A 57,671-nucleotide genomic window follows, 5' to 3' on the forward strand; every position below is an offset into this window, starting at 1 on the left:
ACGACTCGCGAAACACCTTCTTGGCCTCGCTGTCCTTGAACGACCCCGGAAACTCGATCCAGCCGCCGGTCGGCTTGGCGTCGTTGGCGAAGAAGCGCGCGCCGTAGTCCTGCGCGGCCAGCGCCATGCCCAGACTCTCTCGCGCCAGGTCGATCGGGCGCATGCCCATCAGGCCATCGGAAGACGGACCACGCAGATGCCAGATCTCGCCGCGCGGCAGTATGGCCTCTACCCCGAGCCGGTCGGTCACCCGATAGCGGTAGTCACCGGACGGCATCAGTTCCATGCGGATCCGGTCCGGGTGGACCGGCATCAGTTCGAGGATCTCGCCGCGGCGGTTGGCCACGATCCGGTTGTAGGCGTTGCCCCTGAGCGCCAGATGGCGTCCAGTCGTCGTCATCGAGCCCGTACACGATGCCAAACCGGCTGTTGTCCGCGAGCACGCCGTCGAGCAGGCGGGTGACGAAGCTGCGGATCTCGTAGCAGCTCCCCGAACGGTTGCTGCCGGCGGTGGTGATCACCCACAAGAGCGAGTTGTCGCGCTGTGATCAGGATGAACACCTGCCACGTGTCCACGTGGATCGGCTGTCCTGCCAGCGGTCCCTTGACGTGTGGCAGGCGCTCGATGAAGGTGCACAGCTTGTCGGTCAGCGTTGGGTTGAAGCGGTAGGGATTGTCCTTGCCCGTGAACCGCGCCAGATCGTCGAGTTGCCGCTGGCAGGCCTAGCGCACCCACTTGCCGGTGGAAACCATGCCAGTGACGGCGGCCCTGGCGTATTGGCGGGCGGTGGTGGTGTAGGCACTCAAGGATCAGTTTCGGGCTTCGCCGTGTATTGACAACAGATACACGCCGCCATAGGATAAGTGTGTCTGTTGTGCAGGCATCAAAGGAGAAACTCATGCGTGACGCCGCCATCAACTTGCGAGCGCTTCCCGAGCAGCGGGATCTGATTGATCACGCCGCTCAGTTGCTCGGCAAGAACCGTTCCGACTTCATGCTCGAAGCCGCCTGCGACAAGGCGCAGGCGGTGGTGATCGATCAAGTTTTTTTCAGTCTCGACGCCGACAAGTTCCGGCAGTTCACCGCCATGCTCGACGCGCCGCCGGCCGCCAATCCTGGACTTGAGCGCCTGATGGCGGTCAAGGCGCCCTGGGAAGCAGACGCCAGCAAGGCATGAACCTGCACCTCAGCGCGCCGCAGCCACTGTCGCTCGCTCATCGTCTGGATGACTTTGCGTGCGGCGAGGCCGTACTCGACGAGTGGCTGAAGCGGCGGGCCATGGCCAACCAGTTGAGCGGCGCCAGCCGCAGTTTTGTCGTGGCCGATCGGGAGCAACGCGTCTACGGCTACTACGCCATGGCCGCAGGAGCCGTCTCGCATCAGATGGCCACGAGTTCAGTGCGCCGCAATATGCCGGACCCCGTGCCGGTGATGGTGCTGGCCCGGCTCGCCGTCGATCATCGCGCGCAGGGGATCAAGCTGGGCGCTTCCTTGCTGCAGGACGCTGTCAAGCGGGCGGTGATCGTTGCGCAGAACGCCGGGGTCAGAGCATTGCTGGTGCATGCGCTCCATGACCAGGCCAGGGAGTTCTACGCGCACTACGGATTTCAGGTCTCGCCGGCGCATCCGATGACGCTGATGCTGCGTTTGAGCAGCATCGTTTCCTGAGCGCATCAGCGGGCAATCTCCGGCCAAGAGTCCGACTCGGTCGTCGATTCCGCCGGCAGCGAGAGGCGTGAGCGCGCCGCTGGGGGTCTTGATGATCATCCCGGAAACGCCGGCCTTGTTGATCCTGGAGAGTGCCTCGCGGGACAGGCCCGAACGGTTCGCCCAGCGCTCCAGCACCCCGCCATCGAGCGCCGACAGCAAAACGGGTGGCGAATTGGCTACCGCGTAGTTCCACGCTTCCTTGAAGGCACGGTCGAGGGCAGTAGCTAGACAGGATTCGATCTGGTGGATCTGCGGCGATATATTCGTCGGCCCTTTCTATCACAGCCTTCGGACCGGGGGCGCTGACAGCTATGAGGCTATCGTGGGTCTGGCGCTCCTGGAATCTACGCGCGTACTCGTGGTCTGGTCCCCGAATGCTCTCCGTTCCGACGATGTCCGAGCGGAGTTTCCGGTAGCAACCGAGCGCAACAAAAAGATTGCCGCCTACACCGTGCCGGGCGCCCCCGCCTTACCTTGCGATGGTATACCCGTGATGCGCGACCATCAGTCATTGCGGTCTTTCTTGCTGGTATGCTGAACCCCAGCGAATAAGGATAGATCGCGCATGCGCAGTGCAAGTGAGAGGGGGACGGTCATGGCTTTCATCATCAGGGGTGTCTCGACATGTCATGATCGTTAGCGAAAAAGGTACCCCGCTTCACGGCGGGCAAGGAACTACGAGAGAGAGCGGAGTCCAGCACATGACCTACAAGATCGGTCGGAATGATCCCTGTCCATGTGGCAGCGGCAAGAAATACAAGCAGTGCTGTGCAAACAGTCCCACAGACTTCGTCGAACCGGAACGGAAAGGTCATGCCGGAGCAGTCGAGCGCGCCATCGACTGGCTCATGAGCAAGCATCGCAAGGCGGTGAGCGTTGCAATTGCTGAAATGCTCTTCGATGAATTGAGCCCCGAGGACGAAGCAGCTCTGAAAGCTCAGGACCCGGAAACGTGGACCAGCATTCAGCTCAACGCCACAGAATGGCTTTTGGCCGAAGGCGAGATTCTGGTCCATGGCGAGCCCAAGCCCGTATCGGAATACCTACTCGGTAAGGGCGGGCCGCTCTTCACGGTCGATCAACGCCGCTGGATCACGCAGTTGGCTGAGCGTCCTTTACGCCTTTACGACGTGACCGACGTGGTTCCCGGCCAGCAATTGACGCTGTGCGATTCACTCGATGCAGAAGCGCTGCCGATCATCGTGCGCGAGAAATCGGGGAGCCAAGCCGCGATGCTGGGAATACAGATCGGCGTGCGGATCATGGAAGTCGATGATCACTACGAGCTGTCCGGCGCTGCCTACCCGTTTTCGCACCTTGCCGGGCCGGCCGTTGTCGTGAGAATGCGCGAGGCCATGGATCACTTCCACGGGCAGGCGAGCGACTTGCCGCGTTTCCTGAGCTTCGTCCTCCAACGCCAATGGCTTGCACAATTCTTCGCTCCGCGGCCCATGCCGGCTTTCAGGGACGCCTACTCGGGCGAGCCCATGTTACTGATCACGGACCACTATCGCGTCAACGATTGGGCGGCCTTGGCGCAGGCCTTGTCTGCGCGGAGCGACGTTGAAGGTGACGACGAGTCCGGTTGGGATCGTCTCATCGACTGCAAAGATGGGCAGACACGCTCGGTCGCGACGATCAATGTCGAGACGAGTACCGACAAGGTCACGGTGTTCTACAAGACGCAGCGCTACGCAGATGAAAGCCGCCTCTGGTTCGAGTCCGTTGCTGGCGATGCCGTTCTATTCCTGTCTCGCGAGTTGTCCGACCCCGCGGGACTGCTGCGCAACATGCCTGCCGGGCAAGAAGCGAAGCCCGCAGATGGTGACCTTGGTTTGTCACCGGAAGCGATGGCCGAGCTGATCGAAACGTCGCTCCATGGCATGTACGCCAACTGGGCTGACGAGCCGATCAAGGCGCTGGCTGGCAAGACCCCCCGGCAGGCCATCAACACGCCCGCCGGGTTGGAGCGTGTGAAGGGCTTGCTGAGAATGTATGAGGCCAGCGAAAAGCGACAAGCAGCCCAGCAGGAGCGACGCACGATTTCGTTCGACTTTCTCTGGCAGGCGCTTGGAATCTCGCACCACCCCGGAAACCGGTGAGCGAAACCGGCGACGCGCTATTGGTCCATTCACGGCGATGACCGGCATGAAACAGGCACACACTGGCAAGCCGGATATGAGCAGGTCATGCTGTACCATGAGTTCTGGCCTGGGTTATGCGCTGAACACTGAACACAGGGGGAGAAGATGAACGAAGAACAAATTGCCGCCGTCGCAGTTTCGACCAGCGCGGTTTTACCTGTTTTCTCTTCACCGCCATCGCCAGTGCTCTCCTCTGTCCGACCAGCACCACCAGCCTCTTGCCGCGCGTGATCTCCGTGTAGATGAGCTTGCGCTTGATCATCAGGTAATGATTTCCTGAGAAAATTCAGGCGACTTTGATAGACCGGAGGGATTCCTGAATCCGTCGAATTCCTTCTTTGCCCAGTAGCGGTATCTTCTTCAGATAATCGACATTGCAGCTCATCAAGTCGCCAACCGTCTGGATATCCACACTGGTCAAGGCGTGCAGCGTGATGGTGGAAAGCTTTGTCAGCCTATGGATAGGGCTGTCTCGTGTTAGCGAATCATCATCTACATCCGGACGCTCAAGAAATGCCTCGGCAAATTCACATAAAGTGGCTATTGGCACAAGGCGCTTCCCCGGTGTTTGTAGCGACGCGTACAACTCTGGATCAAGTCGGCTACAAACCGAATGCACGAGTTGGTAGCAGCGACTTTTTGATACGCCGAACTGTCGCGCGACTGCCGCGGCCGGTGATCCTGAAAGCACCGTTTGCACAATCGCACGATTTCGACTCCGCATTTCAGTTCTCATTAAAGGCGGTTGGTTCACTTGATTCTACAATTCGAAATGCGTAGCCATTCAGGACGCGGTTGTATTTCCACTGCACCTCCCATCAGTAGTACTGTCGGATGTAATTGTAGGCCTTTTCAAACAGTTCCTCGTCGGCGTGCAGCTTATACTTGAAGAGCGACTTGCGTAGCGCCTTCTTGATTTCCCGCTCGCCGGAAAGAGTGTCCTGCCAGCCGGGAAAGCGCACCAGGCGAACGATTTCGTCGATGTCGGCGACCACCCGCTCGACCACGATCGGCGTGTTGGCCGTCCTGACCTCGTTGAACAGTTCGCTGAGCGCCGCCTTGCCGCGATCGACGTCCTCCTCGGGTGGCGTCGCCTTTTCCGCCTGCAACACTTCCCTGGCGATCTGAAGGAGCTGCTTGAGGAATTCGACACTGTTCAGTACGCCGGACTCAAAGCGAACACGCAGCGCATCCAGGCTTTCCGACAGGGCCTTGAATTTCGGGTTGCCGAGATGCTTGCGCAGGCGCCGAGCGACCTTGATCTCGATTTCCTTGGCTTTCTCGGGGTTCGGGTTGGACAGCACCGCTTCCAGCAGGTCGGCATCGAGAACCAGGGTGTTCAGATCGTCGCGCACGGCATCGACATGCACGTTCTGGTGGATCAGCTCGATGGTCTTGGCGCCGAGGGCGTGCCAGATCAGCCGGCCGTGACCGCTGGAAGGCTGCACCGATTGATAGACCTGCGACAGCCACTTGTAGTCCTTCTCGAATTGGCCCAGGCGACTGTCGGGCGAAATCGCTTCCCATAGCCTGCCGATCACGCTGTATTCGGCGGCGAAGTTGTCGCGCACTGTGTTGTTGGGCAGACATTGCTGCGCAGCGAACAGGCCTTCGTAGCCTTCGACCGTGCGATCCACGCCGGCAAAGAAGGCCAGACACTTCTGCATGGCCTCCGCTAGCCGATCCTTGAGTTCCTGCATGTTCGACACCACCGCAGCCATGCTCTTGTCGTCGAACTCCAGCGCCTTGGCGACGTCGTCGAAAATGCCAAGATAATCGACGATCAGACCGTGGGTCTTCTGTTCCGAGTAGGTGCGATTTACCCGGCAGATTGCCTGCAACAGGGTGTGGTCGCGTAGCGGCTTGTCGAGATACATCGCCTGCAGGATCGGTGCATCGAAGCCGGTGAGCAGTTTCGACGTGACGATCAGCAGTTGCAGCGGGTCCCTGGCGTCACGGAAACGGTCGAGCAGCCGTTCCTCTTCGTCACGGCTATGCGCGAAGGCCTTGCGCTCGGGCTCGTTGGCATTGACCGTCATGACCACTGCCGAAGCCTCTGGCGGCAACAGCCTGTCGAGTTCGGCCTTGTAGAACAGGCACGACTCGCGGTCGATGGTGACGATCTGGCCTTAAACCCGTTCGGCTCGACCTTGCTCTGGAAGTGCTGGACGATGTCCTCGCAAACCCGCCGGATGCGCTCCGGCGTTTTGACGAGCACGGCCATCTTGGCAGCAGTCTTGCCGAGACTGTCGCGGTCGAGGTCCGAGAGGCCGCCGGTCATTTCCTTGAAGGCGGCGTCGATGGCGGCCTTATCGATATGCAGTTCCAGCAGACGCGGCTCGAAGTGCAGCTTGAGCGTCGCTCCGTCGCGGATCGAGGCCTCGAAGCCATAGCGACTGAGGTAGCCCTTGTCATCCTCATCGGCGCCGAAAGCATAGAAGGTGTTGCGGTCGACGCGATTGATCGGCGTGCCGGTCAGACCGAAGAGGAAGGCATTGGGCAGGGCATCGCGCATCTTGCGCCCGAGGTCGCCTTCCTGCGTGCGGTGCGCTTCGTCGACCAGGGCAATAATGTTGTGCCCCTGGTTCAGGACGCCATCTGCCTCGTCGAACTTGCGCAGGCCGTCGCCCTCGATGTGCCTGGGGTCGGCGAGCGTATCGCCGCGGATGATCTGGAAGTCTTCGACGCCATGCAGGAAGAGGTTCATGCGGGCAATGCCCGAGGTGATCAGGTTGCGCTCCTGCCCGTAGAGCTTGAGCGTGCGGTATTCGCCGCCGCTGCGCTTGACCTCGACCAACGCCGATATGAGCATGCCGCCGGTGCCGCAGGTCGGGTCGTAGATCGATTCACCGGCCGTGGGCGCGAGCAGTTGCGTCATCAGATGGACGACGGTGCGGTTGGTGTAGAACTCGGCGGCGGTGTGGCCCGAGTCGTCGGCAGACTTCTTGATCAGGAACTCGTAGGCGTTGCCGAGTTCGTCCTCAGGCACGTTGGCGACCGACAGCGTCTGGGTGGAGAGGTGCTCGATCAGGTTCTTGAGCGTCGCGTCGGGCAGGCGCTCGCGGTTGGTCCAGGGGGAATCGCCGAAGATGCCGGCGAGCAGGTCCGGGTTGGGCGGCCTCCAGTTGGCGAAGTGCGGCCTGGATGGCCTGGCCGAAATTCTTCGGCTGCTGGCGGACATCGTTCCAGTGCGCGCCCTCCGGGATCTGGAAGCGGTGGTTCTCGGCGAACTCGGCATAGGAGAGATCGCCGTCGGAATCGCCCAGGGCCGCCTGATATTCCTCGTCCCAGATATCCGAGACGCGCTTGAAGAAGAGCAGCGGGAAGATGAACTGCTTGTAGTCGCCGGCGTCGATCAGCCCGCGCAGGAGGACGGCTGCACCCCAGAGGTAGGATTCGAGTGCTTGCTGGGTGATGCGCTCAGACAAGTTTCACCTCCCGGCGCATGATCCGCCACTCGTGCGCGCACGCGCTGCACTTGCGCTCAGGCCCTTCCAGGTCGATGCAGCAGCCGCCGAGCGCCACTTCACCGCGTTCGGCCATTTCGAATGTCTCGTAGCTGGGGTATCCATAGAGGATATCGATGCCGGTCTTCTGCCGGCAGGCGGGGCAGACGTATTTCGTGAACTTCATTGCAGCCAGCCTCCCTCGGCCATGACCTTGGCAGACGGTCTTCGGCCTGACGGCAACGGGCAAGTGCCGCCTTGAACGCCGCGATGGCTTCCGGCAGCGGCGGGATGTCGTCCTGCAACGGTGGCAGCACGTAGCGCGAGATGTTGAGTGTCCAGTCTTCGGCCTTGATCTCATCGAGACCGACGACCCGAACGGCATCCGGCACATCTTCGAATGTCTCGAACCAGCCTTGAATCTCCAGGGCGTGCTCGGCTTGCAGGTAGTTCTGTGCCCGGCCACGTCGGAACAGGCGCGAGGCGTCGGCAATCAGACTTTCTGGCGGCGTTGACGGGGCTTCTTCTGGGCGCAGGACGAGAATGCACGCGGCGAGACCGGTGCCATAGAACAGGTTGGGCGCCAGGCCGATGACCGCCTCGATCAAGTCCATCTCCAGCAGCTTCTGGCGAATCGCCCCCTCGGCACCTTTGCGGAACAGCGCACCCTGCGGCAGCACGACGGCCATGCGTCCGGTGACCGCGGCCATCGACTTGACCATGTGCTGCACCCAGGCGAAGTCGCCCGAGCTCGACGGTGGCAGGCCGGCAAAGTTACGCCCGAAGGGGTCATTGATCCACAGTTCTTCGCCCCATTTTTCGAGAGAGAACGGCGGATTGGCGAGCACGCAGTCGAAGTTGGCCAGGCGATCGCCGTCGAAGAAGACCGGGTTGCGCAGGGTGTCGCCGCGCACGATCTGGAAGTCCTCGATGCCGTGCAGGAAGAGGTTCATGCGCGCGATCGACGAAGTGGTGAGGTTCTTCTCCTGGCCGAAGAGCTTGCCCCACAGCCGCTTCACGTCGCCGTGCCGGTCCTTGACGTGCTGGACGGCAGCGAGCAGCATGCCGCCGGTTCCGCAGGCCGGGTCGTAGATGGTCTCGCCCTCGCGCGGATCGAGCATCTCGATCATCAAGCGGACAATGCTGCGCGGGGTGTAGAACTCGCCGGCCTTCTTGTTGGTGGCGTCGGCGAACTTCTTGATCAGGTATTCGTAGGCATCGCCGACGACATCGCGGCTGATGTCGAGATTGCCGAAGGAAAGCCGGGAGAAGTGCTCGATCAGGTCTTTGAGCAGAGCATCGGACAGCCGCTCCTTGTTCGTCCACTGAGCGTCGCCGAAGACGCCGTAGAGGGTATCGGGGTTGGCCTTCTCGATCTCGCGCATTGCCCGCTGCAGGGCATTGCCGACGTTGCTGGCGACGGCGCGCACTTCGTTCCAGTGGCATTCGTCGGGAATCTGGAAGCGGTGAGACTCGGGGAACCAGGCCAGTTCGGCATCACCGGTGTCGGCGACGATCTCGTCGTACTCCTCGTCCCAGACATCGCAGATCCGCTTGAGGAACAGCAGCGGGAAGATGTAGGTCTTGAAGTCGGCCGCATCCACCGGGCCGCGCAGGATGTTGGCAGACTCCCAGAGGTGGGACTCCAGTTGCTCAACGCTAACGGTCTGTTTCTGGGCCATCATTCGCCAGTTGTTGTTCTTGTGCCGGTGGCCATTATCCCATTAGAAAAGCGCACCAGATGAGCCCCATTTCGCGTTGGCGTACCTGTTCTGACCCAAAGCGCATGCGCGAAAACTGACTCGTCAGCCCATGTTAGTTTCTCACTCAAAAACAACGACTTAAAAGTTCTGCACTAAAATCGCGAAGTCACGAGGTTTCGAGAGAAACGGCCCGTAAGAACCAAAAAAATGACATTTGTGGGGTGACGAGGTCAACAGGTATAAACGAAAAACCCCGCAGAACATGGCGTCCGGCGGGGTGATCGTTTTTGTCGCAGAGCTTTGCTGCGACGTTCCTGGCGGAGACGAAGGGATTCGAACCCTTGATGCAGGTTTATGCCCGCATGCTCCCTTAGCAGGGGAGTGCCTTCGACCTCTCGGCCACGTCTCCTAGGAGGGCGTGATGATATCGGTTTCGTCACGCCCGGTCAAACCCAACTTTGACTTTGGCGGCTTCTCCAGGCCGAAGGCCTTGTGCAGGACGCGCACGGCAAGTTCAAGGTACTTTTCCTCGATGACGACCGAGATCTTGATTTCGGATGTGGAGATCATTTGCAGGTTGATGCCTTCCTTGGCCAGCGCACCGAACATCTTGCTGGCGACTCCGGGGTGCGAGCGCATGCCGACGCCGACGGCGGAGACTTTGCAGGTGCCGGTGTCGCCACTGAGGTCGCGGGCGCCGATCTTTTGCCGCACGGTTTCCAGGATGGCGAGGGCCTTGCTGTAATCGCTGCGGTGGACGGTGAAGGAAAAGTCGGTGGTGTCGTCACGGCCAATGTTCTGGATGATCATGTCGACATCGATGTTGGCGTCGGCGATCGGCCCGAGGATCTGGTAGGCGATGCCGGGGCGGTCGGGAACGCCGAGCATGGTCAGCTTGGCTTCGTCACGATTGAAAGCGATGCCGGAAATGACGGGTTCTTCCATGGTACTTTTTTCCTCAACAGTGATCAGCGTGCCCTCGCCTTCGTCCTCGAAGCTCGAAAGCACACGCAGTTTGACTTTGTACTTGCCAGCGAACTCGACCGAGCGGATCTGGAGCACTTTGGAGCCGAGGCTGGCCATTTCCAGCATTTCCTCGAAAGTGATGGTGTCCAGTTTGCGTGCTTCCGGCTCGACGCGCGGGTCGGTGGTGTAGACGCCGTCGACATCGGTGTAGATCTGGCACTCGTCAGCCTTCAGTGCGGCGGCCAACGCAACGGCCGAGGTGTCCGAGCCACCGCGGCCCAGCGTGGTGATATTGCCGTGTTCATCGGCACCCTGAAAGCCGGCGACGACGACCACGTTGCCCTCGGCCAGGGCTTTGCGAATTCGCGTTTCGTCGATCTTGAGGATGCGCGCCTTGGTAAAGGCGCTATCGGTCAGCACGGTGACTTGCGAGCCGGTGAAACTCCTGGCTTTAAGGCCTTCGGCATGCATGGCCATGGCCAGCAATGCGATGGTCACCTGTTCGCCGGTCGAGGCGATGACGTCGAGTTCGCGCGGGTCGGGCGAGGGCGAGATCTCCTTGGCCAGGGCGATCAAGCGGTTGGTTTCGCCGGCCATGGCCGACGGAACGACGATCACGTCGTGCCCCGCCGCCTGCCAGCGGGCGACGCGTTTGGCGACGTTTTTGATTCGATCCGTCGAGGCCACCGAGGTACCACCGAACTTCTGAACTATCAGTGCCATTGCCAATCCAATTTGAGGTCCAAAAAAACCGCTATTCTAAAGCATTGCTTGACACGGCGGCAAAGTGCGTCCGGCCCTGATGAACCGATCGGCATTAGTCAAATGTTCTAATCAAATGCCACTTGCAATTCTGTTTGATTCGCCTATAGTGTGCCGTGTATTACTTGGGTCAGAGGGTGTCGATCTGTGGCAGGAAGCGGGTTGCCTGCTGGTTCGCGTAGAGTCATCGTACGAAAGGATAACTATGAGCACCGTCAAAGTCGTCGAGAGGGTCGATCCTCGCGAAATTCGCCGCAAGCTTGGCCTTAATCAGCAGCAGTTCTGGTCAAAAATCGGCGTGACGCAAAGTGGTGGTTCGCGCTACGAGAGTGGCCGCAACATGCCAAAGCCGGTGCGTGAGTTGCTACGCCTGGTGCATGTCGAGCAAATCGATATTCAGCGCCTCAAGCGCGAGGACTTCGAGGTCGTCGAGTATCTGAAGGCGGAAGACCCCGAACAATTCAAAATCCTCAAAAAAGCAGCCAGAGGCAAGATCAAGAAGACTGTTTGAGCCTGGCTTCGCGGCTTGCCGGCGCCGCTGGCAGCGCCGCTTCCGGACGTGATCCAGGTTTTCACGAACGTGGCCAGCTGCTGGCTGCTCGCCGGGCGGCGAGCGCCACCGCCCGGGTGTCCCGGAAGCCTGGTTTCCCGCAAGATTTCCCGAACCGCGCAGTTCAGGGTGAAGCCCGTGACGCGAAGCCCTTGCGCGGGGGCCCGGCGCAGGCGTTTGGCGCCCGGCGCGGTGAGCGCTGCAAGGCCTGCCGTAGCGTTCCGTAGGGCGCCTCGCGCCCGGTCCTCCGCGGTCTTGCTCTCCTGGTCAGGGAAGTTGCAGCATTTCCTTGGCGTGCTGGCGAGTGATCGGCGTGATTTCTATGCCGCCCAGCATGCGGGCGATCTCTTCGATACGTGCTTCGGCTCCAAGCGTGCTGACACGGCTACGTAGCTGACCGGCCTCGGAGACCTTGCTGACTTGCCACTGCCAGTTGGCGCGTGCGGCGACCTGCGGCAGATGCGTCACGCAAAGGACTTGTCGTTCGGCACCCAGTTCGCGCAGGAGGCGGCCGACGACCTCGGCAACGCCGCCGCCAATGCCCACGTCCACCTCGTCAAAGATCAGTGTCGGGACGCTTGCCGCCTGACTGGTGACTACCTGGATGGCCAGGCTGATGCGCGACAACTCGCCGCCCGAGGCGACCTTGGCCAGGGAGCGCGACTCGTTTCCGGCCAGCCCGGCAATGCGAAACTCGATCTGCTCAAGCCCGGAGGCGCTGCCGCCCTCGATCGGCAGCAGCGCGATGTCGAAGCAGCCGCCGCCAAGTGCCAGTTGCTGCATCACCTGGCTGACTTCGCCGCCCAGAGCCAGCGCAGCGCTTGCGCGACCGGCGGACAGCCGTCGAGCCAGTTCACCGTATTGCTTGCCCGCCGCTTCGACGCGTTCGCTCAGCCCGGCGAGGTCCGCGGCATCGCCAAGGACCGCCAATCTCTCCTGCCACCGCGCCAGCAAGGCCGGCAGCTCGTCCGGAGTGCAGCGAAATTTTCGCGCACAATCAAGGACGGCTTCGAGGCGGCTCTCGACGTCTGTCAGGCGCTGCGGATCAAGCTCGACGCGGTTGGCGTAGCGGCGAAGTGCCGAGATCGCTTCGCTGAGCTCCGCCTGCGCCGACTGCAGCAGAACGGCGACTTCAGAGAGCGCGGGGTCGTATTCGGCGAGGCCATCGAGCCGACTGGCGACGCTGGCGACTTGCACTTCACACGCGGCATCGCCTTCGGCGAGCACCTGCAGCGCGAACTGGGCGCCTTCACCCAGGCTTGCGGCGTGTGCCAGGCGCTTGTGCTCGTCGTTCAGTGCCCGCCATTCTTCACTCGAGAAGCCGAGCGCTGCCAGTTCGCCCAGTTGCCAACTCAGCTGCTCGCGTTCGGCGGCCAAGGCTTCAATGCCGTTGGCGGCGGCCTCGAGGCGGTTCCTGGCTTCGCGCCATTGCCGCCAGGCGGTGGCGACTTCAGCCAGCAGGGCGTCGAGCCGGGCGTGCGAATCGAGCAGTACGCGTTGGGCGTCGCCGCGCAGCAGCGACTGGTGGGCGTGCTGACCGTGGATGTCGACCAATCCTTCGGCGAACTCGCGGAGCTGCGCCTGGGTGACCGGCGAGCCGTTCAGATAGGCGCGCGAGCGGCCGGTGGCATCGAGCACGCGGCGCAGCAGCAGCCCGTCCTGGCTATCGATATCGTGTTCTCGCAACCATGCCGCGGCCGCCGGAGACTGGTCGAGATCAAACTCCGCGCCAATCTCGGCGCGTTCGCTGCCGACGCGTATCAGGCTGGCGTCGGCGCGCTCGCCAAGGGCAAACGCCAGCGCGTCGACAAGAATCGATTTGCCGGCGCCGGTTTCTCCGGTGAGCGTGCCGAAACCGCCCTGGAACTCGAGTTCCAGGCGATCGACCAGTACAAAGTCGCGAATCGTCAGCCGGCGTAGCATGATGGGGTGGTCGCAGGAATTGCCTAGTGCTCCTTCGGTCGCTCGCTCCAGTGCAGCTTCTGACGGAGCATGGCGAAGTAGCTGTGGCCGGGTGGATGCAGCAGGCAGATCGAATACTCGGAGCGACGGATGCGTACGCAATCGCCGTTCTTGAGGTCGACTGTCACCTGGCCGTCGAAGTGTACGCGCGAATCGGTGCCATGAACGATGCGGATCTCGATCTCGTTGCGGTCGCCAACGAGGATCGGCCGGTTGGTCAGCGCATGCGGGCAAAGCGGAACCAGGGCGATCGCCGAAACCTGGGGATGCAGGATCGGGCCATTGGCCGATAGCGCGTAGGCCGTGGAGCCGGTGGAGGTGGCGACAATCAGGCCGTCGGCGCGCAGGTGGTAGATGAATTCGCTGTCAACGAAGAGCTCGATTTCGATCATTCGGCCGATGGCTCCCTTGTCGACGACCACGTCGTTGAGCGCCAGGTGAGGGGCGCCGAGAGGGCGTTCGTCACGCAGCACCTCGGCTTCGAGGAGCATGCGGGTTTCGGGAACGAATTTGCCGTCGAGCAGGTCGTCCATGGCGGCCAGCATGTTGTTGCGCGAGATGTCGGTCATGAAGCCCAGGCGCCCCTGGTTGACCCCGACCAGGGGAACCCGGTAGCGGGCCAGCTGGCGTGCGGCGTTGAGCATGGTGCCGTCGCCGCCGGCCACGATGGCCATGTCGGCATGCGCCCCCAGCCAGGCAAAACTGCCGCTCGTCCAGCTGCGCAGGTCAAGTTGCGAGACGACGTTGCGCGCGGTTTCCTCCTCGATCAGGACTGTCATGCCGCGTTCGTGCAGGTATCTGGCCAGCATGCGGATCGATTCGGCAATATCCTGACTTTGATACTTGCCGATCAGCGCAATGGTCTTGGGCAGATTCGCGCAATCGGTGGATTCGTGAGGAAAGACATTGTTCATGGCGTCAATTAGACCACAATTCAGCTTTCATCCGCGGCGCCCCGCGAGCGGGGAATTTTTGTAGAATCCAAGCCATGCTAGACGAACGCGCCAGAAGGCTGCTCAAGACGCTCATTGAACGCTACATCGCGGACGGGCTGCCGGTCGGGTCGCGCGCCTTGTCAAAGTACTCCGGCCTGGACCTGTCGGCAGCGACCGTGCGTAATGTCATGGCGGACCTCGAAGAGAATGGTCTGATCGCCAGTCCACATACCTCGGCTGGACGTGTGCCGACCTCACGTGGCTACCGTTTCTTCGTTGATAGCCTGCTCACCGTCGAGCCGCTCGAGAAAGAAAAGATTGACGCCATCGAGGGGCAACTCCTGCTTTCGCAGCCGCGGCAGCTGATCAGCAATGCTTCACGCCTGCTCTCGGGCTTGAGTCACTTTGCGGGTATCGTCATGACGCCCAGGCGGCGGGTGCCGAGGATTCGCCAGATCGAATTCGTCAGTCTGTCGGAAAAGCGCATTCTGCTGATCCTGGTGACTGCCGACGGCGACGTGCAGAATCGCCTGCTCTTTCCCGGGCGCTCATATACCCCGTCGGAACTGGTCACCGCAACCAACTACCTGAACCAGCATTTCATCGGCGGCGATTTCGAGCATATCCGCCGGCGCGTTCAGGAGGAGTTGCTGCGCTTGCGTGGCGATCTGCAGTCGCTGATGGCCGCTGCGCTGGCCGCCGGTGACGAGGCGATGCAGGGCTCGGACGAGCGCTATATCATCTCCGGCGAGCGTAATCTGCTCGAAGTCGAGGAGTTCTCGTCGAACATGAAGCGGCTGCGCGAGTTGTTCGACCTTTTCGAGCAGCGGACTTCACTGATGCAGTTGCTCGATCTGTCGCATCGCGCCGACGGCGTGCAGATCTTCATTGGCGGCGAATCGGGCCTGGCACCCCTCGATGAATGCAGTGTGGTTACCGCGCCTTACGAGGTCGACGGTCAGATCGTCGGTTCGGTGGGCGTGATCGGTCCCACCCGCATGGCCTACGACCGCGTCATTCCGATCGTCGATATCACCGCCAAACTGCTTTCTTCCGCGCTCTCCTACCAGGCCAACTCCTGATGCCTCGTTATCTCCCCGAGCCGGCCTACGCTCATGGTTCGCCGGCAAAAACTGCCGTTTTGCTGATCAATCTCGGGACGCCCGAAGAACCGACGGCGCCAGCGGTGCGACGCTACCTCAAGGAATTTCTTTCCGACGCGCGCGTCGTCGAGATTCCACGCCCGCTCTGGTGGCTGATCCTGAATGGCATCATTCTCAGAGTGCGACCGCGACGGTCGGCCGAAAAGTACGCGTCGATCTGGACGGCCGCTGGCTCGCCGCTGAAAGTGTATGTCGAGCGGCAGGCGAAGCTGCTGCGTGGTTTCCTGGGTCAGGCCGGGCATCAGCTGGTCGTCGACTACGCAATGCGTTACGGCGAGCCGTCGATCGCGGCGACCCTATCGAGACTCAAGGCCGCAGGCTGTACGCGGATTCTGCTACTGCCGCTCTACCCGCAGTATGCGGCGAGTACCACTGCCACCGCCATCGATGCCGCTTGCAGCTGGTTACAAAGTGTTCGCAACCAGCCGGAAGTGCGCTCGGTCCGCAGTTTTGCCGACCATCCCGGTTACATTGCGGCGCTCGCGGCCAGTGTTCGCGAGCATTGGGCGAGCAGTGGGCAGCCGGGCGACTCTTATCGGCTGATCATGAGTTTTCACGGGCTGCCGCGCTACACGCTGGACAAAGGCGATCCCTACCATTGCGAGTGCCAGAAGAGCGGCCGCTTGCTGGCCGAGGCGCTTGGTCTTGCTGCGGAGCGCTATCAGATCTGCTTTCAGTCGCGTTTTGGTCGCGCCGAGTGGTTGCAACCGTATACCGCGCCGACTTTGCAGGCGCTCGGCAAAGAGGGCGTGCAGCGGGTCGATGTGATCTGCCCGGGCTTCCCAGCCGACTGCCTGGAGACGCTCGAAGAGATTGCCATCGAAGGGCGCGCCGAGTTCCTCGGCGGCGGTGGCCGGGAGTTCCACTACCTGCCGTGCCTCAATGACCGCGACGACTGGATTCACGCCCTGGCCGACATTGCCGAAACGCAGCTGCGCGGCTGGCCGACGCGGCTCGCACCCGAGCCGGCCGGCCTGGAGCTCAGCGCCCTGCGTGCCAAGGCTCTGGGAGCGTCATCCTGAGCGAGGGCGCCAGTGCACTGTGCCACATCCTCGCAATATTCTTCCGCCACATCGACAACGGGCCGAGCCAAGACTCGGTCTAGAGCAATTGCAGCGGCGGCGTCAGTCCGAGAGAGGAGGCCGAAAGGCTGCCCTGGACCGCAGTCTGGCCAAGCTTGGCGAGGACTTTGTTGGCTTCGCGCAAGCGGCTGAGTACATTGGTCAGGAGAACTTTGTTGAAGCGTTCGCGCAGTTCGTCGGAAGCCAATTCCAGCGCCGCGCTGTTGATTTCCAGGAACAGCGTAGCTTCCAGCGTGACCACCGTGGCGTGCCGCAGGGTGTCAGTGGGGTGCATGAAAGCCATTTCGCCGATCACGTCGCTCGAACCCAGTCGGCAGATGACACGCCCGTTGGTTGATACTTCGACGAAGCCGTCAATGATGACGCCAAATTTGCGGTGATTGTCGCCTTCGCGGATCAGGGTGACTTTCTCCGATATCTCCCGCCACCTGCTGATGCGCAGCACTTCCCAAAGCTCGATATCCTCGAATTCAACGAAGAAGTCGAGCTTGCGCAGCCTTTCGAAGTGCGTCAGATCCTGTTGCGTCTGGTCTTCGTCGAGCATCTGGTAACGCACCGCCGAGAGATCCTTGGCGAACGCGGCGCCATTGCGGTAGCGGCTGTAGAGGTCTTTTTCGAGAGACTTCTTGATGATTGCATCGAGGCCAGCCGGCAGGTTGGGGTTCAGCGCACAGACCGACGGCGCATCCATGTTGACGATCTTGTAGACCAGCGTCGCAGGATTGTTGGCACGATACGGTAGCCGCCCGGTGAGCAGCTGAAACAGGAGTACGCCCAAGGAGTAGAGGTCGGTCTTGTGATTGAGCGGGTAGTTCTTGACCTGTTCTGGAGACATGTAGGCGGGTGAGCCGACGCCCATGACGAAAGTCGAGTCCTGGCCCGTGTCCTTGTGCAGGTTCAGCCCCAGGCCGAAGTCGGTAATGCGCGGATTGTCGTCGGCGTCGAGCAGAATGTTGGCCGGCTTGATGTCGCGATGGACGACGCCCTGGTGGAAAGCGTGATCAAGCGCCAGACAGCATTTGAAAATGATGCCGATGACGCGGTGCATCGGGAGCAGGCGGTTGATCGAGCAGAAGCGGTCGAGCGCCCCGCCGTCAACGAATTCCATGACCAGGTAGGCTTGGTCTTTCTCGACGACGGCGTCGTATACCTTGACGATGTTGGGGTGATTGAGCCGCCGGCCGATCGCGTCCTCGGTCTGGAAGATCTTGCGCAAGCGCCGTGACATCGCTGCGCTGTCCTTGCCAAAGCGGATCAGCTTGATGGCGACCTGACGGTCCGCGTCCGGATCCTGGGCCAGGTAGACGACCGCTGTCGCACCTTTGCCGAGCGTGCGAATGATCTGATATTTGCCGATTTTCTCCGTCATGCGCGTACCAAGTCCGGTTGGGGGGACTAGAGATAATTGAAAGGCTGCTAGGGAAACAAGGCGCCGAATGAGTAATTATGCGCGAATTGCGGTGGCCTTCCACCTCCTCAAGCAGATAAAAAGCCCTTGAAATCGAAAAACTCGCCCCAACCTGCCTGCAGTTTTCTGGGAGATCATCATCTATGCAAGTAAACGACACACCGCCTGACGAGAGCAACGCGGCGCCCGAAGCCGCGGAGCCTGTTGAAGTGATTGCCGAAAGCGCGCCTGCGGAAGACCACGCGCCGAGTCTTGAAGACGCCTTGCGTCAAGCCGAGCTGAAAGCCGCCGAGCATCACGATGCCTGGTTGCGCGCCAAAGCGGAAACCGAGAATGTGCGCCGGCGAGCCCAGGAGGATATCGCCAAGGCTGCCAAGTTCGCCATCGAGCGCTTCGCTCGCGAACTGCTGGCGGTCAAGGACAGCCTCGAAATCGCGTTGGCCACCGACGCGCAGAGTGTCGACAGCCTGCGCGCGGGAAGCGAAGTCACCCTCAAGCAACTGGTCGCCGCTTTCGAGAAATCGGCGTTGAAAGAAGTCAATCCGCTCGGCGAGAAGTTCGATCCCAATCTTCATCAGGCGATCAGCGTCGTTGAATCGGAGCAGGAGCCGAACACTGTGGTTACGGTCCTGCAGAAGGGCTATCTGTTGGCCGAGCGCGTGTTGCGCCCGGCGATGGTCGTCGTCGCCAAGGCCAAGGCCGAGGCTTGAAATTCCTGCGATAAGCCCCAGTTTGGGCTTGTCACCAGACATTCAGCCCGTGGGCGGATGTCGTCACAATTTACCGAAATATTGAAAGGATTCTGCTATGGGCAAGATCATCGGCATTGATCTGGGCACAACCAACTCCTGCGTTGCCGTTATGGAAAACGGCAAGCCGAAGGTTATCGAAAACTCCGAAGGCGCGCGCACCACGCCGTCGATCGTGGCCTACGCCGAGGATGACGAAATTCTCTGCGGCGCGCCAGCCAAGCGGCAGGCGGTCACCAATCCAACGAACACGCTGTACGCGATCAAGCGCCTGATCGGCCGCCGCTTTGAAGAGAAGGAAGTGCAGAAGGACATCGCGCTGATGCCTTTCAAGATTCTCAAGGCTGACAACGCCGACGCCTGGGTCGAGGTGCGCGGCAAGAAAATCGCTCCGCCGCAGGTTTCCGCCGAAGTGCTGCGCAAGATGAAGAGGACCGCTGAGGACTACCTCGGCGAGGAAGTGACCGAAGCGGTGATCACCGTGCCGGCCTACTTCAACGACAGCCAGCGTCAGGCGACGAAAGACGCCGGTCGCATTGCCGGTCTGGAAGTCAAGCGCATCATCAACGAGCCGACCGCCGCAGCGCTGGCTTTCGGCATGGACAAGAAGCAGGGCGACAAGAAGATCGCGGTCTATGACCTTGGCGGTGGCACGTTCGACGTTTCGATCATCGAAATCGCGCAGGTCGAAGGTGAGCACCAGTTCGAGGTCTTGTCCACCAACGGCGACACTTTCCTTGGCGGTGAAGACTTCGACCAGCGCCTTATCGACTACATCATCGACGAGTTCAAGAAAGAGTCGGGGGTCAACCTGAAGGCCGACGTGCTCGCGCTGCAGCGCCTCAAGGATGCGGCCGAGAAAGCCAAGATCGAACTCTCTTCCGGCCAGCAGACCGAAATCAACCTGCCGTACATCACGGCCGACAGTTCCGGACCCAAGCATCTGACCTTGAAGATCACCCGCGCCAAGTTCGAAGCACTGGTCGATGAGCTGGTCGACCGTACCATCGAGCCTTGTCGTATCGCCCTCAAGGATGCCGGTTGCAAGATAGGCGACATCGACGACGTGATCCTGGTCGGCGGCCAGTCGCGGATGCCGAAGGTGCAGGAAAAAGTGAAGGCTTTCTTCGGCAAGGAGCCGCGCCGCGACGTCAATCCGGACGAAGCCGTCGCCGTCGGTGCTGCGATTCAGGGTGGTGTGCTGCAGGGCGAAGTCAAGGATGTCCTGTTGCTCGACGTGACGCCGCTGTCGCTGGGTATCGAGACGCTTGGCGGCGTGATGACCAAACTGATCAAGAAGAACACCACCATCCCGACCAAGGCGAACCAGGTTTTCTCGACCGCTGACGATGGCCAGTCGGCAGTCACCATTCATGTCCTGCAGGGTGAGCGTGAAATGGCCGCCGGCAACAAGAGCCTCGGACAGTTCAATCTTTCGGACATCCCACCGGCGCCGCGCGGCATGCCGCAGATCGAAGTCACTTTCGATATCGACGCCAACGGCATTCTGCATGTCTCGGCCAAGGACAAGGCGACCGGCAAGGAGAACAAGATCAAGATCCAGGCTTCTTCCGGCCTCAGCGAGGAAGAAGTGCAGCGCATGGTGCAAGACGCCGAAGTGCACGCCGAAGAAGACCGCAAGGCGCACGAACTGGCCGAAGCGCGCAATCAGTGCGACGGCATGATCCATTCGGTCAAGAAGTCGCTTGCCGAATACGGCAAGGAGCTTAGCGCTGACGAGAAGGCAGTCATCGAGGCGGCGATGAAAGAAGCCGAAGAATCCATTCGCGGCGACGATGTCGAGAGCATCAAGGCGAAAACCGAGGCCCTCGGCACGGCGGCGCAAAAACTTGGCGAGAAAATGTACGCCAAGCAGCAGGCCGAAGCGGGTGGCGCCGAGCATCAGCAGGAGGCTGGCGGAACCGAGTCGGCGGGTGAGGCGAAAAAGGACGACAGCGACGTCGTCGATGCCGAGTTCACTGAAGTCAAAGACAAGAAGTAGGCATTCTGCTGCAGGGCGGGGCGTATAATCGCGCCTCGCTCCGTCCCACAACGTGCTTGAGAAACGATGGCTAAACGCGACTTTTACGACATTCTGGGCGTCAATCGCGACGCATCCGAAGAAGATATCAAGAAGGCCTATCGCAAGCTGGCGATGAAACACCATCCGGACCGCAATCCGGATAATCCCAAGGCCGAGGATCAGTTCAAGGAAGCCAAGGAAGCCTACGAGGTTCTCTCCGACGCTCAGCAGCGTGCGGCCTACGACCAATACGGTCACGCCGGAGTCGATCCCCAGTCAGGCATGGGCGGCGGCCCGGGCGGTTTCTCCGACGCTTTTGGCGGTATTTTTGACGAGATTTTCGGCGGTGCTCGCGGTGGCGGCGGTCGTTCGAACATCTATCGCGGTGCAGACCTGCGCTACAACCTCGAAGTCACCCTCGAGCAGGCGGCCTTTGGCACCGAAACCAAAATTCGCATTCCGACCATGGAGGTCTGCGCTGCCTGCCATGGTAGCGGCGCCAAGTCCGGCACGCAGCCGAAGACCTGCCCGACCTGTCAGGGGAGTGGCCAGGTTCGCTTGCAGCAGGGCTTTTTCTCGATCCAGCAAACTTGTCCCAAGTGTCATGGTACGGGTCGTTTCATTGCCGACCCCTGCGCTCCGTGTCAGGGCGCGGGCCGTGTCAAGCAGCACAAGACGCTGGCCGTCAAGATCCCGGCCGGAGTCGACGAGGGCGATCGTATACGGCTCTCTGGCGAGGGTGAGCACGGCGTCAATGGTGGGCCGTCGGGAGACCTCTACGTTCAGATTCACCTCAAGGCGCACCCGGTTTTCCAGCGTGAGCAGAGCGATCTGCACTGTGAAATGCCAATCAGCTTTACGACCGCCGCTCTCGGTGGCGAGATTGATATCCCGACCCTTGACGGTGCGGCGAAAGTCAGGATTCCTGCGGAAACGCAGTCCGGAAAGGTTTTCCGTCTGCGCGGAAAAGGCATCAAGAGCGTGCGTAGCCACGCGCATGGGGATCTGCTGTGTCACGTGGTTGTCGAAACGCCGGTTCATCTGACCGACCGTCAAAAGGAACTGTTGCGCGAACTCGAAGAGTCGAGTCAGGAAAATTCGGGACGTCACAATCCGCGCGCCAAATCCTGGATGGATCGAGTACGCAACTTCTTCGCGGCGACCTGAGCGCGCCTTTCCATAAACCTGCAACAGCTTCTTCGACTCCTTTCTTCGCAGTCATGTAAGCCGCCTGTCAGTTTTTTTTGCCATTCTTCCTTTTTGGTCGAAACGGTCCACAGACGGTCGTGAATCGTACCGAGGAGGAGGGGCTGGCGAATGAGGTTTGCAAAGGCGCTGCTGTGCGCGCTGTTGAGCTGGTTTGGCTGCGTCCTTGCGGGCGAGACTGGGGTGACTCCCAATGGCATCCTGATCGGCATGACTGCGCCGTTTTCCGGCCCCAACGGCGCTTACGGACTGGATATGAAGCGCGTCATCCAGACCTATTTCCGCCAGATCAATGAAGCCGGCGGTATCAACGGCAGGATGTTGTCGCTGCGCGTCCTTGACGACGGCTACGAGACCGAACGCGCGGTGGCCAATACCAAGGCCTTGATCAACACGGAAAAAGTCTTCGCCTTGCTCGCTTCATACGGGTCGAGTCCGACGACCGCCGCCATGAACGAGGCTTTCGGGATTGCCCGCGTGCCGCTGATCGGCGCAATTTCCGGTGCCGATTCGATCCGTCAGTCGCCCAGCGAGCATCCGAACAATCGTTACATGTTCAACGTCCGGGCCAGCTACGCGAACGAAACAGAAGCCCTGGTCCATCATCTGGTTTCGCTGGGCATCAAGAACATTGCCGTTTTGTACCAGAACGATGGTTTTGGCAAGTCCGGGCTCGAAGGCGTGGTCAGCGCGCTGAAGAAGCATCAACTGACGCCGTCGGCGGTGGCGACCGTCGAGCGCAATTCGGTCGATGTCGCTCAGGCCGTGCAGCAGATCGCCGCGGTCAATCCGCAGGCGGTGATCATGGTGACGCTTTACAAGCCCACGGCGGCTTTTGTCCAGGCCATGAAGAAGGCCGATCAGTTGCCGCAGTTCATGACCCTTTCTCCGGTTGGCGCCGAACTGCTGGTGCAGGAGCTTGGCGAGGCGGCGCGCGGCATCGGCATCTCGCAGGTCATGCCGTCGCCCTGGAGCGACACGACGCCGCTGGCGCACGAGTACCAGAAGTTGATCGGTCCGCAGGGGAAGCCTTCCTACTATGGCCTCGAGGCCTATGCCATGTCCAGAGTGCTGGTCGAAGCGATCCGCAAGGCTGGCAAGGAGCCGACTCGCGAAGGGCTGGTCAACGCTCTCGAGAGCATGCACAACCTCGACCTGGGCGGTTATCGCGTCAGCTATTCCGCGAATGAGAGGCGCGGCTCCAGCTTTGTCGACCTCACCGTTATTGGACCAGATGGGCGCATCATGCGTTAGCTTCTCCGGGTTCGTGACTTCGTGACTAGGAGCGTCGCCAGGTGGTTCCGGCCGCGCTGTCCTCGAGGACGACACCGGCCGCGAGCAGCTCGCCGCGGATGCGATCTGCGGCCGCGTAGTCCTTGTTCTTCTTGGCGGCAAGGCGCTCGGCGATGCGTGCTTCGATGCACGCGACACCGGTCTCTGTCGCCGTTTCGCTGCTTGGCGTTGCTTGCAGGAAAATCTGTGGGTCGCGCGTCAGCAGGCCGAGCAGCCCCGCCAGCCCGCGCAATTGCCCGGCCACCGCCGGTGACTTGCTGCGGTTGAGTTCGGCAGCCAGGTCGAAAAGTGCCGCGCAGGCTTCTGGAGTGTTGAAGTCGTCATTCATCGCCTGCCTGAAGCGCGAGGCGTGTGGCTCATCCCAGTCGACTGGCGAGGCTTCGGCGTCCACGCTCTTGAGCGCCGTATAGAGTCGTGTCAGGGCATGACGGGCATCGTCGAGATGGCTGTCCGAGTAGTTGAGCGGGCTGCGATAATGCGCGCGCAGGATGAAGAAGCGGACAACTTCGGCGTCGTATTTCTTGAGGATCTCCCTGATCGTGAAGAAGTTGCCGAGCGACTTCGACATTTTTTCTTCGGCGACCCGAACGAAGCCGTTATGCATCCAGTAGTTCACAAACTGGCAGTGATGGGCGCCCTCGGATTGCGCGATCTCGTTCTCGTGGTGGGGAAACTGCAGATCCTGACCGCCGCCGTGAATGTCGAAGTGCTTGCCGAGCAGGTCGGAACTCATCGCCGAGCACTCGATATGCCAACCGGGGCGGCCATTACCCCACGGCGAAGGCCAGAAAGGCTCGTTCTCACGGGCATGTTTCCAGAGCACGAAGTCGAGCGGGTCGTCTTTGGCGCTGTCCACCTCGACGCGTTCGCCAGCCCGCAGGTCGTCGATCGATTTGCCGGAAAGCTTGCCGTAGCCAGGGAACTTGCGCACCGCAAAGTTCACGTCGCCGTCCGGTGCTTGGTAAGCGAGGCCGTTCTTTTCCAGTTGCCCGATCAAGTCGAGCATCTGCGGTACGTAGGCGGTGGCGCGGGGTTCATGATCCGGCGGTTCGACACCGAGGGCTGCGCCATCCTCGTTCATGAAAGCGATGAAATGCTCGGTCAGTTCCGCGATGCTCTGCTTGTTCTCGAAGGCGCGCTTGATGATTTTGTCATCGATGTCGGTGATGTTGCGAACGTAGGTCACCTGCAGCCCGCTGGCGCGCAACCAGCGTTGCACGATGTCGAAAACGACCAGGACGCGGGCATGACCCAGATGGCAGTAGTCGTAAACGGTCATGCCGCAGACGTACATGCGAGCCTCGCCGGGGGTGATCGGCACAAAGTCCTGTTTTTCCCTCGCCAGCGAGTTGTAGATTTTCAGCATTTTCGGACTCACAAGAGTGCTCGGCGCCGACCAGCGCGAGTGGGGAGTGCTTTGGTTTCGACGTACTTCTTGTTAGAATTCACCGGCTAAGTTAGCTCTAAGCGCTGCACCGGCCAGTATACCATAACGATGCCGTTGGTCTCTCCGAAGCCTCGGTCGGCGCTACTTCCAGCCGAATACCCGCGATCCGCTCGACGTCTGCATCAGGGCGCCGCAGTTCGGACGACGGTAGCTGGCGAATCATTTACGAAGGGAATGCCTGATGTACAAAATGCTTGCACCGCTAGCCGGCGCACTGTTGTCCTTTGCTGCTCTGGCCGCACCGACGGTCGAAATGCAAACCAGCATGGGGACAATGGTCATCGAGCTCGATTCAAAAAAAGCGCCGAAAAGCGTGGACAACTTCGTCAAGTACGTCAACGAAGGCTTTTACAACGGGACGATTTTTCATCGCGTCATCCCGGGATTCATGATCCAGGGTGGCGGCTTCAACGCTGCGATGGAGCAGAAATCGGCGCCGCGAAAAGTTGAAAACGAAGCCAGCAATGGGCTGAAGAATGATCGCTGGACGATTGCCATGGCGCGCACTTCCGATCCGCATTCGGCAAGTTCGCAGTTCTTCATCAACCACCAGGACAATGCCGCACTCAACCATCCTGGATCCGACGGCTGGGGTTACACGGTCTTTGGCAAGCTAACGCAGGGGATGGACGTCGCCGACAAGATTGCCAAGGTCCCGACCGGCAACCGTGCGATGTACCAGAACGTTCCTCTTGAGCCGGTTACCATCCAGTCGGTCAAAATCATCCCCGAGAAATAAATAAGGAATCCCGCATGATCAAGCTGCACACCAATTGTGGCGTCATTGCCATCGAACTGGACGCCGAGAAAGCTCCCCTCTCGGCGCAGAACTTCCTCGACTACGTCAGCGCTGGCCACTACGACAACACCATTTTTCATCGCGTCATTCCGGGATTCATGATTCAGGGCGGCGGCTTTGCGCCAGGCATGAAGCAGAAGCCGTGCCAAGCGCCCATCAAGAATGAAGCCGACAACGGTCTCAAGAACAATGCCTACACGCTGGCCATGGCGCGTACCAATGAGCCGCATTCGGCGACCGCGCAGTTCTTCATCAACGTCGCCGATAATGCTTCGCTCAACTACCGTGCGGCGAATGCCGAGGGTTGGGGTTACTGCGTCTTCGGCAAGGTCGTCGAAGGCACCGAGGTGGTCGACAAGATCAAGGGCGTGCGCACCGGCTCCTCCGGTTTTCATCGCGACGTGCCGGTCGAGGACGTCGTGATCGAACGCGCTGAAGTTTGCTGAGGGCTACTTGGGGGTCGGATCTGCAGCAGCCGTGATCCTTTTCATTTCCGACCTGCATCTGGCGCCGCAAGCGCCAGCCATCACGCGCATTTTCCTCGATTTTCTTGCCGGTCGCGCGCGCGCCGCCGAGCAACTATTCATCCTCGGCGATCTTTTCGAAGCCTGGCCGGGTGACGATTGCCTCGCCCCTGGCAATGATGGCGAGGATTCCTTCGCCGTGGACGTCGTCGCTGCGCTGCACGCGCTGACCCGCAGCGGTGTTGGGCTGTCGCTGCTGCACGGCAACCGTGATTTCCTGCTTGGCGAGGCCTTTATGGCGCGCAGCGGCGCGCGCCTGCTTGCCGATCCGCACGTCCTGTCGCTGCCGGGCTGGCAGTTCGTCCTGTCCCACGGCGATGCGCTGTGCACCGACGACCACGACTACCAGGCGTTTCGTGCGCTCGCTCGCCAGGCGGATTGGCGTGCCGCCTTCCTGGCCAAATCGTTGCCCGAACGCGAGCAGATAATTCTTGCACTGCGCCAGCAAAGCGAGGCGGCCAAGTGCGACAAGGCGGATTTTCTGATGGACGTCAATCTCGCCGCAACCGACGATTTTCTGCGCACGCACGGCTACGCCACCCTGATCCATGGGCACACGCACCGCCCGGCACGCCACGATCACATCGTTGATGGCATTCACGTCGAACGCTGGGTGATGTCGGACTGGACCGACCAGGCCGGCGAGTGCCTGTGCTGGGACGGCGAAACTCTGACCCGTGAGGTCCTGACTTGAAGCGTTTTTCTCCCTACAGTCGCCAGCGAAGATGAGCGAGTCGGCCAGCGAACTCCTGCGACGAATTTTCGGCTATGCGTCGTTTCGTGGTCAGCAGGCGGAAATCGTCGACGAGCTTGTCGGCGGCGGAGACGCGCTGGTGCTGATGCCGACCGGTGGCGGCAAGTCGCTCTGCTACCAGATTCCGGCGTTGCTGCGACCGGGCGTCGGCGTCGTCGTTTCACCGCTGATTGCCCTCATGCAGGACCAGGTCGATGCCTTGCGGCAGGTCGGCGTCAATGCTGCTTTCCTGAATTCGTCGCTGGATTTTCGGGCGGTTGTCGAAACCGAGCGCAGCCTTTTGCGCGGCGAGCTCGACCTGATCTACGTGGCGCCCGAACGCCTGCTGACCGAGCGTTTCATCGGCCTTCTCGAGCAGCTGATCGCGCGCCGGCAAGTGGCGCTGTTTGCGATCGACGAGGCGCACTGCGTCTCGCAGTGGGGGCACGACTTTCGTCCCGAGTACATGCAGCTCTCGCAGTTGCACGAGCGCTTTCCCGACGTGCCGCGTGTGGCCCTGACGGCGACCGCCGACCAGCTGACCCGGCAGGAAATCAGAACTCGGCTTGGCCTCGAACAAGCGCGAGTGTTCGTCGCCAGCTTTGATCGCCCCAATATCCGTTACCTCATCGTCGAGCGCGACAACCCACGCCAGCAGCTGCTTGCTTTTCTTGCCGCGCATCAAGGCGCGGCGGGAATCGTCTACTGCCTGTCGCGGCGCAAGGTCGATGAGACGGCGGCCTGGCTGAACACTCAAGGGGTGACGGCTTTGCCCTATCACGCCGGATTGACGGGCGTTGACCGACAGCGGCACCAGCAACGCTTCCTGCGCGAAGACGGGCTGGTGATGGTGGCCACCATTGCTTTCGGGATGGGAATCGACAAGCCCGACGTGCGTTTTGTCGCCCACCTCGATCTGCCCAAGAGCCTCGAGGCCTATTACCAGGAAACCGGCCGCGCCGGGCGCGACGGAGAGCCTTCGGAAGCCTGGATGACCTACGGTCTCAACGACGTCGTCATCCATCGCCAGATGATCGAGGAGTCGGCTTCGCCGGGCGCACAGAAACGCGTCGAACGACAGAAGCTCGAGAGCATGCTCGCCTATTGCGAGTCGGCCAGGTGCCGGCGGGTCATCCTGCTCGACTATTTCGGCGAGCAGGCGACGCCCTGCGGCAACTGCGACGTCTGCCTGGAGCCGCCGATCTTGTGGGATGGCACGGTGGCTGCGCAGAAGGCCTTGTCCGCGGCTTTGCGCACCGGCCAGCGCTTTGGTGCCGGGCACCTGATCGACATCCTGCGCGGCAAGAACACCGAGAAGGTGCAGCAGTTTGGCCACCAGGGCTTGCCGACTTTCGGCGTTGGCGCCGATATCGACGAGCGCGGCTGGCGCTCGGTGTTTCGTCAGCTGCTCGCCGCCGGCCTGCTCGACGCCGACGCCTCGGCCTACGGCGCGCTCAAGCTGACCGACAGCGCACGACCGATTCTCAAAGGCGAGACCCGTCTGCAGCTTCGCCGCCAGGTCGAGCGGCCGAAAAGTCGAGCGACCAGGAGCAGCCGAGTGGGCACCGGCAATGCGGCGTCAAGCGGCGCTTCCAGAGCCAGCGACTCGCCGCTGCTGGCGAGCTTGCGCGAATGGCGACTCGCGCAGGCTCGCGAGCAGGGGGTTCCCGCCTACGTCATTCTGCACGACAGGACTTTGGGCGAAATCGCCGCGCTGCTTCCCGCTTCCGTGTCGGCGCTGCTTGCCGTTCCCGGCATCGGCGCGGCCAAGGCGGAGCGCTACGGTGACGCCTTGCTGGCCCTCGTCGCGGCGCGCCACTGAGCCAGCCCTCAGGCAGTTGCCGCGGGAGCTTCATGAGCGGCAGCGGGATAGGGGCGGAGCAGGTCGAGAGCGATGCTCTGCCCTGAGGCCTGCACGATACGTACGTGCTCACGACGCAGTTGGCGCGCATGGCGGAGGCCGCAGGAGTGCGCAATCATGCCGACCTCCTTGTTCATGTTGCGGCAGTACGAGGCGACGCGTGCCGCCTTGTCGTCGACGACCAGGCCGCGTTGCAGACGCGGATTGTGAGTGGTGACTCCGGTCGGGCAGGTGTTGGTGTGGCAGCGCAGAGCCTGGATGCAGCCGAGAGAAAACATGAAGCCGCGCGCCGTATTGACGAAGTCGGCGCCGCTGGCGAGCGCCCAGGCGACGCGCGCCGGAGTCAGCACTTTTCCGGCGGCGATCACCCGAATCCGTTCTTTCAGGCCGCTGGCGATCAGCGCATCGACAACCAGCGGCAGCGCCTCGTCAATCGACATCGCCATGTGATCGGCCAGCGCCTGCGGCGCCGCACCGCTGCCGCCCTCACCACCGTCGATGGTCAGGAAGTCAGGGGCTGCCTGCAGGCCGCGTCGTGCGATTGCGGCGCTGAGTTCATCGAGGAAGCGCGGGCCGCCGATGGCAGTCTTCACGCCGACTGGCTTGCCGGTCACGGCGCGGATGTGTTCGACCTTGTCGAGCAACTGCTCGATGTTGCTGATATCGGGATGACGGTTCGGACTGAGCGAGTCGCGGCCCTCGGCAATGCCGCGAATGCGGGCGATCTCGGCGCTGACTTTGCTGCCGAGCAGGACGCCCCCCTTGCCTGGTTTCGCGCCCTGTGACAACTTGATTTCAAAAGCCCGCACCGTCTCGTGTGCGGCCACTTCACGCAAGCGCTCGTCGGACAGTTGTCCGCTCTCGTCACGAACCCCGTATTTTGCCGTTCCGACCTGAAAGATGATGTCGCAGCCACCCTCCAGGTGATAAGCAGAGAGCCCGCCCTCGCCGGTATCGAGCCAGCAGCCGGCGGCTGCCGCGCCGCGTGACAGAGCGCGCACCGCCGGCCGCGAAATGGCGCCAAAGCTCATCGCGCTGATATTGACCAGCGACTTGCCGACGAAAGGCGTCCGGCAATAGCCTTCGCCGATAAGCAGCATCGGCGGCTCTTGCTGCTCGGCGTCGAGGATCGGGAAAGGGGCGTTGACGAAGACCAGAGCGCCGGGTTCATGGAGCGGGTACGTCGAGCCGAAGCCGATGATGCCGCCTTCATTTTTGGCCATGCGATACACCCAGCTGCGCGTGGCCCGGTCGAACGGCTGTTCCTCGCGGTCGCCGAGAAAGAAATATTGCCGGAAGTATTCACCGAGGCTTTCGAAGAAGTAACGCAGATGGCCAACCAGCGGAAAGTTCCGCAACACGGCGTGCTTTTCCTGCGTCACGTCCTGCACGTAAAGGGTGATCAGCGTTCCGGCGACGAAGAGAGCAAGCAGCACTCCCAGGCTAGCAAGCAGTATGTTGAGCATTTGCGCTTCCCTTCGGTGATAAAATCCAGTCGCCAAGTTGTCAGTCTACGGGAATGTCATGCTCATTGCAGCCCTGCTCGATGCCGAAATCGAGCGTAACGTCTCTGCCGCACTCAGCGAGGATGTCGGCAGCGGTGACCTCACCGCGCAGCTTGTTCCGGCCGGGGTGCGTAGCCGCGCCCTGGTGATTGCTCGTGAGGACGCCATCCTCTGCGGCAGCGACTGGTTCAGCCGCTGCTTCAGCAAGCTCGATGCGACGATCAGTATCGTCTGGAAGGCGCAGGATGGCCAGCGCACCCACCCGGATCAGGTGCTCTGCGAGATCGAAGGATCGGCGCGCGCCTTGCTCACTGGCGAGCGCAGCGCGCTCAACTTCCTGCAGTTGTTGTCCGGGGTGGCCACCAAGGCTCGACAGTACGCCGATCGGGTGGCCGGTACGCGGGCACAGGTGGTCGATACGCGCAAGACGATTCCCGGCTTGCGTCTGGCACAGAAATACGCCGTCAGCTGCGGCGGTGGCGGCAACCACCGTCTCGGTCTTTATGACGGAATTCTGATCAAGGAAAACCACATCCACGCCGCTGGCAGCATCGCCGCCGCGCTGGCCGCGGCCAGGGAAATCGCCCAGGGAGCGGGCAGCGCCTGTCAGTTCGTCGAGATCGAAGTCGAGAACTTGCGTGAGCTGCAGCAGGCGCTGGATGCCGGCGCGGAAATGATTCTCCTCGACAACCTGGACCTCGATCAGCTGCGCGAAGCCGTGGCCCTGACCGCCGGTCGGGCGATTCTCGAAGCCTCGGGCAATGTCACCCTCGATAGCGTGCGTGGCATCGCCGAGACGGGTGTCGATCGCATCTCGGTCGGTAGCTTGACCAAGGACGTGCGTGCGCTCGACCTGTCGATGCGCTTTTCGGCTTGATTTGCAAGTCGCAGACACGACTCACGACTCTCCACCAATTGCCTTTCTCCGCACACGGAGTGAGAAGGGCCGCGGGATCTCCCGCTGTCATGACCATGCGCAGGTACACCGAGGCGATCCGACGGACGTTGGCGAATGCGTTATATAATGGGCTTCGGGCGATGTGACCCAGGCGGGAACTTATGGCCTGTGCAGCAAGGGAAAGGGGGCTGGGATGCTGTTTGCGCTGTTTTACGTGTTGGCGATTGTGATTCTGATCATGCACTTCACCGGATTCCTGGCGCGTCATAACCTCGAATGGCTGGTGCTGGTACTTGCGGCTGCCGTTTTTCCTGCGGTCATCTACCTCTGACGCTGCGCAGGGGCCAGGCAAGGGGAACAACTCCGCAGGCATAGGAAAAAATGGGCGCCACCGGCGCCCTTTTCTATTTCTGCCACTGCTGTGATCAGTCCAGGTGTCGCTGGATGATCGCCTTCACCGCGTCGACACTGACGTCGATCACCTCGACCCGTTGCGGCAGGTCTTCGATGCCTCGCAGGCCCACAGGCCGCTCGGGTCGGCAGCCCAGTGCTTCGATGATGGTTTCCTCGAACTTGGCCGGCAAGGCTGTCTCGAGCACGACCATCGGCATTTCCGGGGTGCGCAGTTCGCGAGCGACCTTGAGTCCGTCGGCGGTGTGGGTATCGATCATCAAGCCATATTTCTCGAAAGTGTTGCGAATCGTCGCCAGGCGGTCGGCATGCGTACTCCTGCCGGCGGCAAAGCCGAAGTCGGAAAGCCGGGAGTAAAAGGACGTCTTCGAGAGGTCGACGCTGCCGCCCGCATCAACGGCGCTCCACAGGTTGCGAATGACAGTCGGGTCGCGACCAACGAGATCGAAGGCAAAGCGCTCGAAATTCGACGCCTTCGAAATATCCATCGACGGACTCGATGTGGCGTGCGTTTCGGCGCTGCCACGTGGACGATAAACGCCGCTGTGGAAAAACTCGTTGAGCACATCGTTCTCGTTGGTGGCCAGGACCAGGCGACCAATCGGCAGGCCCATCATGCGCGCGATATGACCAGCGCAGATGTTGCCAAAGTTGCCAGAGGGTACGGCAAAAGCGACCTGCCGATCACTGCTGCCGCCGACGCCGCCGGTGGCTGCGAAATAGCCTTTGAAGTAGTAGACGATCTGTGCCGCAACGCGTGCCCAGTTGATCGAGTTGACCGCGCCGATTTTGTAGCGGGCTTTGAAGGCGTGATCGTTGGACACCGCCTTGACGATATCCTGGGCATCGTCGAAGCTGCCGCGCACGGCGATATTGTGGATGTTGTCATCGTGCAGCGAATACATCTGTGCGCGCTGAAAGGCGCTCATTCGCTGGTGTGGCGAGAGCATGAAGACGCGCAGCCTTTCTTTGCCGCGCATCGCATATTCGGCCGATGAGCCGGTGTCGCCCGAGGTCGCGCCGAGGATGTTGATCTCTTCGCCACGCTTGGCCAGAACGTATTCGAAAAGATTGCCGAGCAGTTGCATGGCCATGTCCTTGAAGGCCAGCGTTGGGCCATTGGACAGTTCGAGGATCGCCAGGCCCGCTTCGCCGCGGGCTTCGTCGGGCCGCTCCAGCCAACGCAGGGGCGTGATCTCGGCCGCCTGCTCACTGTTGCGGCCGTTGCCGTACACCTGTGCGGTGTAAGTCTTGGCAATCAGAGGCTTCAGATCGGCGGGCGGGATATCATCAATGAAGCGGGAGAGTACGGCGTAGGCGAGATCGGCGTAGGACAGGCTGCGCCAATACTCGAGTTCGGCTTTGCTGATCTGTGGATAGGACTCCGGGAGGTAGAGACCGCCGTCGGGAGCCAGGCCGGTGAGCAGAATCTCGGTGAAGCTCGGCGCTGCCGAGTGTTTTGTGCTGGAGAGGTTCTGGCCGCGAGTCGAGAGATAGCGCATGTGGAGGACCATTAATGTGAAAGTCGCGCAAGCGACTCACGAAGCTCCCTTCTCCCCTCGCGGGAGAAGGGTCTGGGGAAGAGGGAATGGGGAATGCGGCTTGAAAGCCGACGAACGCGCAGTTTATCATGCTCCGCGCCGTGCCCTCGGCGCGGGTGCGTCGCAGTCTCGGCGATTGGCCGGGAGTCAGTGAATCAGTGAATCAGTGACTCAGCCGCTAGCGACGCAGTTCTTGCCCGCACGTTTGGCAACGTAGGTGGCTGCGTCGGCACTGCAGGTCACGGCAAGCTCACAGCCCGGCGTGACGCGTGCCGGGATGGCTGTAGAAGGGAAAGCTGGTTGTGCTTGAACATCTTGTTGCCTCCGTCTGGGGGCCGCTGTGCGTTGGCCATGATTCCAGATACGGATCGCTCTCGTGGATCTTGAGACTTTTTCTCGGATGCCTCGTAATAATTCTTCAATGAAAAATAGCTCCTTCTCAGCCCTGATTTTGGGCCCGGGCGGTGGCCAGCGAGCGCAGCAGGGCGATGCTGAAGGACAGCATCGCCACCGCTGCGACCCATAAGCCGTCGCTCATTCCCAGTGCCAGCAGGATGCCGCCAGAGAGGAACAGGAGGGCGCGCAGGGCGCCGCCGCGACGTAGTTCGGCGTGCATCCGGTCACGCGCCGGCGTGCGCCTGCCGGGGCGGTACCAGACCGGCAACAGTTCGGACAGGGCGCCGCTGACCAGCGGCAGCAGGAAAGCGACGACAAACGCCGGCACGGCGTCACGACCGCTGAGCAGTGAAAAGGCATGCGCGCTGCCGAAGATCAGCAGCAGCGCAAAGCCGACCAGGGCAGCGAAGAGGCTTGCCGCCGCACCGTCTGCGCTCAGCCCCTGCCAGCCATGACGAATCAGGCAGGCGCGCCCGATCTGTAAGGTGACGAGCAGCAACACGAGCGCCCCCACAAGCGACAGCGGTGGCCAGAAAGCGGCACCGAGCGCAATAGCCAGCACCCCGCCGACGGCGAAGGGTAGCTGCCGACGCAGGCGTTGCGCGGCGCCGGGATCCGGCGCTCGCAAGGCCGTCGGCAAGAGGACCTGCAAGCTTCCCAGCGCCGTCAAACCGATGAATCCGAGCGTGTTCAGATGCAGATGCAGCAGGCGCAGTTGCGGTCGTGCCTGCGGCCACCAACTCATTGCCGGGATCAGCAGCAGCGCTGCCGCCAGGAAGGCGATGGCCAGCAGATACCACTGCCAGCCGGGGTGCGGTCTTCCCAGCGTTGCTCTGGCACGCCGGATCACCCAGCTGGCAAAGAGCAGCGCGATCAGAAGAGTGCCGCTGGCTGCGGTGTACAAAGCACGCTCCGGCAGCGTTCCCCGGAAGGCGAGAAAGGTCAGCACGCCGGCCAACTGCAGCAGCAGCGGCAGCAGCAGAATGCTGCGCGGTGCTGCGCGGCTGCGCGTCAGGACGGGGACGAAATGGCTGATGGCGGCAAAAATCAGCGGCACGATGCCGACCGCGAAGATCAGGTGTGCTGCTGCGGCGACAGACACGCCGCCGGAATGCAGCAGCGCCAGCGCCGCAAGAAAAACCGCGACCGCAGAAAAGCCCAGGTAGATCAGCACCGCTTCACACCCTCGCCCGTCTTTTCTGCGCCGGCAAGCCGCCGCTCAGACCCTGGTTGCGGCGGCTGGGCGTCAAGCCATTCTGGTGAAGTCGATGACGATGGCGCCAGCTTCGCGCTGCACGTACTTGATTTGCAGCGCATCGCCGAAGCGGGCCTGCAACTGCGCCAGCAGCGGTAGCGGATCGTGGTCGTTGCAGAAGCGCATCGTTTCTCCGGCAATCAAGGCGTCGAGTGCGCCAAAGATCGCCGCGTGGCGAAAACGCTTGGCGACGCCGCGTGCGTCGAAGGGATAAATGGCTTCCTGAGTGGGCTGGTCGCAAGCATGCATGGCGGTCTCCGTGAGTAAAGGTGGTTGGGAGAAGGGATCTTGGGACACTGGCCCCGGGCTGTCTTTGATATGGGCCGGTAATACCCGTACGCGGGGCGCAGGAGCGGCGCGAAAGCGGCGAGGCTGGCCAGAGCGCTGGGAAACGAGCGGGAAAAGGACGAAAACAAGCCGCTCAAGACCTGGAGCCGGGTGCGACCACTGGCCCCCGGCAGCACCTGCTGTGACGAGCTGTTATCGCGGATAATGGGCAGCATGCGTCGCTATCTCAAGAAATATCTTCCCGATCAGGAAACGATCCGCAGCAACCCCTGGCTGCGTCCCTTCCAGTCATCCTTGCTGCATCCGCGGCTATGGCACCTGAATCGCCACTCGGCGGCCGGTGCGGTGGCCACCGGCCTGTTCTGCGGCTTGATTCCCGGTCCGCTGCAAATGATCGGCGCGGCACTCGCTGCGGTCAAGTTTCGCATCAATCTGCCGCTCGCTCTTCTCGTCACCCTGTACACCAATCCCTTTACCATCGTGCCGCTGTACCTGGTGGCGTATCAGCTGGGGCGGCTGTTGACCGGCGACAGCGCGGGTTTCATTGCGCCGCCGGAGTTCAGCATCACTGCCTTTGCCGCCTGGAGCGAGGCCATGCAGGGATGGATGCTGGTCGTCGCCAAGCCCCTCGGCCTGGGCCTCCTGGCGCTGGCCAGCACGCTCTCGGTGTTCGGTTACCTGGCGACGCGGGCGATCTGGCGGCTATACCTGATCAAGGCCTGGCGTCGTCGCCGAAGCGCCTCCTGAGTCCTGCTCGCTCGCGGCTCGGCATCGCCCGCTCTCGGCAAGGACTTGCCTGATAGCATGCGGCGAAGGATACTCGCCCCTGTTGTCGTCAACCGCTCCCGACCCTCCGCGAAACAATGGCAGGCAGGTGGCAACAAACGACAAGCCGTCTCAACAATGCGCAAGGAGATCTTGATGGCCAAGACATCGAAAGCCCGCTTTTGCTGGGAGGACCCGCTGCTTATCGAGGCGCAGTTGAGCGAGGAGGAGCGCATGCTGCGCGATGCCGCGCGCGACTACTGTCAGGGTCGCCTGCTGCCACGGGTGCAGGATGCGTTTCGCCACGAGCGCACCGATCCGGCGATCTTCCGCGAAATGGGCGAGATGGGCCTGCTCGGCGCGACGATTCCGAGCGAGTACGGTGGCGCCGGCCTCAACTACGTCAGCTATGGTCTGGTGGCCCGCGAGGTCGAGCGCGTCGATTCGGGTTATCGCTCGATGATGAGCGTGCAGTCGTCCCTGGTGATGGTTCCGCTGCACGCTTTTGGCACCGAGGCGCAGAAAAGCAAGTACCTGCCGCGCCTGGCGAGCGGTGAATTGATCGGCTGCTTCGGCCTCACCGAACCCAACCACGGTTCCGATCCCGGTGGCATGACCAGCCGGGCGCGCGCGGTTGACGGTGGCTACCGACTGTCGGGTAGCAAAATGTGGATCACCAACTCGCCGATCGCCGATGTCTTCATCGTCTGGGCCAAGGACGATGTCGGCGCGATTCGCGGCTTCATCCTCGACAAGGGAATGAAAGGCCTGTCTGCGCCGGCTATCCACGGCAAAGTCGGCTTGCGGACCTCGATCACCGGCGAAATCGTCATGGACGAGGTCTTCGTCCCCGAGGAGAATGCCTTCCCCGACATCCGTGGCCTCAAGGGGCCGTTTACCTGCCTCGATTCGGCGCGTTACGGGATTTCATGGGGAGCGCTCGGTGCCGCCGAGTTCTGCTGGCACACGGCGCGCCAGTACACCCTCGATCGCCAGCAGTTCGGTCGTCCGCTGGCTGCCAATCAGTTGATCCAGAAGAAGCTGGCCGACATGCAGACCGAAATTACCCTCGCCCTGCAGGGCTGCCTGCGTCTCGGGCGCATGAAGGACGAAGGTACGGCGACGCCGGACATCACTTCGATGATGAAACGCAATTCCTGTGGCAAGTCGCTCGACATTGCCCGCAGCGCGCGCGACATGCTCGGTGGCAACGGGATCTCGGACGAATTCGGCGTCATCCGGCACATGGTCAACCTCGAAGTAGTCAATACCTACGAAGGCACGCACGACGTGCACGCCCTGATCCTCGGGCGTGCACAAACCGGCATCGCTGCCTTTTGAAGCCGTCGATGAGTCGAGCAGCCAGCGCAGCGAAAAGCGGCGGCGCGCTGGCGCATCTGCGCGTGCTCGACCTGTCACGCGTTCTCGCCGGCCCCTGGGCCAGTCAGCTGCTGGCCGACCTCGGCGCCGAGGTAATCAAGGTCGAGCGGCCCGGCTGCGGCGACGACACGCGCGGCTGGGGGCCGCCGTGGCTGGCCGACGGCGATGGCCAGGCGACGCGCGAGGCCGCCTATTTCCTGTGCACCAACCGCAACAAGCGCTCGCTGACCGTCGACATCACGCGACCCGAGGGGCAGGAGATCGTTCGCCAACTGGCGCGCGACGCCGACGTGCTGATCGAGAACTTCAAGGTCGGCGGCCTAGCCGCCTACGGCCTCGATCAGCACAGCCTGCGTACGCTCAATCCCAAGCTCGTTTATTGCTCGATCACCGGCTTTGGACAGCACGGGCCGTACGCGGCACGCGCCGGCTACGACTTCCTGATTCAGGGCATGGGTGGCCTGATGAGTGTCACCGGCACGGCGGACGGCGAGCCCGGCGCCGGCCCGCAGAAAGTCGGCGTCGCCCTGACCGACATTCTCACCGGTCTCTACGCCGGCAACGCCGTTCTCGCCGCGCTGGCGCACCGCGACCGGGATGGTTATCGCAGCGCTGACGGCCAGCACATCGACCTTGCCCTGCTCGACGTGCAGATCGCCTGTCTGGCCAATCAGGCAATGAACTATCTGGTTTCCGGGACGGCGCCGAAGCGCATGGGCAATGCCCACCCGAACATCGTCCCCTATCAGGATTTCCCGACGGCCGACGGCGACATGATCCTGGCGATCGGCAACGACGGCCAGTTCGCGCGCTTCTGCACTGTCGCCGGACGTCCCGAATGGGCCGGCGACGAGCGCTTCGCCAGCAACGCGGCGCGCGTCAGGCATCGCCAGGAATTGATCCCGCTGCTCCGCCAAACCACGGTGCTGCGAACGACCCGCGAGTGGATCGCCGCGCTCGAGAAGGCCGCCGTGCCCTGTGGTCCGATCAACGACCTGGCCGCCGTCTTCGCCGATCCGCAGGTGCAGGCACGCGGCATGCGTCTCGACATGGCGCATGCCAACGGCGGCAACGCGCCGCAGGTGGCCAATCCGATTCATCTGTCGGCGACGCCGGTCGAATACCGCAAAGCGCCGCCGACACTCGGCGAGGATACCGCGGCCGTGTTGCGTGAACTGGGTCACAGCGACACCCGGATCGCGGCGCTTCGGCAAGCGGGGATTGTGTAGTTGCGTGGCGTGGCGCCGGAACCGGGGCGGTAGCTTCGCACGGCGCGATAGGAGCAGCTTGCCACCCCCGGGGAAGCACTGAAGCAGCCGCTGGCGGCGCTGCAGACCGTCGCTGACACTGCCGAATCGCTGCAAAAAGCCAATGAAGATCTTGTACGACTGGCTCACTGGTCACGGAATCGTGGTTGAGCGCTTCCGTTGAACGGGCGGCTCGCATAAAGTGAGCGCTCTGGTCGCGCACGGAAGTGAGTGAAACCTGTGTATGGGCACCCGCAGAATTTCCTGTTCCGTTCCGGGATTTTGCGCGGCAGTTCGCGCAAGTGGGCGGATTGAAAAGTAAATGGAGAAGAGCCGCCCCGAGAATCCGCTTTCCCCGCATTGCGGTACTATGGCAAGTGGGCAGGGTCCAGAGCGGCTCGGAAAAGAGAACAGCATCGCCAACAGAAGCGTTGCAGAAGACCCCCCGTAGCGAAACACCAAAGGAGAGAAACAATGAAAGCATCATTGCGCCGTACCCTGCTGGCCACCGCCGCAGCCGCCTGTTTTTCCGTATCGGCCCACGCCGCCGAGTTCATCAATGTCCTGACCGGAGGCACCAGCGGCGTTTACTATCCGCTCGGCGTGGCCCTTTCGCAGATCTATGCCAAGGCGCTGCCCGACGCCAAAACCTCGGTGCAGGCGACCAAGGCCAGCGCCGAGAATCTCAACCTGCTGCAAGCCGGTCGCGGCGAAATCGGCTTCACGCTTGGCGACGCCCTCAGTGAAGCCTGGAAAGGCAACGAGGAGGCCGGTTTCAAGACACCGCTCAAGAAGCTGCGCACGGTGGCGGCGATTTACCCCAACTATATTCAGATCGTTGCCAGTGCCGAGTCCGGCATCAAGACCCTGGCTGATCTGAAAGGCAAGAATGTTGCCGTCGGCGCGCCGAAGTCGGGAACCGAACTCAACGCGCGCGACATCTTCAAGGCGGCCGGCCTGAGCTACGAAGATTTCGGCAAGGTCGAGTATCTGCCGTTCGGTGAATCGGTCGAACTGATGAAGAACCGTCAGCTCGACGCCACGGTGATTTCTGCCGGGCTTGGCGTGGCCGCCCTGCGCGACCTCGCCACCTCGGTGCCGATCACCGTCATCCCGATCCCGGCGGAAGTGGTGAACAAGATCGGCGAAGCCGCCTATCAGGTGGGCACCGTTCCGGCCGACACTTACAGCGGGCAGACCACTGCGGTCCCGACCGTCGCCGTACAGAATTTCCTGGTCACTCACGAGGGCGTTCCGACCGATATCGTCTATGCGATGACCAAGTCGATGTTCGCCAACCTCGATCAACTGGCTGCCGCGCACGCTGCTGCCAAGGCGATCCACAAGGATAATGCGGCCAAACAGCCGCCAGTTCCCTTGCATCCGGGCGCCGAGAAATACTATCGCGAAGCCGGGCTGATCAAGTAGTCGACGGCCACCAGGCGGCGTTGCTGTCCGTGATTCCGGGCAGCAACGCGGCGCGCTGCAAGGACTCGCCATGAATGATCGTTCAGTCGCTCCGCCGCCGGAGCACGTGCCCGAAGAAAGTGCCGCGCACGGCACGCAGCGACGCCTCTCGGGCCGCTCGCTGCAACTGGTCACCGCTGTCGCTCTGGCGTTCTCCGCTTACCAGTTGACGGTGGCCGCTTTCCATCCCCTGTCGAGTCTGGTTACCCGCTCCTTGCACGTCGGCTTCCTGCTGACCATCACTTTCTTGCTTTACCCGGCGTTGAAGCGTGCCGACAAGCTGACGCGGATCAGTATCGGTGACGGCGTGCTTGCCATCCTTGCTTTCGCGCTTGGCACCTACCACTGGATTTTCGAAGCCGAACTGATTCAGCGTTCGGGCGACCCGAGCACCGCCGACCTGGTCGTCGGCACGGCACTGGTGGTGCTGGTCTTCGAGGCGGCGCGCCGCCTGCTCGGCGTGGCGCTGCCGATCGTTTGCGGAGGCTTCCTGCTCTACGGCATGTTCGGTGAGTATCTTCCCGGCGTGCTCGAACACCGCGGCTACGGCTTCGATCAGATCGTCAACCAGCTGGCGCTCGGCACCGAGGGCCTGTTCGGCATTCCGACGCTGGTTTCGGCGACCTACATCTTCCTGTTCATCCTTTTCGGCTCCTTCCTCGAACACGCCGGGATGATCAATCTCTTCAATTCCCTGGCCCTCGGCACCGTCGGTCACACCAAGGGCGGGCCGGCCAAGGTGGCGGTGCTCTCGTCCGGCTTGATGGGCACGATCTCCGGCTCCGGCGTCGCCAATGTGCTCACCACCGGCCAGTTCACGATCCCGCTGATGAAGCGTTTCGGCTATTCCGGCGTCTTTGCCGGCGCCGTCGAAGCGACCGCTTCAATGGGCGGCCAGGTGATGCCGCCGGTGATGGGAGCGGTGGCTTTCATCATGGCCGAGAACCTTGATGTGCCCTACACGGAGATTGTCAAGGCAGCGGTCGTGCCGGCCATTCTCTACTACCTGACGGTGTTCTGGATGGTGCACCTGGAAGCCGGGCGCAAGGGCCTGACGGGAATTCCAAAAGAAGAGTGCCCGAACCCATTCAAGGCGATTCGCGAGCAGTGGTACCTGATCCTGCCATTGATGATTCTCGTCGGCATGCTGTTCAACGGCTTCACTCCGATGTTCTCGGGCATGGTGGGTCTGTCGCTGACAGCCGTGCTGATTCTCGGCGCGGCCCTGGCAGCGCGAGTTTCCGGCACCGCTTTCCGCTACGTGTTCTGGATCGCCCTGGGGCTGGCCTGCGCAACGATGCTCGAGTGGGGCGTGCATGCCTTGCTGGTGGTTATCGCCGCCCTGGTTGCCGCGGCCTGCTTCGTCAGCGGCGCCCGGGAGAGTCTGCAGGTCATGAAAATGAGCCTGGCCGACGGCGCCAGGCAGGCGCTGCCGGTCGGTGTCGCCTGCAGCATCGTCGGTGTCATCATCGGCATCCTGACGCTGACCGGCGCCGCCTCCAGCTTCGCCGGTTTCATCCTCACGGTCGGCGAAACCAGCCTCTTCCTGTCGCTGCTGCTGACCATGCTGGTCTGCCTGATCCTCGGCATGGGCATTCCGACCATCCCCAACTACATCATCACCAGCGCCATTGCCGCCCCGGCCCTGCTCAAGCTCGGCGTACCGCTGATCGTCAGCCACATGTTCGTTTTCTACTTCGGGATCATGGCCGACCTGACGCCGCCGGTGGCGCTCGCCGCTTTCGCAGCCAGTTCGATTGCCAAGGAGCCGGGACTGAAAATCGGCATGAAAGCGGTGCAGATCGCCATCGCCGGCTTCGTCGTTCCGTACATGGCGGTCTATGACCCGGCGATCATGCTGCAGGGGAACCCGTCGGTTCTGGCCGTCACCTATGTGCTGCTCAAGGCGGTGCTGGCGATCGCCCTGTGGGGCGGGGCTTCGATCGGCTACTTCTGGGCGCCACTGAATGTGCTGGAGCGCGTTCTCGCCACCGCTGCCGCCGCCAGCCTGGTGGTCGCCCTGCCGCTGACCGATCAGGTCGGCTTTGCCATGGCTACCGCCTTTATCATCGCGCACTGGCTGAGGAAGCGCCGGCAGCCATGCCACTCTGCCTGAGCGCCGGCGCCGCAGTGACGGTTGTCGCAGTGAATGCCTTCACCCTGGCGTGGATGCACTCCATCGAGAAGACCCGCTGGGAAGAGGACTGGCGAGTGGAAGGCCCGTTGTTGCGCGTCGTTGCGGCCAGGATTCAGGGCTGCGGCGCGGGCATGGAGCCGCCAGCCGATGCGCTGCTCCGCGACGGCAGCTGGCACTATCGACCGAGCTTGCCGCCGCGGCCACAGCTCTTGCTGTCGCACTCGCCGTATGCGGGCAGCTACGAACTGTGCATGGACGGCGGTTGCCAGCCGATTGCCGATTATCTTCCCGGACTTGCGCGCCAAGCGACGCTGCGTCTCACTGCGTGTGCGAACGAGGCTGCTGGCGCTCCGCGCTAGGCTGTGCTCACTCCGCCACGATCGCGTTTCACCGAGCTCAGGGCGCGAAACGAGCGAGCAGCATGGCACAATGGCAGCCTCTTCGAAAAGGAGCCGCCCTTGTTGGCACGAGTTATCCTGACGCGCGAGTCGCAGCAAGCCGGGCAGGTCGCGGCACTGCTTACTGTTCGCGAACCCGCCGGCGTTTCTCTGGCGTCGCCACGATGCCTGTCACGGCAGCTGTGAGCGGATGGATCTCCGAAGTGCCGAGCGCATATGCCGTGTGCGCCGGCATGGCCACTGACGTGGGCCGCGTGCGCCGCAACAACGAGGATGCTCTGAGCTTTGTTTGCCCGGATGACCTTGCGCTGCGCCGACGTATGGGCGTGCTGGCGGTGGTCGCCGACGGCATGGGAGGACACCGGGGAGGAGAGGTGGCGAGCGCGCTGGCAGTGGAAACCATTTGCCGCGGCTATTTTTCCGCGCTGCCGGGTGAGGATCGCTTGCAGGCCCTGGAACGGGCAATGCTCGACGCGAATCACGCGATTTGCAGGGCCGGCCTGGCGGATCCCTCGCTCGAGGGGATGGGGACGACGGCAACCGTGCTGGTCGTCGTGGACAACAGGGTGTTCTTCGCGCATGTTGGCGATAGTCGCCTCTACCACTGCGCCAATGGCCGCTGTCGGCAACTGACCGAGGACCACACCCTGGTCCAACAAATGGTGAAGAACCACGTGCTCAGCGCGGAAGACGCTCGCAATTACCCGATGCGCAACGTCCTCATGCGCTCCCTCGGCACCTATTCGGGTCTGCAGATTGCCACCCAGAACTGCGCTGCTCCGCAGATCGGCGACGCCTTCGTCCTCTGCTCGGACGGCTTGCATGCTTCAATCGAGCCCGCTGAAATCGCCGAGTTTGTCGCCTCCCTGGAACCGCAAGAAGCCAGTCAGCGCTTGGTCGATCTGGCCTGTGTGCGTGATGGTAGCGACAACATTTCGGTGGCCGTGGTCGTCATCCGGCCAGCCGCCGCCAGCGAGGAATGACGAATCGGCGGCGATGCTTGGTAAAAAAGGCGCGGATACTGGCCGGGGCTTGCTCAGTAACGCAAGGCAATGGTCAGCCACAGCGGCAAGGTGAGCATCGCCACCAGGGTGTTCGCCGAAACCAGCCAGGCGACGCCCGGGCCGTCGCCGCCCATGCGTACCGCCAGAATATAGGCTGAGGTTGCAGTTGGCAGGGCGCTGAAAACGATCACCGTATCGAAGTACACCCCACTCAGGCCCAGGCTGCTGGCCGCCAGCAGGCCTGCCGCCGGCACGGCCAGGAGCTTGACCGCCAGCAGGTAGCACGAAGCGGCATGCGATCCGGAAGTGCCGCGCAACTTCAAGGCCGCGCCGACGGCCAGCAGGCCGAGGGCGATCGCCGCTTCGCCGAGACGGCCCAGCAATTGGCCGGCGGCGGCGGGCAGGGTCAGGCCGCTGGCGCTGAAAGCAAAGCCGGCCAGCGTGGCCAGGATCAGCGGATTGCGGACCATTTCGCGGAGCAGCCCGAGATTGCCGTGCCGGGCCAGCATCCACACCGAGGCGAGGTTGGCCAGTGGCACCATTGCGCCGATCAGGATGCCCATCGCGGCGATCCCCGGGGCACCGTGCAGCTTGCCGATGACCGCCAGTCCGAGGTAGGAGTTGAAGCGGAAAGCGCACTGGAAGCGCGAGGCGAAAACTGCTTTGTTGCCCTTGAACAGCGGCGCCGCGAAGAGGCCGAAAAGCACCCCGCAGCCGAGCGCCGCGGCGCCGCTGGCGAACAGCGGTGCGGCGGTGGCGAAGTCGATGTGGGTGCTGGCCAGGGCCTTGAACAGCAGGGCCGGAAAGAGAACGAAATAGACCAGCTTTTCCAGGCCACTCCAGAAGCGCTCACCGAAATCGACCAGCCGGTAGAGCGCCCAGCCGAGCAGGATCAGGCCGAAATCGGGAAGCAGGAGAAGAACGCCTTGCATGGAGTCGGGTCCGGTCAGCGCGGCTCAGATGACTTTCTGCGCGCGCAGATTGGCGATCTCGGCAGGGCTGAAACCGGCTTCGCCCAGGATCTCCTCACTGTGCTCGCCGGCGGCTGGTGGCAGGTGGCGTGCTTCGAAAGGGTGTTCGCTGATTTTGAACGGCGGTGCGAACTGCTTGACGCCGGCGACTTCGACGATCATCTCGCGCGCCTTCAACTGCTCGTTTTCGAGACTCTCCTCGAGTCGCAGGACCGGCGCGACGCAGCAGTCGACGCCATCGAAAACCGAGGTCCACTCGGCGAGACTGCGCTGGGCAAAAATGGCCTCCAGTTCGCCGCGGATGCGCTGACCCTCGGCGCCGGTGGCAAAAGCGCAGGGGCGCAGCTCGGGGCGGTCGAGGGTGTCGCACAGGGTCTGCCAGAACTTCGGCTCCATCGCGCTGACTGCCAGGTGGCGGCCGTCGCTGGTCGCATAGACACCGTAGCTGGGCATGCCGCCGGAAAGCAGGTCTGCGCCGCGCGCTTGCGCGCGCCCGCGGTCGAGTACGGCCAGTAGCGGGAAAATGGTGTGCGCGAAAACGGCATCGGTCATCGACACGTCGACGTAGCGGCCACGACCGCTGGCGCGGGCGTCGACGACGCCGGCGAGCAGCCCGATCAGCGCACTCAGCGAGCCGCCGAGCAGGTCGCCGATCTGGAAGTTGGGAATTGCCGGCGCACTGCCGGCGATGCCGATCTGGTCGAGCAGGCCGCTGTAGGCCAGGTAATTGAGGTCGTGGCCGGCGCGGTCGCGGTAGGGGCCGTCCTGGCCGTAGCCGGTGATCGCGCAATAAACGATGCGCGGGTTGATTGCCGCTACCGCCTGGTAGCCGATTCCCAGCTTGTCGACGACGCCGGGGCGAAAGCCCTCGACGACGACATCCGCGCTGGCGGCGAGGCGCATGAAGGCGGCGACGCCGGCGGCCTGCTTGAGGTCCAGCGTCAGGCTGCGCTTGTTGCGATTGACCAGCTCGAAATAGCTCGTCTTGCCGTGCACTGCGCCGGCGCTGCGTGCGTAGTCGCCGGCACCGGTGTCCTCGATCTTGATCACGTCGGCGCCGAGATCGCCGAGGTGCATGGTTGCCAGAGGTCCTGGCAGGAGTCTGCTCAGATCAAGGACGCGAAGTCCGTCGAGAGGGGGTGGGCGCATGCTGAGGGGCTTTCGAAAGAGGCTGGTTGGTGGGGCTCGATGGCAGAGCGGCAAGTGCGCGCAACCATGCGAAGTGAGCAAGCTAAGGCGTTGTCAAGGGCGGGAAAGGCGCAAGGTGGCGAGTCGTGACGAATTGTGCCAGCTTGCGTCGAATGATGCATTGTAACGGTCATGACATGTCAGCCCCGACGCGAGCGGCGACGGTTATGCTCAAGGGCTACAACGCGTTATGATGAATATCCCCTGGCTCGCCATGCCTGTACTGTTGAGGCGTGTGGCTCAGCCGCTGGAACCAGCATTGCCCTTACGCTGTCGGAACCGCTTGCCAATGGGCAACCGCCAACCCGTGTCGCTGGCACGTATACAGAGATACAGACATACAGAGGCCTAGCCGTTGTCCAGGCCGTGGAAGCGCCAATCATGCTCAACAGTTTGCGAATCTTCTTTGCCAGAAAATCGGTGCTCATCACCGGGTTGCTGCTCGCACTTTACGTGCTCGGCGGCTTCTTCGCCTTGCCGGCAATTGTCAAGTGGCAGGTCGAGAAACAGGTGTCCGCTCAACTCGGCCACTCGCTCAGCGTCGGCGACGTACGCTTCAATCCGCTGCTGTTCAGGTTCGAGGTTGAGGACCTCGCCTTTTCCGACCCCGACGGGCAGCCGCTGTTGGGCTTCAAATACCTGCTGGTCGATTTCGAGTTGCGCAGCCTCATCGATCGCGCCTGGACTTTCGCCGAAGTGCGTCTCGAGGCCCCGGTTTTGCACTTTGCCTTCGACAAGGACGGCCGGCACAACTTCGCGCCTCTGCTCGAACGTCTGCCGGAAAGCGAGCCGGATCAGGACGACGCCGGCTTGCCGCGGTTAATCGTCGAGCGCGTCGCGGTGACCGATGGTCGTTTCGATTTCTCCGACCAGCTGCACGACGAGCCGCTGGTGACACACATCGAGCCGCTCTCGATCGAGATCGACAATCTCTCCAGCCTGCCCGAGCAGGCCGCCAGCTACCGGCTGTCGGCGCGGACCGCGGTCGACGAGGCCTTCGAGAGCAGCGGTGAACTGGCGCTCAACCCGATCGCCACGAAGGGGCGGCTGACATTGAGCGGCTTGCAGCTAGCAACTTTGGTCAGGAGTATGCCGCGTCTGCTGGCCATCGAATCGCCGGCAGGGAAAGTGGATCTCGGCGCCAGCTTCGACCTCGCGGTCGATGCTGGTGGGGAGCTCGCCGGTGTCGTGCAGGATCTCGATTTCGACATCGCGGGCCTGTCGCTCAGCGCTGCCGATGCTGCTTCGCCGCTGCTGGCCCTGGAAATGCTGTCATTGAAGCAGGGACGGGTCGATCTCGCTGCCCGCGAAGCACGGCTGGCGACTTTCCGCCTGGCGAAAGGGCGCGTCGCCGTCGCCTTTGACGACGACGGCAAGCTCAACTGGCAAAAACTGCTGCGTGCCACCGCGCAGGCGCCTGCAGAGAAAACTGCGGAAACTGCGGCACCTGCGCCACCTGCGGCGGTAGAGGTGGAGCCAGAGTCGGAGGTCGTGGCGGACGCAGTGGTCGCGGCCGTTGCCGACGCGCCGGAAGTGCCGGAGGCGCCCGTGCCAGGCGCATGGCGAGTGCTCATCGACAGTGCTGAACTCTCCGAAATCGAGTTCGGCTATGCTGACCCGGCGCAGGCCTTGGCCCTCGACGTTGCCGCGCTCGCTTTCGAGACCTCGCCGTCGATCGAGTTGGCGGTGGCGGGAACGCGCGTCGAGCTGGCGCAGCCGAAGCTGGCACTGAGCGGTACGCGACTCAAGAGCGGCGCGAACTCGCTGGCGCTCGACGGCTCGGTTGCCGCCGAGAAGATCGCCATGCTCATCGCCGATGCCGCTTTTGATCTCACGATCGACAAGCCACAAACGAGCTTTGACGGGCTGAAGGCGCAGAGCGGGGCCGACGGCGTCGCTCTGGGCAAGTTGGCGATCGCCGGCGAGAAGCTGTCGCTGGCGCAGCGCAACACCGGGCTCGAGCTCACGATCGACAAGCCACAAACGAGCTTTGACGGGCTGAAGGCCAAGAGCGGGGCCGACGGCGTCGATCTGGGCAATCTGGCGATCGCCAGCGAGAAACTGTCGCTGGCGCAGAGCGACGCCGCTCTGCGCATCGACGCGGCTGCTGCGCAGGTCTCGATGGCTGGCCTTGCTGCGCATCAGGGCGCAGATCGCATCAAATGGCAGGACGCCGCCCTCAATGTGCGCGCCATTGCCGCCACCCTGGCTGGGTCGTCTGCCTCGCCCGCTGCCTCTGGCTTGAGGCTGAGCTTTGCCGATGTAGCGCTGAAACTGAAGGCGCTCGGTGCCGTTGCCCAGGGCTCGTCGTCCGAAGTTGCGCGGATTGCGGCGGCCAGCCTTGGCGCCAAGTCGCTGCTGATCGCGCTGCCCGACGGTCCGCTCGATGTCACCGGCGATGGCCTCAGTGTGGCGCTGTCGGATGCGGTTTTTCACAGCCCTGCCGATCCTGCGACCGAAATGGTCCGCTTTGCGCGCACCAACATCACTGGCGGCGTGCTGCGCCTGAAGGATCGTGTGCTCAGCGTCGACAAGCTCGTTCTTGCCGATGGCAAGGCGCAGACCTGGCTCGACGCAGAAGGCAAATTCAACGGGCTGATCGTGACTCGCGGCGCCGCCGAGGCGGCAGTTGAGGCCGCCGCCGCGGCCGAGGGTGACGCCACCGCGGCGGAAGTTGCCTGGCGGGTGGCCGTCAAGTCGGTCGAGGTCGACAACTTCGCGCTCGGCTTCGAAGATCGCAGCGGCGGCCCGCCGCTGGCGGTGGGGCTGGAGGCGATTCGCGCGCGCATCGCCGGTTTCGCCACCGGGGTCAGCACGCCGATGCAGGTCGAGCTCAAGGCCAGGGTGGTCAGCGGCGGCGAGATCGAGGCCAAGGGCAGCGTTCGCGCCGACAACGGTGCCTCGGACCTGCAGCTCAAGCTGGCGGCCATCGCCCTGGCGCCGGTGCAGCCCTACCTGTCGGAGGTCGCCGAACTGACTCTGGCGTCGGGCACGCTGTCGACTGCCGGGCGTCTGCGCTACGGCGACCCGGCCGCCGCTGGCAAACTGGCCTACAAAGGCAGCTTTGCGGTTGATAAGCTGCAGATCGACGAGATCGAGCCGAAGCGGCCTTTCGTCACCTGGGAGACCCTGGCGACTGACGACCTGCTGCTGAGCGTCGAGCCGAACCGCCTGGATATCGGCGAGCTGCGCCTCGTGGCGCCGGACGGGCGCTTGATCATTGCCGAGGATCAGTCGGTGAATCTGACCGACGTTCTGAAGAAAAAGCCCAAAGGCGACGAGTCGGCTGCTGCCGACGAGGCGGCCGGCAAGGATGACGCTGCAGGAGCCGCCACCGCGGTGGCAACTGCGGACGACAGCGCTCCGGCGGATGATCCTTTCCCGGTCAGCATCGCCCGCATGCGCATTTCCAAGGGCGTGCTCGATTTTGCCGACCTCAGTCTGCGACCGCAGTTCGGGACGCGCATGCATGACCTGAAAGGGGTGATCACCGGTCTGGGGACGGATCCGACCCGCAGCGCCAAAGTGCAACTCGACGCCAACGTCGACAAGTACGGGTCGGCGAAGATTCGCGGTGAGATCAGCGTGTTTCGCCCGAAAAAACTGACCGATATCGAGATGACTTTCCGCAACCTGACGATGAGCTCGCTGTCGCCGTACGTGGTCAAATTCGCGGGCCGCAGGATCACCGGCGGGCAACTGGCGCTCGATCTGCAGTACAAGATCAAGGACAGCAAGCTGCGCGGCGAGAACAAGATCGTTCTCAAGCAGGTGAAACTCGGCGAACAGGTCGATTCCCCAGGCGCGGCGGACCTGCCGCTCGATCTGGCGATCGCCATCCTGAGTGACTCAAAGGGGGTCATCGACATCGGCCTGCCGGTCAGCGGCGATCTCGGCGACCCTGAATTTTCCTATGGAGCGGTGATCGGCAAGGCCTTCGGCAACCTGATTGCCGGCATCATTACCGCGCCCTTCCGGGCGCTCGGGGCGCTCTTCGGTGCCGGTAGCGACGCCAAGCTCGACAGCATCGACTTCGAACCCGGCCGCGCCGCGCTGGCGCCGCCCGAGCGCGAGAAACTGGCAGCGGTCGCCGGTGCGATGAAGGAGCGCAAGACGCTGACCCTGGTGGTGCCACCTGCGCAGGCGGCCGAAGTTGACACGCCGGCGCTCAAATCGCTCGCCGTGCGCACCGCCATTGTCGCGCGCATGGGACTCGAATTGACGCCAGGCGAAGATCCGGGCCCGGTCGACGCGGCCAACCCGCGTGCGCAGGTGGCGATCGAGGCGGTGTTCAGTGAGCGCTATGCTCCCGAAGTGCTGGCGCTGGTAAAGCAGCGGGCGCTGGCCGCCGCACCGCCTGGCGGGAAGTCAGCCGCGGCACCGCCGCCGGCGTTCTACCAGAACCTTGTCGAGCGCATGATCAAGGAGCAGCCAGTCTCCGACGAGGAGCTGGCACGGCTGGCGACACGGCGCGGCGAAGCGATCGTCGCCGAGCTGACTGGCGCTGATGGAGTGGACGCCAAGCGCGTGCAGCTCGGCAAAGCGCGGCCGGCCAGTGCGGCGACCAACAAGGCGGTTACCTTGCAGCTCGAACTCGAGGTCGCCAAGTGAAGCCAGTCGCCGATGCCGGTTTGTTGAGTCGACTGGACGACAATATCTGGGGTCGCCACGGCGGCGACGGCCTGCCCTTGTGGCAGGCGCGCGGCATGCGGGTCTTGCGTACGCTCCTGCTGCTGGTGCGCGATGTGGTGAATGGGCAGCTGACCCTGCGCGCCATGAGCCTGGTCTATACGACGCTGTTGTCGATCGTACCGCTGCTGGCCCTGAGTTTTTCGGTGCTCAAGGCCTTCGGCGTGCACAACCAGATTCAGCCGATGCTGCTGAAGTTTCTCGAGCCCCTCGGCAAGGAGGGGGAGGAGATCGCGGACAACATCATCGCCTTCATCCAGAACATGAACGTCGGCGTGCTCGGTGCCCTGGGCCTGGCGCTGTTGCTCTACACGGCGATTTCCTTGATGCAGAAAATCGAGGAATCGCTGAACTACATCTGGCACATTCAGCGTCACAGGCCGCTGGCCGATCGTTTCAGCCGCTATCTGAGCGTTCTCATGGTCGGTCCGATACTCGTTTTTGCGGCCCTGGGCATCACCGCCACGGTGATGAATGTCGAGACCGTGCGCGGACTGCTGGCGATCGAGATGCTCGGCCAGCTGGTGCAGACGATCAGCCGCTTGACGCCCTATCTGCTGGTGATCGCCGCCTTCACCTTTGTTTACATGTTCATCCCCAACGCGCGTGTGCGTCTGCTCCCGGCCTTGATCGGCGGCATTGCCGGTGGTGTCGCCTGGCAAACCGCAGGTTGGGCATTTGCAACTTTCGTGGCCAGTTCGCACCAGTACGCAGCGATTTACTCGAGCCTGGCGATTCTGATTCTGTTCATGATCTGGCTCTATCTGAGCTGGCTGATCCTGCTTTTCGGCGCCAGTGTCGCTTTTTACGCGCAGCATCCGGAGTACCTCTACGCCGGTGTCGGCGAACCGCGATTGAGCAACCGCATGCGCGAGCGGCTGGCGTTGTCGACCATGACCCTGGTCGCCAGCCGCTTCGTTGCCGGCGAGCCGACGCCCTCGCTGGGCGAATTCATTCGCTTGCTGCGAATGCCGAGGCACGTCCTGGAGAACGTGCTCGATGCCCTGGAGAGCGAGAAACTGCTGCTGCAAAGCAGCGACGATCCACCGCTCTACCTGCCCGGACGCGACCCGGCATTGATCAGCGTGGTGGAGGTCCTGGAGACGGTACGCAGCGCCGGCGAAGAACGCTTTTTTTCACCCGCTGGTTTGCCGGCGCTGCCCGCAGTCGACCAGGTATTCGAGCACATGCAGCAGGCACTGGAGGCGATGGTCGGCAGCATCAGCCTGCGTGAGCTGGCCGCACAGCCGACGGCGGCCATGCCGCCCGCTGCGCCCGCTGCGCATGAGCAGGAGGTCGACCAGGACCCTGACCCGGAGGGTGGTCAAGACCTGGACCAAGTCGGGCCGCAAGGCGCCGCCGAATGCGGCGCCAGCCCTGGGCTTACAGCAACTCTTCCAGACGCAGGCGGACGATCGGCCCCTTGACGGCGGCGAGCGAAGCGATGCGGGCAATCGCCGCGTCGATGTTTCGTTCGCGCGTCTGATGGGTGAGCATGATGATCTCGGTCTGCACTTCACCCTCGGCGGGCTCGCGCTGAATCATGGCGTCGATCGAGATTTCCTGATCGGCGAGAATGCGCGTCACGTCGGCGAGCACACCCGGCCGATCATCAACCCGCAGACGCAGGTAATAGCTGGTGATGACGTCGGCCATCGGCAGAATCGGCAGGTCGACCATCGCATCGGGCTGGAAAGCGAGATGTGGCACGCGGTGCTCCGGGTCGGCGGTGTGCATGCGCGTGACATCGACGAGGTCGGCGATCACCGCCGACGCCGTTGGCTCGGCGCCAGCGCCCTTGCCGTAGTAGAGCGTCGGGCCGACGGCGTCGCCCTTGACCAGGACGGCGTTCATCGCCCCTTCGACATTGGCGATCAAGCGTCGGGTCGGGATCAGCGTCGGATGCACGCGTAGCTCGACACCTTCGCTGGTGCGCTTGGTGATGCCGAGCAGCTTGATGCGGTAGCCGAGCTGTTCGGCGTACTTGATGTCCGCCGCGTCGAGCTGGCTGATGCCTTCGATGTGCGCCTTCTCGAAGCTCATCGAATTGCCGAAAGCGATCGCCGACATGATGCTCAGCTTGTGTGCCGCGTCGACGCCTTCGACGTCGAAGGTCGGATCGGCCTCGGCATAGCCGAGACGCTGCGCTTCCTTGAGCACCACCTCGAAGGACAGCCCCTTGTCACGCATCTCCGTGAGAATGAAGTTGGTGGTGCCGTTGATGATGCCGGCGATCCATTCGATGCGGTTGGCGGTGAGTCCTTCGCGCAGCGCCTTGATGATCGGGATGCCGCCGGCGACGGCAGCTTCGAAAGCGACCATTACGCCCTGCTTCTGGGCGGCGGCGAAAATTTCGTTGCCGTGTTTGGCGAGCAGCGCTTTGTTGGCGGTCACCACGTGCTTGCCGTTGGCGATCGCCTGCAGGACCAGCTCTTTGGCGACGCTATCGCCGCCGATCAGTTCGACGATGATGTCGACGTCCGGGTCGCAGACCACCGCAACGGGGTCGTCGGTGACCCGGCAGCTGCCGTCGGTCAAGCGGTGCGTGCGATCGAGATTGCGGTCGGCAACGACGCTGACCTGAATGGGACGGCCGGCGCGGCGCGCGATCTCCTCTGCGTTGCGTTTGAGTACCGCGTAGGTGCCGCCACCGACGGTGCCGATGCCGAGAAGTCCAACATTGATAGGTTTCATAGAGCAGCCAGGAGGGGAGGTTGAGGGTCCAGGATGGAATGTGGAATGTGGAATTGGAGAGATGCGTGGAGAGATGCGTCGAGAATGTACCCGCGGGTCAGGGAAAGCCGCGGCCTAAGCCGCGGCGTAGGCCGCGCCGGGAGTCGCCGCGCGCTGACGATAGCTTTCCAGAAAACGTGCGATGCGCGCAATCGCGTCGCGCAGGTCGTCTTCGTGGGGCAGAAAAACCAGCCGGAAGTGATCGGGGTGCGGCCAGTTGAAACCGCTGCCCTGGACCAGCAGCACGCGTTCTTTCTGCAACATCTCGGCAATGAACTTCTGGTCATCGCGAATCGGATAGAGTTTCGCGTCCAGGCGCGGAAACATGTACAGCGCCGCTTTTGGCTTGACGCAGCTGACGCCGGGAATGGCGGTGATCAGCTCGTGCGCCAGGTCGCGCTGGCGGCACATGCGGCCACCCGGGGCGACCAGATCGTCGATACTCTGGTAGCCGCCGAGGGCGGTCTGGATGGCATGCTGCCCGGGCACGTTCGAGCACAGGCGCATCGACGACAGCATATCCAGACCCTCGATATAGTCACGCGCTTCGCGCAGGTCGCCGGAAACGACCATCCAGCCGGCGCGATAGCCGCAGGAACGGTAGTTCTTCGACAGCCCGTTGAAAGTCACGGTGAGGACATCGGTCGATAGCGAAGCGATCGCCGTATGCGTTGCCCCGTCGTAGAGCACTTTGTCGTACACCTCGTCGGCGTAGATGATCAGGTTGTGCTGACGGGCGATGTCGACCATTTCCAGCAGCACCTGGTCAGGATAAAGCGCGCCCGTGGGGTTGTTCGGGTTGATCACCACCAGCGCGCGGGTACGTGGCGTGATTTTGGCGCGCAGATCCTTCAGATCGGGCAACCAGTCGCTGCCTTCGTCGCAGAGATAGTGGCGCGGCGTGCCGCTGGACAGGCTCACCGCAGCGGTCCACAGGGGGTAGTCCGGTGTCGGCACGAGCACTTCGTCGCCGGCATTGAGCAGCGCGTTCATGGCCATCACGATCAGCTCGGAGACACCGTTGCCGATATAGATGTCCTCCAGCGTCACCCCCTGGATGTGCTTCTGCTGGGTGTAATGCATCACCGCCTTGCGTGCCGAAAAAATGCCTTTTGCATCCGAGTAACCGGCCGCGCTGGGCAGGTTGCGGATCATGTCGAGCTGGATTTCCTCCGGCGAGTCGAAGCCGAACGCGGCCAGGTTGCCGATGTTGAGCTTGATGATGTGGTGGCCTTCTTCCTCCATCTTTCTGGCCTGTTCGAGGACCGGGCCGCGGATGTCGTAGCAGACACTGTCCAGCTTGTTCGATTTGCGCACCGGTTTCATGACGTCTGCCTTTCTCGGCCGCTGCCGGCAGGCAGCAGGCCGTCTTTCCTGAACATGTCGCGGATGCCGCGCACTGCTTGCCGCGTGCGTTCTTCGTTCTCGATCAGCGCAAAGCGGACATGATCGTCACCGAACTCGCCGAAGCCGACTCCGGGCGAAGCCGCGACCCTGGCTTCGAGGAGCAGCTTCTTGGCAAACTCCATCGACCCCAGGTGCCGGTAGAACTCCGGGATTCTGGCCCAGATGTACATCGACGCCTTCGGGACCTCGACCATCCAGCCGGCTTCGTGCAGCCCCTTGGCGAGCACGTTGCGGCGCCGCTGATAGGTCTGGCGTACCTCTTCGACGCATTGCTGCGAGCCTTCCAGGGCGATCACCGAGGCTACCTGGATCGGCGTGAAAGTGCCGTAGTCGTGATAGCTCTTGATGCGCACCAGTGCCCGGCACAGCTCTTCGTTGCCGACCATGTAGCCGACCCGCCAGCCGGCCATGTTGTAGCTCTTGGACATGGTGAAGAACTCGACCGCGATCTCGCGTGCGTCGGGGACCTGCAGGATCGACGGCGCCTGATAACCGTCGAAAACGATATCGGCGTAGGCCAGGTCATGCACCACCAGAATGTTGTGCTCCCTGGCCAGGGCGATGACGCGCTCGAAGAATTCGAGGTCTACGCAGCGGGCGGTCGGATTGCTCGGAAAGCCGAGAATCATCATCTTCGGTTTCGGCGTCGTCTCGATGACGGCGCGCTGCAGCTCCTCGAAAAAGTCGACGTCCGGCGTCATCGGCACCGAGCGGATGTCGGCGCCGGCAATGATCGCCCCATAGATGTGGATCGGGTACGAGGGATTGGGGACCAGGACGGTATCGCCGCGGTCCACAGTGGCCAGCATCAGATGCGCGATGCCTTCCTTGGAGCCGATGGTCACCACCGCTTCGCTTTCCGGGTCCAGAGTCACGTCGTAGCGCCGCTGGTACCAGTCGCAGATCGCCTTGCGCAGCCGCGGAATGCCCTGCGAAACCGAGTAGCCGTGCGTGTTCTCGCGCAGCGCCGCTTCGACCAGCTTGTCGGTGATGTGCTGTGGCGTTGGTCCGTCGGGATTCCCCATGCTCATGTCGATGATGTCTTCACCGCGCCGGCGAGCGGCCATCTTCAGCTGGGCGGTGATGCTGAAGACGTAGGGCGGCAAACGTTGGATGCGGGAAAACTCTCTCATGATCCGGGCTCGAGTAAGGGCAGCGCTGTTGATGACGCGTCGATCGGCGAGCAGGGCAGGTCACGCTTGCACGCGGTCCCTGGCTGGAGGCGATCGGCAAAAAAGCTATAATCGTACTTTAAGGTTTTCTGCGCCGCAATTTTCATGAAGCTACAGCTCGACAGACCCGACGGTTTGAACACCTTTACCGCCTACGGTGAGGGCTACGTCAGCGTGAACGGTATCCGCCATAGTTGTAACCTGGCGGCGTTGCCGGAGCGCCTGTTTCCCGAGTGGACGCAGGCCACTTTCGAAACCCTGCGCCTCGAGGACTTCGAATGGCTGGCTTCGCTCGACGCTGAAATCATCCTGCTCGGCACCGGCAGTCGGCTACGCTTTCCGGCTCCCGAGCTGATGCGCCCAATGGCGCGCGCGCAGAAGGGTCTGGAAGTGATGGATTTGCCGGCCGCCTGTCGTACCTACAATGTTCTGATGGGTGAAGGTCGCAAGGTCGCCGTCGGCCTGCTGCTGGTCTGACGGCACGGCGCTACCCAGCCGGCGTCGCCAACCGGTCAACGAGAAAGAGCGGCCGTAGCCGCCCTTTGTTCTGTACGGCAGTCGCTCAGTCGCGTTCGCCACTCAACATCATCAGCAGGTTCAGCAGGCTGACGAAGACGTTGTAAATGCTCAGATACACCGACAGGGTCGCCGAGACGTAGTTGGTCTCGCCGCCATTCACGATGCGGCTAATGTCGTAAAGGATGTAGGCCGAGAAGATCAGTACGGCCACCGCCGAAATGGTTAGCGACAAGGCCGGGATCTGGAAAAAGATGTTGGCCACGATCGCCAGCAGGACGACGATCATGCCGATGAACAGAAAGCGGCCCATGAAGCTGAAATCCTTCTTGGTGATCGTGGCCACAGCCGCCAGCGAGAAGAAAATCACGCCAGTACCCCCCGCGGCCATGGCGATCAGCGGGCCGCCATTGCTGAAGCCGAGCGCTACTTGCAGGATGCGCGACAGCATCAGCCCCATGAAAAAGGTAAAGCCGAGCAGCAACACGACGCCCATGCCGCTGTTCTTGGTGCGCTCGATACCCCACATGAAGGCGAAGGCAATACCGAGGAACAGCAGGAAGGACATCATGGGGCTGCCGGACATGAACGTGAACTGCATCTGTATGCCGGCCAACGCACCAAGTACGGTTGGCACCATGGTCAGCGCGAGCAGCATGAAGGTATTGCGCAGAACCCGGTTCTGCTGCAGCGACACCTCGCGAGTGGCCTGGCCTGTCATCTGAAACTGGGGTTGCATGGATTTCCTCCTGTTGATGGAACTGCTGATAACGAATACGGCGCTGAGACTAGCTAAATCGGCGAAAAGTTTCAATCACTATCCGCTTTCCCGAATAGCTCGTGCCCGGCTACAAGCACTCTCGACAGCGCGACGGTGGCGTTTCCTGGCCGCGGCGCCGTGCTATCATTCGCCTCGCCGTTGCGGCTGGCTGGAAACGCCGCCGCTGGGCTTGCGGGAAGTGTGGCAGAGTGGTCGATTGCACTAGTCTTGAAAACTAGCGACGGGAAACCGTCCGTGAGTTCGAATCTCACCGCTTCCGCCAATGCGCGTATTCTAGCTGCCTGCTCGAGAATGGATTTCTGGCCAGCCAACGAGAGTGCTTAGCTGCTAATCAGCAAACGCCGCCTGGCGGCGCCCAGCGCCTGGCTCCAAGGCGAATAAGCAGCTCTGCGGAACTGGCAGCCAGCTGGCACGACAGACACGGCGCGGCCCATGGCTGAACCCGGCTCGCGGTTCCGCGAACACCCTCTCCTGACGACTCCACGGTTCTCCCAGAAAATGACCACGAATTACAATCTCGCCGGCGCGATTCATCGCCATGGCCTGCACACGCCCGACGCTGTCGCTGTTGCCTACAAGGGCCAGTCCGTCAGCTATCGAGAACTTTCGCAGCGTGCGGCGCGTCTGGCGCAAGCACTCAGGCAGAGTGAGCACTGGCAAGGCGATCACGGCCAGCCGCCGCGCGTCGGGATTCTGGCTTCGCGCGGGATTGACGCCTGCGTGGCCTTGCTTGGCACCTGCTGGGCGGGCGCGACCTACGTGCCGATCGGGCTGAAGCTTCCGGAGGAGCGGATGCTCACCATTCTCTCGCTGTGCGAGCTGACGGCGATCGTCGCTGACGCCGACGGGGCGAAGTTGCTCAGCGAGCGCTTGCGGGCTGCTTGTCCGCCAGTGCTCATTTGCTCGGCGAATGAGCCCATGCACGAGGAAATCGACGCCATCGCAGCGGCCGGAGAGGCGGTGTTGCCCGGCCTCGCTGACGCTCCTGCACCCATGGCTGCCAGCGACCTTGCCTATATCATTTTCACCTCGGGAACGACCGGTGTCCCGAAGGG

47 protein-coding genes, 2 tRNA genes and 3 pseudogenes (2 of these 52 running past the window's edge) are annotated in these 57,671 nt (G+C 62.4%); 30 read left to right on the top strand and 22 right to left on the bottom strand.

Features of this window, described 5'->3' with window-relative positions:
• Window positions 1-400 carry the 5' portion of a phage portal protein gene (locus V5B40_RS02545; protein ID WP_332353055.1) on the bottom strand. The gene continues 278 nt to the left of window position 1, outside the view, so 400 of the gene's 678 nt are visible here — the first part of the coding sequence; it begins with the start codon at window positions 398-400; its stop codon lies beyond the left edge, outside the window.
• 113 nt (window positions 401-513) lie between these two features.
• On the opposite strand from V5B40_RS02545, the gene V5B40_RS02550 reads away from it, so the two are divergent.
• The 4 genes from V5B40_RS02550 (at window position 514) to V5B40_RS02565 (ending at window position 3,813) form a co-directional block, all read left to right on the top strand.
• Window positions 514-837 carry a hypothetical protein gene (locus V5B40_RS02550; protein ID WP_332353056.1) on the top strand — a complete coding sequence of 108 codons (324 nt, stop codon included), beginning with the start codon at window positions 514-516 and terminating at the stop codon, window positions 835-837.
• Window positions 838-899: 62 nt separating this feature from the next.
• Entirely contained in the window at window positions 900-1,178 is a 279-nt protein-coding gene (locus V5B40_RS02555; protein ID WP_332353057.1) for a DUF1778 domain-containing protein, read from the top strand.
• Window positions 1,175-1,669, top strand: coding sequence for a GNAT family N-acetyltransferase (locus tag V5B40_RS02560; protein ID WP_332353058.1), 495 nt, complete (start codon window positions 1,175-1,177; stop codon window positions 1,667-1,669). Before V5B40_RS02555 ends, V5B40_RS02560 begins: the two co-directional genes overlap by 4 nt.
• A gap of 671 nt (window positions 1,670-2,340) precedes the next feature.
• Window positions 2,341-3,813 (top strand): YecA family protein, encoded by a 1,473-nt coding sequence (locus V5B40_RS02565; protein WP_332353059.1) that lies wholly within the window; start codon window positions 2,341-2,343, stop codon window positions 3,811-3,813.
• Between the two features lie 85 nt (window positions 3,814-3,898).
• Here the strand turns inward: V5B40_RS02565 and V5B40_RS02570 are convergent.
• The 7 genes and pseudogenes from V5B40_RS02570 to V5B40_RS02600 all read right to left on the bottom strand — a co-directional run.
• Window positions 3,899-4,126 (bottom strand): annotated as a pseudogene (locus V5B40_RS02570) (hypothetical protein); the annotation flags it as partial.
• A gap of 15 nt (window positions 4,127-4,141) precedes the next feature.
• Complete coding sequence (locus tag V5B40_RS02575; protein WP_332353061.1) at window positions 4,142-4,579, bottom strand: DNA-directed RNA polymerase subunit alpha C-terminal domain-containing protein; 438 nt, start codon at window positions 4,577-4,579, stop codon at window positions 4,142-4,144.
• A 97-nt stretch (window positions 4,580-4,676) separates the two neighbouring features.
• Window positions 4,677-7,283, bottom strand: a pseudogene (locus tag V5B40_RS02580) (N-6 DNA methylase); the annotation flags it as partial.
• A complete protein-coding gene (locus tag V5B40_RS02585) occupies window positions 7,276-7,488 on the bottom strand; it encodes a hypothetical protein (RefSeq protein WP_332353062.1) in 213 nt (70 codons plus the stop codon). The gene V5B40_RS02585 and the pseudogene V5B40_RS02580, both read right to left, overlap by 8 nt.
• Window positions 7,485-8,983, bottom strand: a pseudogene (locus tag V5B40_RS02590) (type I restriction-modification system subunit M). Before V5B40_RS02590 ends, V5B40_RS02585 begins: the two are co-directional and overlap by 4 nt.
• 336 nt (window positions 8,984-9,319) lie before the next feature.
• Window positions 9,320-9,413 (bottom strand) — tRNA-Ser (locus tag V5B40_RS02595).
• Entirely contained in the window at window positions 9,413-10,693 is a 1,281-nt protein-coding gene (locus tag V5B40_RS02600) for an aspartate kinase (protein ID WP_332353063.1), read from the bottom strand. Before V5B40_RS02600 ends, V5B40_RS02595 begins: the two co-directional genes overlap by 1 nt.
• Window positions 10,694-10,937: 244 nt before the next feature.
• On the opposite strand from V5B40_RS02600, the gene V5B40_RS02605 reads away from it, so the two are divergent.
• A complete protein-coding gene (locus V5B40_RS02605; RefSeq protein ID WP_332353246.1) occupies window positions 10,938-11,243 on the top strand; it encodes a helix-turn-helix domain-containing protein in 306 nt (101 codons plus the stop codon).
• Between the two features lie 306 nt (window positions 11,244-11,549).
• Here the strand turns inward: V5B40_RS02605 and recN are convergent, their stop codons facing one another.
• Complete coding sequence (gene recN, locus V5B40_RS02610; RefSeq protein ID WP_332353064.1) at window positions 11,550-13,205, bottom strand: DNA repair protein RecN; 1,656 nt, start codon at window positions 13,203-13,205, stop codon at window positions 11,550-11,552.
• A gap of 23 nt (window positions 13,206-13,228) precedes the next feature.
• Window positions 13,229-14,158 (bottom strand): NAD kinase, encoded by a 930-nt coding sequence (locus tag V5B40_RS02615; RefSeq protein ID WP_332353065.1) that lies wholly within the window; start codon window positions 14,156-14,158, stop codon window positions 13,229-13,231.
• Window positions 14,159-14,232: 74 nt separating this feature from the next.
• On the opposite strand from V5B40_RS02615, the gene hrcA reads away from it, so the two are divergent.
• Window positions 14,233-15,261, top strand: a complete 1,029-nt coding sequence (gene hrcA / locus V5B40_RS02620; protein ID WP_332353066.1) for a heat-inducible transcriptional repressor HrcA — start codon at window positions 14,233-14,235, stop codon at window positions 15,259-15,261.
• Window positions 15,261-16,364, top strand: coding sequence for a ferrochelatase (gene hemH / locus V5B40_RS02625; protein ID WP_332353067.1), 1,104 nt, complete (start codon window positions 15,261-15,263; stop codon window positions 16,362-16,364). The genes hrcA and hemH overlap by 1 nt, the downstream gene beginning before the upstream one ends.
• A gap of 79 nt (window positions 16,365-16,443) precedes the next feature.
• Here the strand turns inward: hemH and V5B40_RS02630 are convergent, their stop codons facing one another.
• Complete coding sequence (locus V5B40_RS02630; protein ID WP_332353068.1) at window positions 16,444-17,793, bottom strand: serine/threonine-protein kinase; 1,350 nt, start codon at window positions 17,791-17,793, stop codon at window positions 16,444-16,446.
• Window positions 17,794-17,975: 182 nt separating this feature from the next.
• Here V5B40_RS02630 and grpE point away from each other — a divergent pair, with 182 nt between their 5' ends.
• The 4 genes from grpE (at window position 17,976) to V5B40_RS02650 (ending at window position 23,064) form a co-directional block, all read left to right on the top strand.
• Window positions 17,976-18,542: a nucleotide exchange factor GrpE gene (gene grpE, locus V5B40_RS02635; RefSeq protein WP_332353069.1), complete on the top strand. Its 567-nt coding sequence runs from the start codon at window positions 17,976-17,978 to the stop codon at window positions 18,540-18,542.
• Between the two features lie 97 nt (window positions 18,543-18,639).
• A complete protein-coding gene (gene dnaK, locus V5B40_RS02640; protein WP_332353070.1) occupies window positions 18,640-20,583 on the top strand; it encodes a molecular chaperone DnaK in 1,944 nt (647 codons plus the stop codon).
• Window positions 20,584-20,649: 66 nt separating this feature from the next.
• Window positions 20,650-21,771 carry a molecular chaperone DnaJ gene (gene dnaJ / locus V5B40_RS02645; protein ID WP_332353071.1) on the top strand — a complete coding sequence of 374 codons (1,122 nt, stop codon included), beginning with the start codon at window positions 20,650-20,652 and terminating at the stop codon, window positions 21,769-21,771.
• A 150-nt stretch (window positions 21,772-21,921) separates the two neighbouring features.
• The gene (locus V5B40_RS02650; RefSeq protein WP_332353072.1) at window positions 21,922-23,064 is read left to right on the top strand and encodes an ABC transporter substrate-binding protein; all 1,143 of its coding nucleotides are present in this window, start codon (window positions 21,922-21,924) and stop codon (window positions 23,062-23,064) included.
• A 25-nt stretch (window positions 23,065-23,089) separates the two neighbouring features.
• Here V5B40_RS02650 and cysS read toward each other — a convergent pair whose 3' ends face one another.
• A complete protein-coding gene (cysS, locus tag V5B40_RS02655) occupies window positions 23,090-24,469 on the bottom strand; it encodes a cysteine--tRNA ligase (RefSeq protein WP_332353073.1) in 1,380 nt (459 codons plus the stop codon).
• A 262-nt stretch (window positions 24,470-24,731) separates the two neighbouring features.
• Between cysS and V5B40_RS02660 the strand changes: the two genes are divergently transcribed.
• From V5B40_RS02660 to recQ, 4 genes are read left to right on the top strand one after another with little or no spacing between them, the layout of a single operon-like run.
• A complete protein-coding gene (locus V5B40_RS02660; RefSeq protein ID WP_332353074.1) occupies window positions 24,732-25,289 on the top strand; it encodes a peptidylprolyl isomerase in 558 nt (185 codons plus the stop codon).
• 14 nt (window positions 25,290-25,303) lie between these two features.
• The gene (locus tag V5B40_RS02665) at window positions 25,304-25,795 is read left to right on the top strand and encodes a peptidylprolyl isomerase (RefSeq protein WP_332353075.1); all 492 of its coding nucleotides are present in this window, start codon (window positions 25,304-25,306) and stop codon (window positions 25,793-25,795) included.
• 31 nt (window positions 25,796-25,826) lie between these two features.
• Window positions 25,827-26,567, top strand: coding sequence for a UDP-2,3-diacylglucosamine diphosphatase (locus V5B40_RS02670; RefSeq protein WP_332353076.1), 741 nt, complete (start codon window positions 25,827-25,829; stop codon window positions 26,565-26,567).
• A gap of 31 nt (window positions 26,568-26,598) precedes the next feature.
• Window positions 26,599-28,428, top strand: a complete 1,830-nt coding sequence (gene recQ / locus V5B40_RS02675; RefSeq protein WP_332353077.1) for a DNA helicase RecQ — start codon at window positions 26,599-26,601, stop codon at window positions 28,426-28,428.
• 8 nt (window positions 28,429-28,436) lie between these two features.
• Here recQ and V5B40_RS02680 read toward each other — a convergent pair whose 3' ends face one another.
• The gene (locus V5B40_RS02680; RefSeq protein ID WP_332353078.1) at window positions 28,437-29,933 is read right to left on the bottom strand and encodes an FMN-binding glutamate synthase family protein; all 1,497 of its coding nucleotides are present in this window, start codon (window positions 29,931-29,933) and stop codon (window positions 28,437-28,439) included.
• 58 nt (window positions 29,934-29,991) lie between these two features.
• Here V5B40_RS02680 and nadC point away from each other — a divergent pair, with 58 nt between their 5' ends.
• Together nadC and V5B40_RS02690 are read left to right on the top strand one after the other, a co-directional pair.
• Window positions 29,992-30,849 (top strand): carboxylating nicotinate-nucleotide diphosphorylase, encoded by an 858-nt coding sequence (nadC, locus tag V5B40_RS02685; protein ID WP_332353079.1) that lies wholly within the window; start codon window positions 29,992-29,994, stop codon window positions 30,847-30,849.
• A 214-nt stretch (window positions 30,850-31,063) separates the two neighbouring features.
• A complete protein-coding gene (locus tag V5B40_RS02690; RefSeq protein ID WP_169066887.1) occupies window positions 31,064-31,201 on the top strand; it encodes a hypothetical protein in 138 nt (45 codons plus the stop codon).
• Window positions 31,202-31,295: 94 nt separating this feature from the next.
• Here the strand turns inward: V5B40_RS02690 and thrC are convergent, their stop codons facing one another.
• The 3 genes from thrC to V5B40_RS02705 form a co-directional block, all read right to left on the bottom strand.
• On the bottom strand, window positions 31,296-32,783 hold the full coding sequence (thrC, locus tag V5B40_RS02695) for a threonine synthase (RefSeq protein ID WP_332353080.1): 1,488 nt from the start codon (window positions 32,781-32,783) through the stop codon (window positions 31,296-31,298).
• Between the two features lie 478 nt (window positions 32,784-33,261).
• Window positions 33,262-34,392 carry a hypothetical protein gene (locus V5B40_RS02700; RefSeq protein WP_332353081.1) on the bottom strand — a complete coding sequence of 377 codons (1,131 nt, stop codon included), beginning with the start codon at window positions 34,390-34,392 and terminating at the stop codon, window positions 33,262-33,264.
• Window positions 34,393-34,464: 72 nt separating this feature from the next.
• Window positions 34,465-34,722 (bottom strand): DUF2249 domain-containing protein, encoded by a 258-nt coding sequence (locus V5B40_RS02705; protein WP_169066883.1) that lies wholly within the window; start codon window positions 34,720-34,722, stop codon window positions 34,465-34,467.
• A 252-nt stretch (window positions 34,723-34,974) separates the two neighbouring features.
• Between V5B40_RS02705 and V5B40_RS02710 the strand changes: the two genes are divergently transcribed.
• The 8 genes from V5B40_RS02710 (at window position 34,975) to V5B40_RS02745 (ending at window position 43,138) form a co-directional block, all read left to right on the top strand.
• The gene (locus tag V5B40_RS02710) at window positions 34,975-35,508 is read left to right on the top strand and encodes a DUF2062 domain-containing protein (protein ID WP_332353082.1); all 534 of its coding nucleotides are present in this window, start codon (window positions 34,975-34,977) and stop codon (window positions 35,506-35,508) included.
• 174 nt (window positions 35,509-35,682) lie between these two features.
• The gene (locus tag V5B40_RS02715) at window positions 35,683-36,867 is read left to right on the top strand and encodes an acyl-CoA dehydrogenase (RefSeq protein WP_332353083.1); all 1,185 of its coding nucleotides are present in this window, start codon (window positions 35,683-35,685) and stop codon (window positions 36,865-36,867) included.
• 8 nt (window positions 36,868-36,875) lie between these two features.
• Window positions 36,876-38,135: a CaiB/BaiF CoA transferase family protein gene (locus V5B40_RS02720; RefSeq protein ID WP_332353084.1), complete on the top strand. Its 1,260-nt coding sequence runs from the start codon at window positions 36,876-36,878 to the stop codon at window positions 38,133-38,135.
• A 492-nt stretch (window positions 38,136-38,627) separates the two neighbouring features.
• Entirely contained in the window at window positions 38,628-39,581 is a 954-nt protein-coding gene (locus tag V5B40_RS02725; protein WP_332353085.1) for a TAXI family TRAP transporter solute-binding subunit, read from the top strand.
• Window positions 39,582-39,651: 70 nt separating this feature from the next.
• On the top strand, window positions 39,652-41,736 hold the full coding sequence (locus V5B40_RS02730; protein WP_332353086.1) for a TRAP transporter permease: 2,085 nt from the start codon (window positions 39,652-39,654) through the stop codon (window positions 41,734-41,736).
• The gene (locus V5B40_RS02735; RefSeq protein WP_332353087.1) at window positions 41,721-42,116 is read left to right on the top strand and encodes a DUF1850 domain-containing protein; all 396 of its coding nucleotides are present in this window, start codon (window positions 41,721-41,723) and stop codon (window positions 42,114-42,116) included. The genes V5B40_RS02730 and V5B40_RS02735 overlap by 16 nt, the downstream gene beginning before the upstream one ends.
• Window positions 42,117-42,218: 102 nt before the next feature.
• A complete protein-coding gene (locus V5B40_RS02740; protein WP_332353088.1) occupies window positions 42,219-42,341 on the top strand; it encodes a hypothetical protein in 123 nt (40 codons plus the stop codon).
• Window positions 42,342-42,358: 17 nt separating this feature from the next.
• Window positions 42,359-43,138, top strand: a complete 780-nt coding sequence (locus V5B40_RS02745) for a PP2C family serine/threonine-protein phosphatase (RefSeq protein ID WP_332353089.1) — start codon at window positions 42,359-42,361, stop codon at window positions 43,136-43,138.
• A 53-nt stretch (window positions 43,139-43,191) separates the two neighbouring features.
• Here the strand turns inward: V5B40_RS02745 and V5B40_RS02750 are convergent, their stop codons facing one another.
• Window positions 43,192-44,091, bottom strand: a complete 900-nt coding sequence (locus tag V5B40_RS02750) for an AEC family transporter (RefSeq protein WP_332353090.1) — start codon at window positions 44,089-44,091, stop codon at window positions 43,192-43,194.
• A 24-nt stretch (window positions 44,092-44,115) separates the two neighbouring features.
• Entirely contained in the window at window positions 44,116-45,279 is a 1,164-nt protein-coding gene (locus V5B40_RS02755) for a CaiB/BaiF CoA transferase family protein (RefSeq protein ID WP_332353091.1), read from the bottom strand.
• A gap of 420 nt (window positions 45,280-45,699) precedes the next feature.
• On the opposite strand from V5B40_RS02755, the gene V5B40_RS02760 reads away from it, so the two are divergent.
• Window positions 45,700-49,929, top strand: a complete 4,230-nt coding sequence (locus tag V5B40_RS02760) for a DUF748 domain-containing protein (RefSeq protein WP_332353092.1) — start codon at window positions 45,700-45,702, stop codon at window positions 49,927-49,929.
• Window positions 49,926-51,434, top strand: a complete 1,509-nt coding sequence (locus V5B40_RS02765; protein WP_332353093.1) for a YihY/virulence factor BrkB family protein — start codon at window positions 49,926-49,928, stop codon at window positions 51,432-51,434. The genes V5B40_RS02760 and V5B40_RS02765 overlap by 4 nt, the downstream gene beginning before the upstream one ends.
• Here V5B40_RS02765 and V5B40_RS02770 read toward each other — a convergent pair.
• The 3 genes from V5B40_RS02770 to alaC form a co-directional block, all read right to left on the bottom strand.
• On the bottom strand, window positions 51,391-52,701 hold the full coding sequence (locus V5B40_RS02770) for a homoserine dehydrogenase (protein WP_332353094.1): 1,311 nt from the start codon (window positions 52,699-52,701) through the stop codon (window positions 51,391-51,393). The two genes, V5B40_RS02765 and V5B40_RS02770, sit on opposite strands and share 44 nt — an antisense overlap.
• Before the next feature lie 114 nt (window positions 52,702-52,815).
• Complete coding sequence (locus V5B40_RS02775) at window positions 52,816-54,066, bottom strand: pyridoxal phosphate-dependent aminotransferase (protein ID WP_332353095.1); 1,251 nt, start codon at window positions 54,064-54,066, stop codon at window positions 52,816-52,818.
• Window positions 54,063-55,280 (bottom strand): alanine transaminase, encoded by a 1,218-nt coding sequence (alaC, locus tag V5B40_RS02780; protein WP_332353096.1) that lies wholly within the window; start codon window positions 55,278-55,280, stop codon window positions 54,063-54,065. Before alaC ends, V5B40_RS02775 begins: the two co-directional genes overlap by 4 nt.
• A gap of 144 nt (window positions 55,281-55,424) precedes the next feature.
• Between alaC and V5B40_RS02785 the strand changes: the two genes are divergently transcribed.
• A complete protein-coding gene (locus V5B40_RS02785; protein WP_332353097.1) occupies window positions 55,425-55,796 on the top strand; it encodes an Mth938-like domain-containing protein in 372 nt (123 codons plus the stop codon).
• A gap of 85 nt (window positions 55,797-55,881) precedes the next feature.
• Here V5B40_RS02785 and V5B40_RS02790 read toward each other — a convergent pair whose 3' ends face one another.
• Complete coding sequence (locus V5B40_RS02790; RefSeq protein WP_332353098.1) at window positions 55,882-56,574, bottom strand: Bax inhibitor-1/YccA family protein; 693 nt, start codon at window positions 56,572-56,574, stop codon at window positions 55,882-55,884.
• A 216-nt stretch (window positions 56,575-56,790) separates the two neighbouring features.
• Here V5B40_RS02790 and V5B40_RS02795 point away from each other — a divergent pair.
• Window positions 56,791-56,878: transfer RNA gene (locus tag V5B40_RS02795), tRNA-Ser, on the top strand.
• Window positions 56,879-57,114: 236 nt separating this feature from the next.
• A protein-coding gene (locus V5B40_RS02800; protein ID WP_332353099.1) for an amino acid adenylation domain-containing protein crosses the window boundary here: on the top strand, window positions 57,115-57,671 show its start. Its footprint extends 1,024 nt past the window's final position; the window shows 557 of its 1,581 coding nt (coding positions 1-557); its start codon is at window positions 57,115-57,117; the stop codon falls past the right edge of the window.

The organism is Candidatus Accumulibacter meliphilus (assembly GCF_036625345.1).
GTDB classification, from domain to species: domain Bacteria; phylum Pseudomonadota; class Gammaproteobacteria; order Burkholderiales; family Rhodocyclaceae; genus Accumulibacter; species Accumulibacter meliphilus.

Coding starts and splice junctions, on each gene's coding strand:
- V5B40_RS02735 (WP_332353087.1), top strand. CDS start 41,721: ATGCCACTCTGCCTGAGCGCCGGCGCCGCAGTGACGGTTGTCGCAGTG.
- V5B40_RS02715 (WP_332353083.1), top strand. CDS start 35,683: ATGGCCAAGACATCGAAAGCCCGCTTTTGCTGGGAGGACCCGCTGCTT.
- V5B40_RS02720 (WP_332353084.1), top strand. CDS start 36,876: ATGAGTCGAGCAGCCAGCGCAGCGAAAAGCGGCGGCGCGCTGGCGCAT.
- V5B40_RS02775 (WP_332353095.1), bottom strand. CDS start 54,066: ATGAAACCGGTGCGCAAATCGAACAAGCTGGACAGTGTCTGCTACGAC.
- V5B40_RS02690 (WP_169066887.1), top strand. CDS start 31,064: ATGCTGTTTGCGCTGTTTTACGTGTTGGCGATTGTGATTCTGATCATG.
- dnaJ (WP_332353071.1), top strand. CDS start 20,650: ATGGCTAAACGCGACTTTTACGACATTCTGGGCGTCAATCGCGACGCA.
- hrcA (WP_332353066.1), top strand. CDS start 14,233: ATGCTAGACGAACGCGCCAGAAGGCTGCTCAAGACGCTCATTGAACGC.
- V5B40_RS02660 (WP_332353074.1), top strand. CDS start 24,732: ATGTACAAAATGCTTGCACCGCTAGCCGGCGCACTGTTGTCCTTTGCT.
- grpE (WP_332353069.1), top strand. CDS start 17,976: ATGCAAGTAAACGACACACCGCCTGACGAGAGCAACGCGGCGCCCGAA.
- V5B40_RS02615 (WP_332353065.1), bottom strand. CDS start 14,158: ATGAACAATGTCTTTCCTCACGAATCCACCGATTGCGCGAATCTGCCC.
- V5B40_RS02555 (WP_332353057.1), top strand. CDS start 900: ATGCGTGACGCCGCCATCAACTTGCGAGCGCTTCCCGAGCAGCGGGAT.
- V5B40_RS02790 (WP_332353098.1), bottom strand. CDS start 56,574: ATGCAACCCCAGTTTCAGATGACAGGCCAGGCCACTCGCGAGGTGTCG.
- cysS (WP_332353073.1), bottom strand. CDS start 24,469: ATGCTGAAAATCTACAACTCGCTGGCGAGGGAAAAACAGGACTTTGTG.
- V5B40_RS02770 (WP_332353094.1), bottom strand. CDS start 52,701: ATGAAACCTATCAATGTTGGACTTCTCGGCATCGGCACCGTCGGTGGC.
- recN (WP_332353064.1), bottom strand. CDS start 13,205: ATGCTACGCCGGCTGACGATTCGCGACTTTGTACTGGTCGATCGCCTG.
- alaC (WP_332353096.1), bottom strand. CDS start 55,280: ATGAGAGAGTTTTCCCGCATCCAACGTTTGCCGCCCTACGTCTTCAGC.
- V5B40_RS02650 (WP_332353072.1), top strand. CDS start 21,922: ATGAGGTTTGCAAAGGCGCTGCTGTGCGCGCTGTTGAGCTGGTTTGGC.
- V5B40_RS02585 (WP_332353062.1), bottom strand. CDS start 7,488: ATGAAGTTCACGAAATACGTCTGCCCCGCCTGCCGGCAGAAGACCGGC.
- V5B40_RS02665 (WP_332353075.1), top strand. CDS start 25,304: ATGATCAAGCTGCACACCAATTGTGGCGTCATTGCCATCGAACTGGAC.
- V5B40_RS02710 (WP_332353082.1), top strand. CDS start 34,975: ATGCGTCGCTATCTCAAGAAATATCTTCCCGATCAGGAAACGATCCGC.
- V5B40_RS02605 (WP_332353246.1), top strand. CDS start 10,938: ATGAGCACCGTCAAAGTCGTCGAGAGGGTCGATCCTCGCGAAATTCGC.
- V5B40_RS02730 (WP_332353086.1), top strand. CDS start 39,652: ATGAATGATCGTTCAGTCGCTCCGCCGCCGGAGCACGTGCCCGAAGAA.
- V5B40_RS02705 (WP_169066883.1), bottom strand. CDS start 34,722: ATGCATGCTTGCGACCAGCCCACTCAGGAAGCCATTTATCCCTTCGAC.
- V5B40_RS02630 (WP_332353068.1), bottom strand. CDS start 17,793: ATGACGGAGAAAATCGGCAAATATCAGATCATTCGCACGCTCGGCAAA.
- V5B40_RS02755 (WP_332353091.1), bottom strand. CDS start 45,279: ATGCGCCCACCCCCTCTCGACGGACTTCGCGTCCTTGATCTGAGCAGA.
- V5B40_RS02760 (WP_332353092.1), top strand. CDS start 45,700: ATGCTCAACAGTTTGCGAATCTTCTTTGCCAGAAAATCGGTGCTCATC.
- nadC (WP_332353079.1), top strand. CDS start 29,992: ATGCTCATTGCAGCCCTGCTCGATGCCGAAATCGAGCGTAACGTCTCT.
- V5B40_RS02560 (WP_332353058.1), top strand. CDS start 1,175: ATGAACCTGCACCTCAGCGCGCCGCAGCCACTGTCGCTCGCTCATCGT.
- hemH (WP_332353067.1), top strand. CDS start 15,261: ATGCCTCGTTATCTCCCCGAGCCGGCCTACGCTCATGGTTCGCCGGCA.
- V5B40_RS02565 (WP_332353059.1), top strand. CDS start 2,341: ATGATCGTTAGCGAAAAAGGTACCCCGCTTCACGGCGGGCAAGGAACT.
- dnaK (WP_332353070.1), top strand. CDS start 18,640: ATGGGCAAGATCATCGGCATTGATCTGGGCACAACCAACTCCTGCGTT.
- V5B40_RS02575 (WP_332353061.1), bottom strand. CDS start 4,579: ATGCGGAGTCGAAATCGTGCGATTGTGCAAACGGTGCTTTCAGGATCA.
- V5B40_RS02600 (WP_332353063.1), bottom strand. CDS start 10,693: ATGGCACTGATAGTTCAGAAGTTCGGTGGTACCTCGGTGGCCTCGACG.
- V5B40_RS02680 (WP_332353078.1), bottom strand. CDS start 29,933: ATGCTCAACATACTGCTTGCTAGCCTGGGAGTGCTGCTTGCTCTCTTC.
- recQ (WP_332353077.1), top strand. CDS start 26,599: ATGAGCGAGTCGGCCAGCGAACTCCTGCGACGAATTTTCGGCTATGCG.
- V5B40_RS02750 (WP_332353090.1), bottom strand. CDS start 44,091: ATGCAAGGCGTTCTTCTCCTGCTTCCCGATTTCGGCCTGATCCTGCTC.
- thrC (WP_332353080.1), bottom strand. CDS start 32,783: ATGCGCTATCTCTCGACTCGCGGCCAGAACCTCTCCAGCACAAAACAC.
- V5B40_RS02725 (WP_332353085.1), top strand. CDS start 38,628: ATGAAAGCATCATTGCGCCGTACCCTGCTGGCCACCGCCGCAGCCGCC.
- V5B40_RS02785 (WP_332353097.1), top strand. CDS start 55,425: ATGAAGCTACAGCTCGACAGACCCGACGGTTTGAACACCTTTACCGCC.